Source organism: uncultured Methanobrevibacter sp. (genome assembly GCF_937898925.1).
GTDB lineage: Archaea > Methanobacteriota > Methanobacteria > Methanobacteriales > Methanobacteriaceae > Methanobrevibacter.
Genome location: NZ_CALDKF010000105.1, coordinates 57672 through 113365 on the forward strand (window position 1 = coordinate 57672; position 55694 = coordinate 113365).

Below are 55694 nucleotides of genomic sequence, written 5' to 3' on the forward strand. Positions count from 1 at the left end.
TGTCTTCAAGAACACCATATGCAAATGTAGAACCGGAACCGGTAGAAATGAAGGTATCCTTAATCATACCACCTGCTGCATCTAAAGAATAGATTGATGCACCAGTGTCATCTACTCCTCCGATAAGAGTTTGTACATATGCTGGTGAGGAGTGTAATATGTTAGAACTTACAGCTGCAGCAGCTTCTAAGCTAATGTCTTTACCATTTCTTAATCTGTATAATGCAGTTTCAGCGCTAATGATTTTCATTAAGCTTTGTGCATCTGCAACAGATCCTGCAATGGTAGCTGCAATGTGATTGTCAATTTTAAATATCTTTTCAGCTACTTTGTGAGCAACAAGGTTTCCCATACTTGCTCTTCTTTCGCTTGCAAATACAACACCATCTTTACAGGTAATACCGACAGTTGTGGTACCTTCAAATGTGTTTTTATCAGCCATATTAATACACCTCGTATAATAATGTAAAATTAAATTTAAAGCATAAAATAATCTTAAATAATAAAATATAATCTTAATAATGATTGAAATTATTATTAATTAAAATTAGAAAAGTTAGGTTTTCAAAGTTATATAAAATTGATAAAATTAAGTTATACTTACACTAATATAACCGCTTTTCCTAACCTATTCTTATTATGTTATACATTATATATAATAGTTTCGTTATTTTGGACAATTTTCAAATAATTTCTATCATAAAATTTATTTTTTCGTGATTTTCAAAAATTTTTTATTTATTTATATTAGATTATTTTTTTTATTAAAGATTAATTCTTTCTTTATTTTTAATTTAACTTTGTATTTTTATATTTTTATTCAAACTACCTATTTCTAATCAATATTTTTCTTAAATAATTAATATTGATTTTAATAACTTTAATTTATTTTAATGTATTTACATTTATTATTAATTTCGTATTATATAAATGTTTTTAAATTAGTTTGATATTTTTGTCAAATGGTTTATTTTTTTAAGTTTTTTGATTCATTGCAAAAAATATATTATTTTATTAAAATAAATTATAATCATTGAATTTAAATATAAATGGTTTATCATTTTCTGGTGATTTTTTGAAATGGAAGAAAATTGGAGATATCTTAATTGTTGACAATAAGTTCAGTGAGGACTCTTCGGAGAATTTAGAGTCAATTGCTTCAGAACATAATGTAAAATCAATTATTAAGATTGAAAAGATCGATGGGCAAAAGAGGGAACCTACCATAAGTCTCTTGTATGGTGATGAGACAGAGACTATCCATAAGGAAAACGGATGTCTCTTTAATCTTGACTTATCTAAAGTCATGTGGGCTAAGGGAAACAATAATGAAAGATTAAGGATTGCCAAATTGGTTACAAAGGGTGAGACGGTAGTGGATATGTTTGCTGGAATCGGTTACTTTTCAATTCCAATTGGTGTTCACAGTCAAGCGAAACAGATTTGCTCAATTGAGATTAATCCAAATTCCTATCATTTCCTTAAGAAAAACATTGAGTTAAACAGAATCAATGAAAAGGCAAATTATGATAGGATGATTCCAATTTTAGGGGATTGTGCTGTTGAAGCCCCTAAATATTCCGCTGATAGGGTATTGATGGGCTATGTGAAAACAACTCATCACTTCTTAAGGCCTGCTATGGAATGCGTAAAGGATGGTGGAATAATCCATTATCATGAAACCGTTCCTGATAAGTTGATTGAAACCCGTCCGTATGAGAGGTTGAAAGAGATTGCTTGGGAATGTGGAGAAAGGGAAGTTGAAGTTTTGAACATTCAAAAGATCAAAAGGTATGCTCCAGGTGTAGAGCATATAGTCTTGGATGCAAGAATTAATTAAGTGAGAATTTATTAAAAAATTTTTTATATCTGTTTAGTGAAAATTGTAATATATAAGATAGTGTATAAAACGAATTATTATGATTAAACAGAAATCATGTTTATCATGTTTTAGGGAAGAATTATTATGATTGAAACTGATGTATTAGTGATTGGTGCTGGACCTGCAGGCTCTTCTGCTGCAAGATTTGCAGCTAAAGGAGGAGTGGATGTAATAGTTATAGATAAAAAATCTGAAATTGGATTTCCTAAAAGATGTGCTGAAGGGGTTTCAAAAAAGATTTTTGAAAAATTGGACCTTGAAATGGATCCTCATTGGGTCACTAATGAAATCAGCGGAGTAAGATTTGTTGCTCCTGACGGAACAGATATTTGGCTTAGTGAAGACCAAATCGATTTGCCTGATGCAGGATATGTGCTTGAGCGTAAGGTATTTGATAAGCACATGGCGGCCGTTGCTGCAAGGGAAGGAGCAGAAATCAGAATCAAGACCCAAGCAAAAGGCCTTAAAAGAGAAAAAGACGGAACATTCACTGTCACTTGCGAATCCATGGGGAAAACCTTTGATATTCATGCTAAAATCATCATTGGAGCAGATGGCCCTGAGTCCCATGTAGCTAAATGGGCAGGACTCAATGCTTATATCAAGCCTCAGCATATGGTGGCTGGCGTTCAATATGAAATGTGCAATGCTAAAATGAAAAGAAATGATTATCTTGAGTTCTATTTCGGCAGTGTAGCTCCTGGAGGATATTTCTGGCTATTCCCTAAAGGTGGAGATGTTGTAAATGCTGGCCTTGGAATAATTACAAATATGGCTGAAAAATCCGCTTACGAATACCTTGTTGATGCTGTAGACAACTGTTATGCAACCCAAGAGGCTCAAGCAGTTGAATTGAATGCTGGTGGAGATCCGGTTGGAGGGCTTGTCAAGGAAATGTACGGAGACAATATCATGCTTGTAGGGGATGCTGCAAGTCAAGTGAATCCTCTTACCGGTGGAGGAATCACCAATGGTATGTTAGGTGGAAGATTTGCTGGTGAAGTTGCAGTGGAAGCTATAAAATCAGGTGACTGTTCCAAGAATTTCCTTAAGAAGTATGAAAAGCTCTATTTGGATGAAATGGGTGCTGAGATGCAAAAATACACTAAGGTCACTGAATATTTATGGACTTTAGATGACGATGACATCAATAAGATCGCTCATAAATTCAAGGAAATGGAATTTGAAAAGTTAACTACAACCGATATCGTAAAAGTGGTTATCAAGGCAGATCCAAAATCACTTTTAAAACTAGGTAGAATCTTTTTATAGATTAAAATTATTTGAAGAGATTAGATTCTTAATCTCTTATAATTGAATATTTTTTTTGAAGAGATTATTTATTTTCAATCTCTTCTTGTGCTCTTTTTGTTTTTTCCAGTAAAACTGGATTTTCAATATATTTTTCATTTATGTATTTTTCATAGATTGCCAATCTCTCTTTCAATTCGTATCCTGCATCATTGGTTAGTTTTTCTAATTTTTCAAGAGTTGGCCATGGAGATGATGGATTTACATAATCTTCACTAAGTGGAGATACTCCTCCCCAGTCATCAGTACCGCAGAGAAGGAATATTTGGCTTGTTTCATAGTTTAAGTTTGGTGGAACTTGAACTGAAACATCTTCATCGAAAAGCAATTGTGCAGCTGCAACTGTTCTAACCATATCCAAAAGACTTGGCTCTTCATAGTTTTCCATTTCGATTCCAGGGCTAACAGTAAAGTTTTGAATGATAACCTCTTGGATGTGGCCATACTTATCACAAAGCTCTTTTATTTTAAGCAATGAATCAGCTATTTCTTCCTTTGTTTCACCGATTCCAATAAGTATTCCAGTTGTGTATGCAATATTGAGCTTTCCAGCATTTTCAATTGTTTCAAGACGTATTTTTGGATCTTTTCCAGGACTTTTCTCGTGGGCTATTGTGCTCATCAATCTTTCAGATGAGCTTTCAAGCATCATTCCCATTGAGATATTGTACTCCTTGAGCATTTTCATATCATCATATGAGAAGTTTCCTGCATTTGTATGTGGAAGAAGTTCAGTCTCTTCAACGGTCATCTTGCAGATGTCATAGATGTATTCGCACATATTATTAAAGCCTAATTTATCCAGCTTTGCTTTAACTGCCTCTTCGGTGTCTGCATCTTCACCCATTGTAAACAATGCCTCTTTGCAGCCATATTTTTCAGCTTCCCTTAAGGTAGCCAATACCTCTTGCCTTTCGAGCAATATGATTGCATCAGGGTCATCTGGGCTTTGCTTGAATGCACAGTATCCACAATCATTTCTGCATATCTTTGTAAGTGGAATGAACACATTCTTAGAATATGTGACATAATTGTGCTCTCTTTTAGAGTTAGCTCGAGCCATGATTTCCAGAATGTCTTCTTTTTTGCATTCTAAAATAGCTATTAAGTCATCACGACTGAGATTTTCAAAATCAATATTGGATATATTAGACATTTTACACCTATTTTTGAGGATGATTCAATATTTTTTTCATTTTTATTTTTCATTTTTATTTATTATTCTTCAATCTCATCTCTTTCAGTTGCGGTTACTTCAACATACATTGGCCCGAATCCAGATTTGTCTTTCCAGATAGCAACAAAAGTTCCTACATTAGGCATAAGGAATAGCTTGTATTCCACATGCAATCCCATAGCTTCCAATTGCTCTTTCATTTTGAGCAATCCTCCGCTGTCTGGTGCTACGCCACCATCTTCTCCATCTCTAATGTAAGAATCCACTTTCTCTACAAATTCATTACCTTCATCTGATAAGACATCAACCTCTTTAGCCTTGAGAATATCTTCAAGCTCTCCCAATTTAGCTTCCATTTCATCAATTTCGATTGGGTCACGGCTTATTCCTCTTACGATAACAACATGTTCCCCATGAAATGCAGGTCTGGAACCTTTAAATGCATTGAAATGTCCTATAATTTTCCCTGTAGTTTTTAATAATACGTCTGACATAAAATCACTTTATTATTCAAAATATTTTATTTAATAACTTTTTAATTATTTTTATAAAAAATATATAGTTATTTTTAATTTAGATAGTATATAAATTTTACAAAATAGGATTGTGTTTTCAAATGAAATTGATTTCATAAGAATTATATAAAAAAAGATATAAACTAAACATAGAAAGCATATTTGCTAAAAATTATATTAGTTTTCAAAATTAATTTGAATTTTCTTATATAATGACATTTTTACAGACGATTTTACTAATTTTATTCAATTAAAGTGATTCTATGAATAAACATTCAGGATGGGGCTCAAAGCTAACATTTGTATTTGCAATGATGGGTGCTACAATAGGTATTGGAAATATTTGGCGTTTTAGTTATGTATTTTACAATAATGGTGGAGGATCCTTTTTCATTCCATATTTCATTGCAATTGTTGTAATGGGAATTCCATTTTTAATTTTAGAATACGGATTGGGATTCAAATTTAAAGAGAGCTTTTCAAAGCTTTTGCATGATATCAATCCAAAATTTGAGATAATCGCTTGGATGTTAGTAATATTTGTTTTCATCATAGCAATTTATTATATGGTTATTCTAAGCTGGGATTTCATATATTTCCTGAATAGTTTTACATTTGGATGGGGAACTTATCCATCCAGCTTTTTCACATCAAGCGTCGGAGGATCTTCTGATTTGATGGGTATAGGATCTATAATATTGCCTACCTTTTTCGGATGTATAATATTATGGGCTTTATTTTGGTTTGTTTCAAACAATGATGTTGATAAGGGTATTGGTTTGATATCAAAGATTTTAATGCCCTTGCTTTTCATTATAATGTCAGTGATTCTTCTTTACTCATTAACCTTGCCAGGATTCGATTTAGGGTTGAAAACCTTGTTTACTCCAAACTGGAATATGCTTTTTGACATAAATATCTGGCTTGCAGCATTTGCTCAAATAGTGTTCTCTTTAAGTATGGGGGAAGCTATTGCCTATACATATGCATCTTACTTATCTGAAGAAACAAGATTGATTGACAATGTGCTTATGGTAGTTGTAGCCAATTCCATTTATGAAATATTTGTAGGATTGGGGATATTTTCCATTTTAGGGTACATGTCTGTAACACATTCAATTCCTATAACTGAACTGATCACTGAAGGGACAAGCCTAATCTTTGTTGTTCTTCCGGAAATTTTTGAGGTAATGGGGCCTGTTGGAAGAATCATGGCACCATTGCTGTTCTTATCAGTATTATTTGCCGGTTTCACTTCATCATTGGCATTAGTTGAACCATTATTGTCCTCCCTTTGTGAAAAACTTGGCTGGTCTCGTAAAAAAGGAGTTACTGTTTTAGTTATCATAGCATGTTTCGGATCATTGCTATTTTCAACAGGAATTAGCAGTTATTTAGTTGAAGTAACTGATACTTTTGTCAATGAATTCGGATTTTTGATTTTAATAGCATTGCAGGCAATAATATTTACTTGGTATTTTGATATAGATGAAATAATTCCTGTTTTAAATAAGAATTCCTCTATTAAAGTTGGGAAAAAATGGAAATTCACCCTTAAGTATATTCTTCCATTAATGTTGATTATTATGTGGATTATTGGTGTAGCTCAATTGATCTATGAAGTGGATTTATTTAAGTTAGGAATATATCTTTTGATTTCTGTGATTGTATTAGGATTTTCAATATTTTTCGTTAAGGTTAGACCTAATGGTCAAGATTCTAAAGAATAATAATCATGATTATTTTCATTAAAAATAGTTTTTAAAATGATCTATCAAAAATTATATTAGCACTAATTTTCATAATATATTTATTAATTTGTTTTGGAAATGATATTATGGAAAATTTTGAAAATCAAAAATTCTGTCAATCTTGCGCTATGCCTATGACTGAAGAGCTTTTTGGAACCAATGCAGATGGATCAAAAAATGAAGATTACTGCATATACTGCTTTAAAGATGGTGAATTCACTTCTGACATGACTATGGAAGAGATGATAGCTTTCTGTAGTGAAAAGATGGTTGAAGTTCATCCGGAAATGAATATTGATGAAGCTTCAAAAATGATGAGTGAGGTATTTCCTCAATTGAAAAGATGGGCAAAGGATTAAATTGTTTAATTTAATCCAATCCAAACTGTTTATCCAAAATATATGCTGTTTGGATATTTCTTTTGGATTTCATTAACAAGTTCAGCTTCTTCTGATCTAGCAAATTTTAAAGAGATATATGCTATTGCGAATGAGCTTAAAATTGATACTAAACTTAAAAATAAAATTGTGTTCATAATTTTTCCTCCAATTTTTAGATTATAAGTAATTCTGCTTACTCTTTTATCTATTAAAAGAATTATATAAAGTCTTTCGAATGTAAGCACTTACTTGCATCGTTAAATTATTAAAATAAGGGGAAAAAGTTATTTTTAGTAAAATTAGTTTAAAAATTATTTTAATAAAATTATTTTAATAAATTTTTTATAATTAAATTATTTTAAAAAATTAATTTAATAAACCTTATATTGACTAGGCCTATTAAATAGTAAAAATAGTTCTTATTTTTATTATTATCTGATTTTAGATATATTAAAGCAAATAAGCAATATTTGCATCTGTGTTTAAAAAGAAAAAATAAAAGTTTAAAATTAAGCAATAGGCTTAATAGAAACTTCTTATTATAAATTAAGTTCTTCTTTAAGAGAACCTAAAGTAGAAACTTTTTCTGCATAAGCATTGTGTCTGTGAATACTTTCATGGTTTTCTTGTCTTGTAGTGATTAAAGTGTCATCAGGCAAGTATGAAAATTCCTCAAGGATCTTTTCATTCATTGTTCTTACACAATCCTCTACAAATACAGGATTCTTATGAGCATTCATAACAACTGCATTTTCATCAGGACGTTTCAAAAGCTCTGAAATAGGGGAACTCATGGATGATTCAATGATTTCAATCAATTTTTCACCATCGATGTATTCCTTTTCAGGAACTTCTATTAAGATGGTTCCTACTCCTCTTTGGTTGTGAGAAGCGAAAGTTACAGTGTCCAATACTTTTTCACATGTTTCTTCATCTAAGAATTTTAATAAGTTGCTTTTATCTACTTCTCTTACAGATTCCTGTGCACATGGACAGACAGTCATTCCAACAACTTCAGCACCAATAGCTTTTCTAATGGTGATGGTTCCATCATCTTCACGGATGCCAACAGCATTAGCTATTAATTTAGCCATTTCTTGGGATCTATTGTCTGTTACTGGGGACTCTTTCATGAACATGTAGTCACTAACCATGTTCACTTCAACACGTTTAGCGTATTCATGCTTTTCAAGCATCCTATTTACGATATCTGCACAGAGTGATTCAACACCATCGGATGCACCTTTAGCAACTTCATCAACAACTTCACTGATAGCTTCAGGAGTTCTAGACATATGTGTACCTTTTTGAGTGCTTGGCAAATCTACAAAAGCATCAAAAGTAGGTAATAATATGATTGGTCTTTTTTCTTTTCTTTTAAGAGTTAAAAGTTTTTTGACGCCAGTAACACCTACTCTACTTAAGTGAATAGGGATACGTGGTTCATCATCTTGTGTGTCTGGGAGACAAACTACCATTTTTGTTTACCTTCTTTTAGTTATTAAAAATAAATATTATTTTTTTATTACAACAATTTTTACAATTAATCATTGTTTTTTAATTTTTATAATAAAATAAATAGACTTTATTTTCTATATTTAAAATAATATTATTGTATGTTTATATATTTTTTGTATAAATGTTTAATATAATTTTCTATATTAAATTATTTTTTAAGGGTATTTTATTGATTTGTTTATGAAATAGTGTAGGAATGGTGTAGGAATAATGTAAGAATAGCATATAAATAGAATAGAAATAGTATGAAAATTATAAAAAAAGATTAAAAATAGAAATTTTTAAAGGGGTTAAATAAAGGGGTAATAATAATTAAAATAATTTTATAATTATTGAAAGGGGTTTAATTATAAAAATTATTTAATTACTATTATCAATTTTAAAAATTAACTTAAAGCTAGAGGATATTAGCAGATCCAATATCTTCTTTTACTATGTTAAGCACAGTTTGTGTAATTGTTTTTTCAATACAGCCTGATTTAAGCAATTCTTTAAGGAATTTGTCTAATTCATCGGTATCTTTAAATTTAGCAATTACAATAGCGTCATATTGACCGGTAACGTCATAAAGTCCAACAACATTTTTGTTGTTTGAGATTTCAGCTTCCCAAGCTTCCAATTCTTGACCTTTAACATTAACGCCAATAATGCTTGTAAGCGCATAACCTAATTTTTTATGGTTTAATACAGGTGCGAATTTTTCTATTACACCAGATTTAAGCATTTTATCGATACGATTGTGTACAGTTCCTACAGAAATTCCTAAATCACGTGATATTTGTCTGTATGAAATTCTAACATCATCATTGATGATTTTTAGAATTTTAATATCAGTTTCGTCCAATTTGATTATTTCATCGTTCTTTTTTGCACACATGATTTTCACTTTTTTTAATTTTTCCTCAATTGCAATTTTTTAAGGGGGTTTTTTAAATCATTGCAATTTAGGGGTCGTGTTAAATTGTTTATATTAAGTACAACAATTATTATTATGTCATAATTTATATATAAAACTTTTCTTATTTTTCTTATTTTTTTCTAATTTTTGATAAATTTAATTATTATTTGATTATTTTATTTGATATTAAATATTTTTAAATTAAATTTTATTTAAAATATTTAAAGTATATTTTACTAATTCTTTGTTCTTAATTTTTAATTTTAGAATGTTTATTTTAATATAATCGCCTAATCTTCAATTAAATCAATTTTAAGCCACTATCCTTATCTAAAATACTTAATTAAGTATAGTTTGCATTTTTCTATTTTGCCAATTCCGTGATTATGTCCATCAATTCCTTATTGCTTGCATTGGTCTTTATACCGAGAGGACTGTAATGGGTTTTCACTGCAACAAATCCTTCTTCCTCCAGCTTATCGAATACCTTGTCAAACTTAGGCGCACTAATTTTTAAGGCTCTGCAGACTTTGTGGATATCATAGAATGTGCTTGGTGCATTTGCTTCTATCTTACAGGAATTCAATAGCTTTAAGACATTATCCTTTTGGTTAAGATTCTTTTCCTCAGCTATTTCAATCATTGAATCAATGAACTCCTCATTTTGAACAGGTCCCAACCACATTGGGCCAGCCACTATCAATTTTTCACCGCATTCCGGACAGAATTCTGGGATGCTTGATGCAATGCCTTTGTGTTCGCTTCTATAGAGGCAATGCTTGCAGTGTGCAATATATCCAATGTTTTTCAATGATTCGTCTGTTGCCTTTGAACCTTTCCTTACCTTAAGGTAGGTTCTCATGTAATGCTCACTGCTGTGTGACATTTTCACTTCAATGTATTTCTGATACTTTGCAAGTGTGAGTGCAGCAAATCCAATGAGAATCCTTATTCCATTCTCATGGCAATATTCGCTTTTGTATGGCTGTGCATTGTATTTTCTGATGCACGGCTCTTCGTAGGTACCACAAAGGCAGGAAGTGTCTGTTGCAGTTAAACAGAGTAGGGAGTCCCTTTTTAGATTATAACCTGCAGAGTCTACAAATGGGGAAGGGGTTCCAAATGGGTCAATGTCAATGACATCAAATCTTCCCATATTGCTTCTAAGCTCGTTGTTAGCTTCCTTTTGGTCTATTTCAACTTCAACATCATTCAATTCTGCATTGATTCTGGTGAATTCATTTGCAAGTGGACTTATGTCATTTATTGAAACATCTCCCACTCCATCAATTTCCTTTTTATAGCGTATTCCCCTTATTCCACTTCCACCAAATAAGTCGCAGATGTTTATTTCCCTATCCACTTCCCTTTGGTATGCTTGAAGTGCAAGGATGGAATTGTCCCTATTGAATTCCATTCTAGGATTATAAAAAACAGGAGCATCAGAGGAAACCTTATCAAAATCAGGGAATTTGATTTGAACTTTACCCTCTTCGATGATTTTCAATTCATCTTCACTATACTCTTTTATTCCTGTATCATAATTATTTTGAAAATTATTATTTTGATTATTTTCCATAATTTTGCCTTTTTGATTATAATTGGTTTAATAATTCTTTTAATTTATTATTAGATTAATATTTTAATTAATATTTATTTTTCATTTTATTTAAATAAATTAGAATTTTAAGCAAAACCTTTTATTTAATTTAATTAAACATAGGATTTTAAGTAAAACTAATATAAGATTAAGAATAAATAGACTATTATAACTATTTAACTAAACTATTGGAAATTAATATAATTCAATTAGTTAATTTCAATTAGTTAATTTCAATTAGTTAATTTCAATTAGTTAATTTTTATTAGTTAATTTTTTAAATTTATTAAATAATTTATTTTATTCATTTTAGGTGAAAATATGGCAGACATTAAAGTTTCAATAGCTAGTCCTGTTATTGAAGAAGAGGAAATAAATGCAGTAATTGATGTAATGAAATCTGGTATGATTGCACAAGGACCAAAAGTAATTGAGTTTGAAGAAGAATTTGCAAAATATGTAGGTGCAAAGTATGGAATTGCAACCAATTCCGGAACTTCTGCATTGCATGTAGCTCTTTTGGCAGCTGGAATTGGCGAAGGGGATGAAGTGATTACAACCCCATTCACATTTGCAGCTACTGGAAACTCCATCTTATATACTGGCGCTCGCCCTGTCTTTGTTGATATAGACCCTGAAACATTTACAATCGACCCTGCAAAGATTGAAGAAGCAATCACTGACAAGACCAAAGCTATCATGCCTGTTCAATTATATGGACAAGCTGCGGATATGGAACCTATTATGAAAATTGCAAAAGAGCATGACTTGATTGTCATTGAAGATGCAGCTCAAGCGCATGGTGCTGAATACAATGGTGAAAAGGTAGGTAACCTTGGAGACATGGCTTGTTTCAGTTTCTATCCTACCAAAAACATGACCACAAGTGAAGGTGGTATGATCACCACTAACAATGAGGAATTTGCAGAAAACGCAAAGGTCTTCAGAGCTCATGGTTCAGCTACCAAATATCATCATGACGTTTTAGGTTATAACTTCAGGATGACTGACATTGCTGCAGCTATTGGTTTAGAGCAACTTAAGAAAATAGACTCATTCAATGCAAAAAGAATTGAAAATGCTAAATGCCTTAATGAAGGTTTAAAGGACATTGAAGCAATTGAAACTCCAGTTTTAAAAGATGGTTGCAAGCATGTTTACCACCAATACACAATCAAGATTAAAGATGGAAAAAGAGATGAATTGTCTGATTACTTAATTGAAAATGGTATTGGTAATGGTATTTACTATCCAATTCCTCTTTATGATCAAGTTCTTTATAAGGAATTAGGTTACGATCAAGCTCTTCCAGTAACTGATGAAATAGTAGAAGAAGTTTTATCTCTTCCTATTCATGCAAAGCTTACTCAAGAAGACTTAGATTATATTATCAAAACAATTAAAGAATTCTTTTAAATGATTTCTTTAATTAATTTTTATTTTTTCTTTTTTTAATTTCTTTTATTAATATTTTAATTTAATTTTTCTTATTTTTCACATTCTATTTTTTACAGATTTTACTTTTTCTTCTAATGTTCTGTTTTCCTTATCTCTCCTATCATCTATTTTCAAAACAGTGTAAACCCTTGGTACTCCCATTTCAAAAATAGATTCCTGAACTTCTCCACAAACTTCATATAATTTTTTCAAGTCTTCAGTTTCAATTTGAGTTCCCATAGCGGTTATTTGATAGTTTAAGCCACTTTTTTCAATAATTTGAGTTGCTTTAGCAACATATTTGCCAACACTGGACTCTTCAATTCCCATAGGTATAATACATAAATCTGCTGTAATCATAGTTTACTTTTTATACTTTGTATGATATAAAATTTAATAGAAAAACTTTTTTTAAGAAAAATTTAAATTGTTTTGTTTTAATTTTAAGTGATATTATGAGTATAAAAAAAGAAGAGTTTAATGAAATGATTTTCACTAGAATCAATGATTTGATCAAAGAATATGAATTGATTAAAGAAGGTGAAAAAATAGCTATTGCATTGTCTGGAGGAAAAGACAGTGTCTTGACTCTTTATGCACTTAAAAATTACCAAGATAGTTGTGGCTTTGATTTTGAGCTTGTAGCCATTTCAGTTGATGAGGGAATAGAAGGCTATCGCCAACATGGAATTGATGCAGCAGTAAACAATGCAAAACTGTTGGATATCCCACTTATTCAAAAATCCTTTAAGGATGAGGAAGGATTTGCATTGGATGACATTTATTCTTATTTTAAAAGTGCTTGCATTCCATGTGGGGTCTTTAGACGTAATATTCTAAATAAAACAGCTTATGAAATTGGAGCAGATAAAATAGCAACTGGACATAATCTCGATGATGAAATCCAATCATTTTTAATGAGCTTTTCAAGAGGGGATACAGTTAAGTTCTCTAAATTCGGTCCAGAGCTTGATCAAATTCATGAAAAGTTGGTTCCAAGAATAAAGCCATTATGGAACACTCCAGAAAAAGAGGTTGGCATGTGGGCTATTCTCAATGGAATTGAAATTCATTTGGATGAATGTCCTTATTCTAATCTTTCATTAAGGGCTAAGATTAAGGAGTTTTTAAACAATACAGAATCAAAACATCCTGGAACTAAAGAGAATGTTTTGGAATCATTTAAGCAGATATTGGATGTTGAAAACATTAGAACAGTTCTAAATGAATGTGAAAGATGTGGAGAGCCAACATCAGCTAAGATTTGCAAAGCTTGTGAAATCAAGGATATTGTTAATGAAAATCTTGATGAAAAATAAGTTTTATTTTATCATAAACGAACAAAATAAAGTTTGTCAAAAAAAAAAAGAAAAAGAAATTAAAAATTAATTTCTTATAATGACAAACGCCATATAGAGTATGAATAAGGCAACTAATATTGCACCTTCTTTTTTATCCACTTCATTTTGACTATAAGCGAATATTGCACCGATTATTGTAATCACTGTCATTAAAGCAATATCAGTTACCATTTCCGGTGCAATGGGTAATGGCATGATTGCACTGCTTACACCTAAAATGAATAAGATATTAAAGATGCTTGATCCGAGCACGTTACCGATTACAATACCATTGTCCCCTTTTTTAAGTGCAGTTACAGATGTAACAAGTTCAGGCAAGGAAGTTCCTATTGCAACAATGGTAAGACCAATAAGCACATCGCTTAATCCGAATGCACTAGCAATGAAACTTGCACCATCTACAACCAAATCAGAACCGATAATGATACCTGCAATACCTATGATAATGTAAATGAATGCTTTTGGCATTGAAAGTTTCACTTCTATCTCTTCTGACATAGCTTCCTTATCTTTTCTTGCTTCCTGTACAAGACGGTAAACATAAGCGATAATGATAATCAAGAAGATTATACCGCAGAGTCTGCTTATTTGTCCAAATATGACAGCTATTACAAGTAAACCAATTGTGGAAATTACTAAAAATGGGAAATCCCTTTTAATTAGAATTTTATCCACAGTCAAGGTTCCAAGCAATGCGGAAATCCCTACCACTGCTAAAATATTGAAGATATTACTACCTACAACGTTACCTAAGGATATTGCATTGGTTCCAGCAAATGCTGAAGTAATTGAAACTGCAGCTTCGGGAGCACTTGTACCAAATGCCACGATTGTCAAACCTACAATGATGGTAGGTATCTTTAAGTTATATGCAACGTTACTTGCACCATCTACGAATACATCTGCACCTTTTATTAAAAGTACAAATCCTATAATAAGTAAGATAATTTGAATTAATAATTCCATCAGTTATTCTCCTAATCCTCTTTGCTTTCAAGGTCTAATCTATTTGCATCTTCTTCGTTGACTGTTACTAAGATCTTATCAATATGGTTTGCATCCATATCCACTATCTCAAAGGTAAATTTGCCTTCATGGAATATTTCACCAGTATCTGGGATTTTTCCTGCATGTGAAAGGATGAATCCTGCAATAGTTGTGTATCCGTCTTCCACTTCGTTAGGCATTTCCTTTTCAATTTCAAATAAGTCTTTAAAGTCTTCAATAGAGAATCTACCATCAATTAACCATGAATTGTCTTTTCTTTCAAGTGCTTTAGGATCATCTTCCTCATCGATACCAGGAATGTCTCCTACGATTCCTTCAAGAAGGTCGTTCAAGGTAATCAATCCTACAACACTTCCGAATTCATCTACAACAAGTACCATATGGACATATTCCCTGTTTTCCTTGAACTCTTGAAGCAAGTCCATTGCAAGCATGTTTTCAGGAACAACCAATGGAGATTTGATGGTTTCTTTAATATTTATTTCTTTACCTGAGAAGATTTCACTTAATAGGTCTTTAGCTTGAACTACGCCGATGAAATCATCCAACTCTCCTTCAGCTACAGGGAAGATGGATCTTTTACTGTTAATGATTCTTTCCTTGTTTTCTTCCATGTCATCTTCCAAATCTATCCAGATGATTTCACTTCTTGGAGTCATTATCATATCTACTTTTTGGTCATCTAAACGGAACACCCTTTTGATGATGTCTTCTTCCTCTTCAGCAATGGTTCCGTCTTCAATACCTTCTTCAATAAGTAATTTGACTTCCTCTTCGGTTACAACATCCTCTTTTGGCTTGGAGCCAACAATTCTAAGTGCAAGGTTGGTTGAACTGTCAAGCAATCTGACAACTGGCTTGCAGACCCATGAACTTACTTGCATGAATTTTGCAGTTTGCAATGAATATCCTTCAGGGTCATTCAATGCCATTCTTTTAGGTACAATTTCACCAATCAGGATTGTGAAGTATGTAGTTACAAGAATAACAAATATGAAGCTTAATTGGTAACTGTAAGGAATGTATGGGCTTAAAAAATTACCCATAGGTTCAGAAAAAGTAGTTCCACCAATTGCCCCTGTGATAATTGCAGTAAATGTTATACCAATTTGTACAGTGGATAAGAAGTCACTGACATTATCCATAAAGTCTAAAACAAGTAATGCTCTTTTATTCCCTTCATCTGCGATTTTTTGCATCCTGATTCTTCTAGTGGATACAACAGCAATTTCTGCAAGGGAGAAAAGTCCATTAAGCACAATTAAAATTATTATTACTAAAATTTCAATTCCTATAATTATCGAGTCCATTTCCATTAAGTCCTTAAACAATTTATAATTTAAAATTTTTAATTAAAAATAAATATTTCTTTATATTGTATTTTATCTATATTTATATAAAGTTTTTTTATAAGCAATAATGATATTTATTAATTCTATTTATAAATTTAATGTTTTTTTAGCATTTGAATTGCATTATTTTTATAATTTTTTAATAATTTTGCTATATTTTACATAATTTTGGTAATATTTTAATGATTATTAAATTATTATGTGGAAAAAATTTGATTATAATTCTTTCATTTTTCTATCTATTTGATTGAGGAACTTATTCTGTTTAAATTCCTCTGCAGTGCTGAACATTGATCCTCCATAGATTTCCTCTTGCATCTTTTGAACAGCATATGTTGCATCTTCTGCAGTTTCAACTCTTTGAAGGATTCTGCGACTTTTCACTTTTATGGTTTTTCCACAAGTGCATTTTCTTGTAGCAACTCCTTTTTTAGCATATAGCACTCTTCCACAGTCGCATCTGAATATCAAGTACATAATATTTAACCTCCAAAAATCTTCATGAAAAGTGGAATAAACACTTGTGATGGCAAGATTATTAGAGTTGCAATGCTCACTCCAAGGTTTGTTCCAACAACTACAAGTAGGATTCTAACGATGTTGTTATTCCATAAGTCTCTAAAGCTTTCAATTTTTCCTAAATTGTTAATGTCTTGTTTTCTCACCCTTCTGAATTTAGCTTCTGCAAGTCCTGAAAACCATCCTGCAGCAAGCAATGGGTGAATTATGGTAAGTGGAGCAACCAATCCTCCAATGATTGCAGATTGGATTTTAGATCCAGATACAATTGAACCTATAAAACCCATTATCATACTGATTGCAACAAATTGTACAATATCCCCCTCTATATGGATTCCATTCATCCAAGCAAGAAAAAATATCACAACAAATGAAATAGGGATTAAAGCCAAAATGATTTTTAGCCAAGGAATTCCCCCTTTCTTATCCATATCATTTAGCTCTCTGTAGCTTGGAAGTGTTTCAGGATTGTCAAGATATTCGATTATTCCTTCCCTATGGCCTGCACCTACAACAGCTATTACCTTATCTTCTGGAATGCCTAATATTCCTTTTGCAAGGTATGCATCCCTTTCCTTAACAAGTGCGGTGTATGCTCCAGGTGAGATTTCCTTGAAGTATTCCATAGCTTGATCAATGTTGGATTGCTCTTTAAGCTCTTCAATGTTCAATTCCTCTTCATCTGATGAGAACACTGAACCAACAATTCCATATATGAACTTAAGCTTCTCCCAAGTGGTCATATTGTTCAATACCCTTTGCAATGTGACATTAATGTCTCTGTCAATCAATGCGATTCTGCAGCCAATCTCTTCTGATGCTTCAATTGCAGCAACCATTTCAGAACCTGGCTTGATGTCTACATCTTCACCGATTTTATTTTGCATATAGGAAAGAATTGTTGTAACTAGGAAAACCCCTACCTTGTTTTCCTTAATGATTTTAGTAATATGAATTGAGTCATCTTCGACGATACCGTTTCTCTCATTCATTAATCTTTGGTATCGTCCTCTATCCAATTCAATAGCCACTACATCAGGTTGGTCTTCCAAAATAGCTGCCCTTACCTCATCGGCACTATTTTGAGACACATGTGCAGTTCCAATGATTTTTAAACATTCTCTTATCATTAGATATCCTTCTTAAAATGTTTTTTCTTTTGTATGTATTTTTAATATTAATATTTAATTCTTATATTAATTATATCAATTACACTTATAAACTTTTTGACAGTCCGATTGCAATCTATTCATTGTACAATGTGATTCTTCCATCCTTATAGATTCCAACATTCTCGCTGATATTCTCTTTAACGCATAGATTGACATCATCCTCATATCCTAAATATGCAAGACGACGTCCTGATTTTGACTTGATGGAAACCTTTTCAACTTTTTCCTTATCTCTGCTTGCCATAATTGCTGAAAGCGCATATTCTGTTATGCCGGTTTCCTCTTTGAAATAATCTATGTCATCGATATTTAGCTTGTCCTGTTCATCCAATTCCTTTTGAATCCAGAATAATATTTCTCCAGCAGCTAAAAAGTCCTCTATTGCAAAGGTTCTTTCGAATCCTCCCATAACGATTTCAATGTGTTCAGTTGCAAGCTTGCATGCTGCCTTTGCACAAGCTTTTGCATTGATGAATGATCCAATTAAAATGATTTCAGATTCCATATTTTCTAAAGTTCTCACTCCATTGGTTGTTGTAAGAACTAGAGATTCCTTTTCCCCGTCGTATTCCTTCATTTCACCTGGGGAGTTTCCAAGTTCAAACCCTTCAATTGTTCTGCCTGTTCTCTCACCTGCCAAGACAGCATCCTTCCTTTTAGCTATTTTCATCGCTTCTTCTGGTGTATATACCGGATAAATTTCCTTGAATTTATCGAGAGCAACTGTAATTGTAGTGCTTGCCCTTAATGCATCAACCATTATGGAAAGGTCTTTTGAGGAACCTTTTTCAAAACTTAAACTCACTTTCACTTTTTAGCCTCTAATGTACTCTAAAATATAGTAAATATGATTTTCTTCTATGTATAACTTTTATATTTAGTAATATATAATACTTAATAAGTAATATTATTTTGAGTTTATTCTTTTAAGAATATTTTTTAAGAATATTATTATGAGGAATATTATGATTGTTGTTACAACTCCAATGTGTAAGCAAATAGTGGAATGGGCAGGACTTAATGAATTCAAAGTAAATAAATTTCCTGATGAGGAAGAAGGGGATTTTGCCATTTTGCTTTCTGAAAGCAAAGTTAAAATGGATTCATTAGCCATAAAGATTAATACATTTGGTCAAATTAAGGAAAGCATTAAAACAGTGTCTAAGGCTCTTTTTGAAAGGAATTTGATTGAAAAAGCTATTGGGGATGAAGAGATAGAAGCTACTTTCAATGATTATAAAGATGATGATCGATATGCCCTTTTGGATGAAAATGAGTTTAATGAAATAAGAAAATCCAACAAAGATAAAAAAGTGAAAGTCTATTCTGAATTCCTAAAGGACATAGTTTTAGATATTGGAGCAGATGTGATTGATTTCACATATGATAAAAATGGAAATGATGAAGATAAGGCTAATGGCTTAGGAATGGATTTTGATTATTTGGTTTATCCTGATTATTTAGGGGAAGAAGTTCTAAAAAGGGAAAACCTCGAATCTAATGATTTTAAAGTAATTAAGATATTAAGCCATAATAATATTTCAAAAGACCCGATATTGAAAGCGAAATCAAGATATGCTGCATTAATTGAAGCAATGTCTCAATGATTTTTTTATAATGGTGTAAAAATGATTGTTCAGGAAAAGGAAGTTAAATCAATATTATCCAAATCAAATCTTCCCATCGCAGGGTATACTGCAAATCCATATGTTGGCTGTCCACATGCCTGCAAGTATTGCTATGCTGATTTTATGAAAAGGTTCACTGGTCATAAGGAGAAATGGGGAACTTTCATTGATGTAAAGTATTGGAAACCTATAAAAAATCCTCAAAAGTATTCTGGAGAAACTGTTATTGTTGGTTCAGTAACTGATGGATACAATCAATGTGAGGAGGAATTCTGCAGAACTCGCCAATTGTTGGAGGAACTGAAAGGAACAGATATAAATCTTATCATCACCACAAAATCAGACTTGGTGTGCAGAGATTTGGATTTGATAAAAACATTCAATGATCCTTTGGTTTCCTGGTCCATCAATACCCTCGATGAAGATTTTAAAGAGGATATGGATGATGCGCCATCAATCAAGGATAGGATTAAAGCAATGAAGAGGTTTCACAAGGAGGGAATAAGAACAACTTGTTTCATATCTCCTATTTTTCCTGAAATAACAGAACCTATTGAAATTATTGAAGAAATCAGTGATTTTTGTGATTATATTTGGCTTGAAAATCTTAATTTAAGGGGAGGATATAAAAAGACTATTTTTGACTATATTGATTTAAAATATCCTGAATTGGTGCCTCTCTATAAAGAGATTTATACTTATAAGGACATGTCTTATTGGAGAGAATTGGATGATGAAATCAGTGCTTATGCAAGGGAAAATGATTTTATGTATATAATTGATGAAGAACCCTTTATAAAAAGCCCTAATGAAAATCCAATCATAATCAATTATTTCTATCATGAAAAGATAAGGCAATCTTCAAAAAAGAAAAGATAGTTGTTAGGAATCAGCCAATTATTTCTTGAATATTCTTAAAATGTACTTTTTTAATCCAAATAATTATTAAATAAGAAAAATATATTATTTAATAATCAAAATTTTATAGATTTTTTATAGATTGCTGAAATCATAATTACTTAATTCGTTATTCATTTTAAAGGAGAATAAAAATTGTTAGACATAAAATTATTCAGAGAAGATCCTGAATTGATATTTGACTCTGAAAAGAAAAGATTCAGAAGCACAGAAAATGCAGAGAAAGTTATTGAATATGACACCTTATGGAGAGAAGGTGAAAGAAGATTAAACTCTTTAAGAGCAGAGAAAAACAAGTTATCCAAATCATTTAAAAAAGCTAAACAGGAAGGCAATATTGAAGAAGTCATTGCAAAATCCAAGGAAGTCGCTAATGAAATTAAAGAGTTAAGCGCTAAAAATGCAGAATACCTTCAATTAAGAGATGATTATAGATATAAAGTAGGAAACATCATTGACGAAGATGTTCCAGTTTCCGATACTGAAGATGACAATGTAGTTGTAAGAACCTATGGTGAAATCCCAGAGCATGACTTTGAATTGTTGAATCATGTAGACTTGATCAATAAGATTGATGGAGCAGACCTTGAAACTGCAGCAAGCGTTTCAGGCGCAAGGTTCTACTACTTGAAAAGAGACATTTTACACTTGAACTTGGCATTGATTCAATTTGCACTTTCAGAGCTTGAAGCTGAAGGTTACATTCCTATGCAAACTCCTTTCTTTGTAAAAGGGGAAGTTGCAGCAGAAACCTCTGAACTTGGTGAGTTTGAAGAAACATTATACAAGGTTGAAAATGAGGATATGTACTTGATTGCAACTGCTGAACAGACTTTAGCAGCGCTTCACAGAAATGAAATCATCAATCCTGAAGACTTGCCACTCAGATACTGTGCACTTTCAACCTGTTTTAGAAAAGAGGCAGGTTCTCATGGAAAAGACACTTTAGGAATCTTTAGAGTTCACCAATTCGAAAAGATTGAACAGTTCATTTACTCTACACCTGAAGATTCAAGAAACCAACATGATCATTTAATGGAAGTAACTGAAAGAATCTATCAAAAATTAGGTCTTCCATATCAAATCATAGCTATTGTATCCTCAGCTTTAAATGACAATGCGGCAATCAAATATGACCTTGAAGCTTGGTTCCCAGGTTCCGGTGCATTCAGGGAATTGGTAAGCTGTACCAACTGTAAGGATTATCAAGCAAGAAAAACCAAAACAAGGTACGGTAGAGCAGGTTCCGGAGATGCACAAATATTGCACACCTTAAACAGTACAGCTATTGCAACTGAAAGAACCATTTGCTGTATTTTAGAAAACTACCAACAAGCTGATGGTAGCATTAAAGTCCCTGAGGTCTTGGTACCTTATATGGGTGGAAAAACAGTTATTGAAGCAAAAGAATAATTTTATTCTTTTTCTCTTTTTTATTTTTTATCTATTTTTTTATTTTTTTCAAAAGTTTTTTTAATTTTTACAAATCTATTTTTTCTTTAATTTCAGCAACTATTGTTTGTATTTATTCAAACTATTGTCTTTCTCATGACTTTTTTTACTCGATAATTTTTCACTGGATTAAATTTAAGAAAAGAGTTCTGATATTAAAAAGTCAAAATTAAAAAAGAAAAAAAATGATGAATACAAGTTTAGTACTCATCTGCATGCAAATATCCAACGATTCCATGTGCTATTAATGCAATACCTAAGATGATGGTGATTAATATTGGATTGTTTGCTGCAAATACAGCAATGAACAAGATAACAATTCCTAATACTAAACCAACTAATGATCCAGTTTTATTGATTTCAGCTCCTCCAAGCAATCCGATTACGGAAGCTATGATAAGCATGAATCCAACAATATAGAACTGTAATCCAACTAAGAATGAAATTGCATTTGTTCCAAAGATGAATGCCAATCCTAAAATGATCATCACAATACCGAATATTGCTGAAACAGTTGAAATAGCTGGTGAAATATCTTTTGAAATGATTCCAGTGTAAGCTAATCCTATACCAAATATCAATACAGCTGCACCAATAAGGATGGATATTAAATTAGCACTGAATATTGGGAATATGATAAATATTAAACCAATAATTATTGAAATAATAGCTAAAATCTTATTTGATTCCATTTTTTCACCTCATTTTACATTTAATTGTTTAATATTCTATTTATCAAGGTATATATAAATTATTCTTTATTTTTTATAGGGCCCATATCTTCACTGCAAGGATTTTTTTCATTTCAATTTTTTAATTAATTATTTAAATAATGATGAATTAATCTTAATTAATAATATTTTAAATTTTATAAATTTTTCAAGTGATAAAATGGCTGATTTTGAAGAGATTATCAATACAAGACGTAGTATAAGGGAATATGATTCCAAGGAAGTTGAAGATGAAAAAATAGAAAAGATTCTAAAGGCAGGTATGCAAGCTCCTGGAAGCAGGTTAGGCGCTGAACCTTGGGAATTCTTGATAATCAAAAACAAGGAAACTCTTGCTAAAATTGGAGAAATCAAACCTCGTGTAACAAATGCTCCAGTAGCTATTCTTTTGATTGCAAACATTGAAAGGTCCTTTTATAAATTGGTATGGCAACAGGATATGAGTGCAGCAGCAGAGAACATGCTTCTTGAAGCTGTCAATCTTGGCTTAGGAGGATTATGGAATGGTGTGGCACCTGAAGAGGAAAGAATGAATGCCATTGGTGAGATTGTAGGTTTGCCTAAAGATGACAACCTAAAGCCATTCTGCATAATAACTCTTGGATATCCTGCTGAAGGTTGGGAAAACAAGTTCATGGATAAATTTGATGAATCCAGAATCCATTATGAAACATATTAATTAAATTTTAAACATTTTTTTATAAAGTTTGCTAATAAATCTGATTTCGATTCTTAAACGGATGATGCAATATGAAATACAATTTTGATTCAATAATTGATAGAAAACACACCAATTCACTTAAATGGGATTTGTTTGATGATGAGTATCCTATGTGGGTTGCAGATATGGACTTTTATGCTGCCCCCCTCATTTATGAATCAGTGAATAGAAAAGCAAAGCATGGAGTTTATGCATATTCATTTGTCAATGATGAGATTTTTGATTCCTATGTCAATTGGTGGAAAAAATATGGCCTTGATATGAAAAGGGATGAATTGTTGTTTGCAACAGGGGTCATGCCTTCAATTACAAGCATCATTCGTGCATTCACTGATGTTGGAGATAATGTATTAATCCAAACACCAGTTTACCATGTCTTCTTTTATGTGATTGAAGATAATGAGAGGAATGTTGTTGAAAATCAGTTGATTTATGATCCTAACTCCAATGATGTGGAAACTGCATACTCCATTGATTTTGATGATTTGGAAGAGAAATTCAAAAATCCAAAGACTAAATTGATGATTTTATGCAATCCTCATAATCCAATCGGAAGAATATGGGATGAGAAAACCCTTGAAAAGATAGCTGTTTTAGCAAACAAATATGATGTCATTGTTGTATCTGATGAAATTCATTGTGATTTGACTGATCCTGATTTGAAATATGTTCCGTTTGCATCTTTAGATCATGAGTTATCAAATAACAGCATTACATGCATTTCCCCAAGCAAGACCTTTAACATTGCAGGTCTTCAAAGTTCTGCAGTCTTCACTCGTAACAAGGAACTTTATGAAGTTTTAGAAAAGCAATTGTCAGTTGATTGCTTCAATCACCCTAACATTTTTTCAATTGATGCCACAATTGCAGCATACAAAAGTGAAGATTGGTTAAATGAATTGAGAGAAGTCCTATTTGAAAATAAAATGATTGTTGATGAGTTCCTAAAAAGTGAAATTCCTGAAATAAAATTGGTTCCGGCAAATGCAACATACCTTTTATGGCTGGATTGCAGTAAGCTAAGGGGAGAAAATTTTGAAGGTTGTGAATTTTCCACTTCTTTATCTGAGTTTTTAAGAGAAAATGTAAGTTTATTCTTATCTCCAGGAATCCAATTTGGACAAAATGGAGATAATTTCTTGAGAATGAATATTGCATGTCCAAAAGACTTATTGCTTGAAGGTTTAAATGCATTAAAAATAGGGATTGAAAAATTTAAAAAAGAAAATAATTTATGAATTCTAAAAATAGTAATTAATTAATTAATTTTTTTTTTTTTGAAAGTATTAAAAATAAAAAAGTAGAGAAAATTAATTTATTTTAATTTCTCTTCCCACTCTTTTTGTCTAAAACCAGTAAGCACTATATCTTCAGTCTCAATTATTGGACGTTTTACAAGCATGCCTTCAGTAGATAAAATCTTCAATTGTTCTTCTTCACTCATTTCAGGCAACTTGTCTTTTAATTGCATCTCTCTGTAAATTTTACCGCTTGTGTTGAAGAACCTCTTGAGAGGTAGTCCGCTTTTCTCATATAATGCCTTCAATTGATCGTAATCTGGATTGTCCTCAACAATATGCTGTTCATCATATTCGAATCCATTTTCATCTAACCATTTCTTAGCCTTTTGGCATGTGCTGCATCTTGGGTAGTAAATAAATAACATTTTTCATTCTCCTAAAAATTTTATATAATCAATTTATTTCTTACTTTTATTTCTATTTTTGAAATTAATAAATTATTCTAATTATTCATTAACTTAGGAAACTAAACACTTTTATTATATGACTTTTATATTAGTATTAGAAAATTAATAAAAAGACAATTATGGTGAAATTATGAGTATTTTAGTTGCTTATTATTCAAGAACAGAAGTTACAAAAAAATTAGCAGAAGCTATTGCATCCGAAACTGGTGCAGATATTGAAGAAATCGTTTCTAAAGTGAAATATGATGGTAAAATTGGTTTTGCACGTGGTGGAAAGGATGCAATATCTGAAAAGATCATTGACTTGGAACCTTTGGAATTTGACGTGTCAAACTATGATTTGGTCTATTTAGGAGTTCCTGTATGGGCTGGAAAAGCTGCAAACCCTATGATTTCCTACATCAAGCAAAATGAAGGAAAATTCAATGATGTCAAATTCTTTGTAACTGCAGGAGGAAGCGGTTTTGAAGGTGCTATTGCAGAAATGGAAAAATATGTGGGCAAAGCTCCTTTAAAGACATTAACTCTTGTAACAAAACAAGTAAAACATGATGAATTTAAAGAAGAGTTAGCTTCATTTATAGAATAAATCAATAAATTTAGTTTTTTAAATATTTTAACCTTATATTGTTAACTAATTTAATTATTAACTTATTAAATTATTTATTTTACAAAATAGAAAGATTTAAATTGTTTAAAAATACTTTATTATATAACAGATTTTTGTTCACTTAATTATTAATATAAATGTAAATAGGTGATATTATGTCAATTTATGATTTTGAGGTAAAAGACACTTCTGGAAACATGGTTTCATTAAGCGAATATGAAGGAAAAGTATTGTTAATTGTCAACTCTGCTACCAAATGTGGTTTCACTCCACAATACACTGAATTGAATGAGATCTTCAATGAATTCAAGGATGAAGGATTCATCATTTTAGATTTCCCATGCAACCAATTCGGTAATCAAGCTCCAGGTACTGGAGAGGAAATTGCAGCAACTTGCCGCAGTGAATATTTGGTTCCTTACCCAATCTTTGAAAAGATTGAAGTAAATGGTGAAAACGAAGAGCCATTATATGCTTTCTTAAAGCAAGAACAGCCATTCAAAGACATCACTGGTGAAGGAGCTAGAAAATTGAAAATGGTCCTTAAGGTAATGGATAGACATTATAAGGACAATGATGACATCAAATGGAACTTCACTAAATTTTTAGTTGACAGAGAAGGAAACGTTGTTAGAAGATTCGAGCCAACTGAAAGTTTAGATGATGTTAAAGCTGCTGTAAAAGAATTATTATAATTCTTTTTACTTTTTTTATTTTATTTTAATTATTTATTAAATTTTAATCTTAATTTTTTATTTAGTAATCATTTTTTCTCTTTTTTAATGTTTATTTAAATCATATTTTGATAAGATCCTTTTTTTTAAAAACTTAAATCGATAAAGTTTTTAATATTGTGCATATAAAATATAATTTAGTGATTAGATGAAACTTGATATCAATACAGAAACTTGCACTGGATGTAAATTATGCGAAACCGTATGCATTAGGGATAATATTCAAATCATTGATAAGAAAGCGGTTGAGATTGATAATGGCGATTGCTTTGACTGTGGGCATTGTTTAGCTATTTGTCCAACAGGCAGCATATCCTTAAAGGCATATGAATATCAAAAAGACCGTGTTGAAGATTATAATCCTCGTGAAATTCCAATCAGTTCTGAAGATTTATTGCAATTCCTAAAACAGCGCAGAAGCATTCGCTGGTTCAAGAAGAAAAAAGTGGATAAGGAAACTTTTGATAAGCTATTTGAAGCGGCCTATTACAGTCCAAGTGCACAAAATGCTCAGGATGTTGAATTCGTTGTTCTTGATGAAAAGTTAGATGATTTCATGCATTTGGTTTATGATATAATCAAAGTGGAAGAAGATGAATTCTTCAGAATAAAGCAATTTGGTGAGTATCTTAGAGGTGAAGGAGATTATAAGAATCATCCCCTTCTTTGGGAAGGAACACAGATGATTTTGTCCTTTTCCAAAAGTCAGGCAAATGCACTTATTGCAAATACAAGACTTGAGCTATTGGCTTATTCAATGGGTCTTGGCGGATTCTATTCATTATTCACTCTTAAGTCAGATGAATTGGATCATGAAAGATTAATGGAGTTCTTCCCAGAAATAGACTCTGATAAGCATATGTATTCTGCATTCATAATAGGTTATCCTAGAGTAAAATACAGAAGAACAGTTCCTCATAAAAAAATAGATGTTTATTATAAATAGCTATTTTTTCTTTATTTTTTATTCTATTCTTTATTTAATTTTTTTATTTTCATAAAGTTAATTTAACGGAAAGGCAAGAAAATCCTTGTTCAATCTCAGATGAAACTGAAAGTTGATTGAATTTCGGGAATGATTTTCTAACATGTTCCAGGATTCTAAAGTCTATATAGATTTCTGTAACATAAAATTCAAATCCATCTGTAAAGTAGTATGTAGGCTTTCTGCATTTGAGTTTTGCACCGTAGAAGAAATCTTCAAGCCTATTTTCCAAATCCCATTTCTCGTTTTCACTTAACTCTTTTCCATTTATGTAGTCAATTATTTCATCTTCCAATCCTTCTTCAATAGGGTAGAGTCTTAAGTCATTTTCCATTTCTTCTAAGTCTTGATACAATTCTTCTCTGTTTAATTCAACCATAGTGTCACCAAATTTAAATCTAAAAATAATATGATTCTTTAAAAGTTTTAATAAATTTATTTTAATTTTTATAAATTTAAATGTAAAAAAATATGTAATAAGTAAAAAATAAAAATTTTAATTGAAAATTTTAATTAAAAATAAAAAAGAGAAATAATTGAAAATTATTTCATATTTCCAAATAATCCTCTAATAATTCCTTTTGTTACTTCCCTTGCAGCAGTGTTTACAACAGTTGTAGTTGCCTTTTCAACAGTTGTCTTTCTTGTAGTCTTTCTCTTGGATTTAGTGGTTTGTTTTGTCATTTGATCCACTGCTGTTCCAACAGCTATGCCAATAACATCTTCAAGCAATCCTTTTTGTTTAGGTTGCTCTGGTGCTTGTTGTGCTGGAGCTTGCTGCTCAGCAGGTGCCTGTTGGGCCGGGGCTTGTTGTGCTGGAGCCTGTTCTGCTTGATTAGGAATTTCTCTAATAGGTGCATCTTGAGGAATTTCAGATTGAACATTTGGATTGTTGTCAATCTTATTCAATAGCATCTCATAAGCAGATTCCCTATCAACGGCATTTCTGTATTTGTCTCTAAGGGATGAGATACTCATTAATTCTGCTCTGTAATTGTCTTCAATTGCTCCAATGAAACTTTGAGGAGGCAAGATGTCAACTTGTTGCACAATACTTGGGGCTCCTTTTTCTTCAAGAACAGAGACCAATGCCTCTCCAGTTCCTAAAGTGGAAATGACTTCTGTTGTATCGAATTCAGGGTTTGGCCTGAAGGTTTCAGCAGCAGTCTTTACAGCCTTCTGCTCCTTTGGGGTGTATGCATGAAGTGCATGTTGCACTCTGTTACCAAGCTGTGAAAGGACAGTGTCCGGAATATCGGATGGACTTTGTGTAATGAAGTATACTCCGATTCCTTTTGAACGAATCAATCTTATAATCTGCTCAACCTTTTTCTGGAATGCAGGGGACATGTCATCAAACAATAGGTGAGCCTCATCGAAGAAGAAAACGAATTTAGGTTTGTCCAAGTCACCTACTTCAGGCATTGTTTCATAAAGTTCGGATATCATCCATAATAAGAATGTTGAGTATAATTCAGGTGCTGTAGACAGTTTTACAGAATCCAATACGTTGATCATACCTTTTCCTTCATCATTGCATTGCATGAAGTCACTGAGTTCCAATGCAGGCTCTCCGAAGAACAGGTCTCCTCCTTGGTCTTCAAGGGTAAGTATGGATCTGAGTAGAGTGGTTGCTGATTTCTTGGCAACTGCACCGTATTGGCTTTCATAAAGTTCAGCATTATCACTTACATGATTAATCATTGATTTCAAATCTTTCAGATCAATCAAAAGAAGGTTTTCATCATCTGCAACACGGAATACGATGTTCAAAACCCCTTCTTGAGCTTCAGACAAGTTCAATATTTTTGAAAGCAATTGAGGGCCCATTTCAGAGATTGTAACTCTAATAGGCAATCCTTTCTCACCGTATAAGTCCCAGAATTCTACAGGGTATGACTTGAAGACAAATCCCTTATCAGCAAGGCTGTACTTTTCCATTCTTTCAGTTACTTTTGCATTTGGTTCACCTACCTTTGCAAGACCTGAAACATCCCCTTTCATATCTGCTAAAAATACTGGAACTCCCATATCACTGAAAGCTTCTGCAAGTGTTTTTAAAGTGACTGTTTTTCCGGTACCAGTTGCACCAGCTATTAATCCATGACGATTAGCTAATTTGGATAACAAATAAACTTCTGTATTTTCATTAGCTCCAACTAAGATATTATTTTCTGCATACATGATAACACCTTTTTGATAAAATTCGATTAATAAAAAATTATCATAATATAATTTTTAATATATTTCTAATGATATAAAAAATAATATATTTTATTTTTGCTTTTTCAAATTTTTTCTATAATTTTCATATTTTTATTATTTCCATAATCAAGTTTATTCAATTATCAAGTTATTTTGAACTTCCAAATCTTATTTAAAATTTTATTTTTTCATCAGTTTAAAAAGTAAAAATAATAAATTATATAATAGACTTAAAAAATATATTAAAATAAGATATTTTATTGAATAAAATTGATTTTATAATAATTTATGATTTTTATAAGGTGATGATTATATGTATGAAACCTTAACATTCACTGGTGGAATTCACAAAAGCGAAGAATTGAAAGAATTAATTGAGGATTTAGGAGGTTTTGTTCTTCAATCCAATATATTGCAAATGGAACTTGTATTGAATATGGCAGTTCCTATTGATGATGTGGATATTATTAAGGAAAAGGCTAAAGAGCTTTTAGGTGAGCTCTCTGTTGCACCTATGGCTGGTTCTGAAATAGCTATTGTTTCCCCAACCCTTGCAAGACATCACCTTCCTCATGCTGCATGTGACATCTCCGAATACCTTAGACGTTATGGTGCTAAAGACAATATGGTCGGTTTGGCTCGTGGTCATGGTAAAGGAACTGCAGGAATCAGTGAAACTGAAAAGGCATTGATTGAGGAGCATGACATAGCTATTTTCGCATTAGGAAGCTTCAAGCAATGCATTATCGATAAGGCTTATCTTTACAATGACATTGACATTCCAGTGATTGTCACCGGTGCACCTGAAATTGACTTGGAAGAATTGCCTGGTGTAGATGCATATGTTCCAGGATTAGGCAGAATTCCACGTAGATTAAAAAGAGGGGAAAACATAAGGGCTTTGAAAAAATTGGTTGAAACCGTTGAAGACCTTTTGGAAAAACGTAAAAAAGAGCTTGCTCAAGACCCTCCAATTGCACCTTCAATTTTAGTCAAGAGTGAGATTGAAACTCAAGTCCCAGCTATTAAGGAAGTCATTTCCCCAACTCCGGTAACAAGTCAACTCTGCGGTCTTAGAGTAAAATTGGATTATGACAAATATCATGAGGAAATTGAAAATGTAGTCATTGGAGACCAAAAACTAAAAGACATTGCAGATATTACAAAATCTCATTTCTATGATTACATTCTCGTAGAACTTTTAACTGAAAGTTCCTTAGTGGATTAGTTATATTTTCTATTTTTTAATTCTTTTCCATTCTTTTTTATTTTTTTAGTTTTTTAGTTTTTTAATTATTTTTTAGTTTTTTTTAGTTTTTTTTAGTTTTTTGATTTTTAACTTTCTTCATTCTATTTCTAAAATTATTTATTTTCTTAAAATTATTTTTTTAAACTTTATTTTATTTTATTTTAAACTCACTATAAACAAAGTATTAATATTAGTTTTTTAATATAATTTTATAGTATACTTTTTTAGAATCTAATGAATTCTTAAAGTCCTTAAATATTAAAAAGACTTTTATTTTATAATGCAGTATATTGATTTAGATAAGCGGAAGGAAAGATTATGCAAGTTATAGCAGACCTTGGTGGAACTCCTGGAAAAGATTGTAGAGGCTTTTGTAAGTTTTGCTACTTTAGAAAAGTGAAACCTTTGACAGAAGCTCTCGGATGCCAACATTGTCCACCTAATAAAGTTGGCTGTCCAAGATGTTTGGAAGGAGTTCAAGAAGCAGGAAAACCATTTCAACAGCCATTTTCCGTACTTAGTGAAGTTCAAATGGCTCTTATGATGAATCCTGTAAGAGATGCTGATCTTAAAGTCAATATCAGTGGTGGTGGAGACGTCAGTTGCTATCCTCAACTTGAAGAGTTGATAGCCGGTTTATACCAATGGCAATTGCCTATTCACTTAGGTTATACAAGTGGAAAGGGGATTGATGATGGGGATATAGCTACCCAATTCCTAAATCAAGGTGTGAATGAGGTAACTTACACTATTTTTGCTGCAGACCCAAAACTCAGAAAGGAATGGATGTTGGATCCAAGTCCAGAGGAATCTCTTAAGGCTGCTCAGCTTTTTGCTGAAGGTGCTGACTTGCATGCGGCAGCAGTTATCATTCCGGGGGTAAATGATGGTGCAGTGCTTCAAAACACTTGTGAAAAATTGGAAGAGTGGGGTGCAAAGGCATTGATGATGATGCGTTTTGCAAATAGTTATGACCAAGGGTTGATTTTAGGAAATGAACCTGTTGTTGAAGGAATAACTCCTCATGAACCTCTTGAATTCGAAGAGCTTGTAAAGCAAATAAACAGTGAATACAATCTGAGGGTTACAGGAACTCCTTTATCAGATCCAACTATTGGAGCGCCATTCATTTTAGCAAAAGATGAGTATGAGGAATTTTTAGGAATATTGCCTAAAGTTACTGGCGAAGCTACACTTTTAACATCTAAGATTGCAGCTCCTTTCTTGAAGAAAATTTTTAATAAAATAGCTCCAGATAATGTCAATGTTGTAGCTACCAAGAAGGACATTGCATGTTTGATGACTAAACAGGACCTTGAAGTGTTGGATTTAGATGACATTAAGGATGCAGTCATTCTTCCAGGAAGAGCATTTATCCATCAATTGGATGCAGAAAGAATATTAAGTCAGGATGGAAAAAGCCGTCTTGTTGGATATGGTCCTGACACTTTAAGTGTTGATGGTGAATTAAGCAGTGGCATGAGTGAAGAGGACGTTATTGAACATGAGCTTGGTTCTTTCATTGATCTTATTCAGGCTATCAATTTCTTTGGAATGAAAAGGGCTTTTTAATTTTTAATATTTTTAAATTTTTTATTATTTATATTTATTATTCATTATTGCATTTTTGAAAATAAAAATAATTGAAAAATGAGAATATATTAATCACAATAAATAATATAAATTTTATATATTCTTAAACTATTTTTTAAACTATTTTTTTCACTATTTTTTACACTATTTTTTTCACTATTTTTTACACTACTTTTTCAAGTATTGATTAATTTTTCATTTGTTTAATTTTTTGATATTTTTTAAAAAAAATAGAATGTTTTTAGTATTACTAATAGTATTACTTTTGGCTAATTTATGTAATATTTTAATTTAACACGATTTTTAATTTTTTTATTTATTTTCAATTAAAACGCTTTATTCAATTCTATTTTAGATTTAAGAAAAAAATTACATTTATTTTTTAAATTTAATTGAATGTATGTTATTTTATATTATTTGCTCCATTTTAATCAATTTAAAAAAGTATTACTATTGAGCTAATATATAATAAAAAAATTAAAAAATCTTATTACTTATAAAGTTTTCTATTTAATTCTTAAACGAATGTTTATATTATATTTTAAATAAACTAATATCTGTATACCAAATAGCTGGCTATTGCAAAAATTTTGCTGGATAGCTTACTCAACATAACTAAAAATTAGTTATTTTGGGTGGTATATTAACTCTATTTATTTAGGAGGGAAAAAATTGGCAAAGTTTGATGATAAAGTCGATTTATACGACGACAGAGGTTCATTAGTCGAAGCTGATGTACCAATCGAAGCTCTAAGTCCGTTACGTAACCCTGCTATTAAGAACATTATTAGCGGTGTTAAAAGAACTGTAGCTGTAAACTTAGAAGGAATCGAAAAATCTTTAAAAACTGCTTCCGTCGGTGGAGCAAAATCTAAAATCTTAGGTAGAGAAATGGATCTTGACATCGTAGCTCAAGCTGACTCCATTGCTGCTGCTGTAAAAGACATGCTTCAAGTAACTGAAGACGATGATACTAAATGTGAAGTACTCTCTGGTGGAAAAAGGATTTTAGTCCAAATTCCAACTATCAGATTAGACTCTTCCGCAGAATACTCCGTAGCAACCTTAGCTACCGCAACTGCATTAACTCAAGCTATTATCAAAGAGTTTGACGTAAACATGTACGACGCAAACATGGTAAAAGCTGCTATCTTAGGAAGATACCCACAATCTGTAGAATACATGGGTGCTAACTTAAAAACCATGTTAGACGTACCACAAAAATTAGAAGGTCCAGGTTACTCCTTAAGAAACATTAAAGCAAACGACTTCGTAGCTGCTACCTTAAAGAACACTTTACAATCAACTGCACTCGCAAGTATTTTCGAACAAACTGCTATGTTTGAAATGGGTGACGCAGTAGGTGCTTTCGAAAGAATGCACTTATTAGGTTTAGCTTACCAAGGTTTAAACGCTGACAACATGGTATTAGGTCTCGTACAAGACAACGCAAAAGAAGGAACTGTAGGTTCTATCGTACAAGACACTATTGCTAAAGCTGAAGCAGATGGTGTAATCGCTGTAGAAAAAGAATTAACTGGATACAACATGTACGCAACTAGTGACGCAGCTAAATGGAACGCATATGCTGCTGCTGGATGTACTGCTGCTATTATGGTTAACGTCGGTGCAGCAAGAGCTGCTCAAGGTATTCCATCAACTATTCTTTACTTCAACGACAACATCGAATTCGCTACCGGTTTACCTGGTATTGACTTCGGTAGAGCTGAAGGGGTAGCTGTAGGATTCTCTTTCTTCTCTCACTCTATCTATGGTGGAGGAGGTCCTGGTTTATTCAACGGTAACCACGTAGTAACCAGACACAGTAAAGGATTTACTATCCCTTGTGTAGCTGCAGGTATGGCATTAGATGCTGGTACCCAACTCTTCTCTCCAGAAGCAACTTCTGGATTAATTAAAGAAGTATACAGTGAGATTGACGAATTCAGAGAACCACTCAAATATGTTGCTTTAGCAGCTGCTGAGATTAAAGGTGACATCTAATTATCGAATTAATTTTTGTTAATTAAAATCTAATTTAAAATTCACAAAAAATTATTTAAATCGCTTGATTTAAATATTGAGGTTAAATAATGGATATTGAAATTTTTCCACACAGAATTTTAGGAACAGACACAACTGAAAAAGTATTGAATGATATCGAATCTTTAGACTCAGTTATAAGAACTGTTATTCAAGGACCAAGACTACCTCCACAAGATGAGATTGACCGTATATATGGCGATCGCAGAGTCATTGTGGTAAAGGGTGAGGAAGTTGAATTGAAAGTTAAGACTGGTAGAATTTTTGTAGAGTTATATGATGAATCTGGTATTGAAGAAATCAGAGCGATATGTGATGAACATATTGACACTGGATATGATATCAACACTAGCAAATCCCAATACATCAGAAAACAAAGAACTGTTACTGATGGATTGAAATATGGTGAAAATACAGAAATTCCCGATGAATTGGTCGGTATCGCAGATACCCGTTCTAAATTTAAAGATCATGTCGCTATTCTAAAAAGGGATACATTGGAATAAAAATATCTTAATATATATAGGTTTATGATAATATGATTGGAAGATGCACACATCTTGTAGACTGTAGGGAAACAAGAGGTCTTGGTGAAGGAGGAGGAATTGCTCAAAGAGGAACTTTCGCAGAATGTGGAAGTGATGTTTTGGCAGTTGCTATGTCTCCAGGTCGTAGACACATTACAAAACCTGTTTGTGAAATCACCTTTGGTTTACGTGAAGCTAACCTATTAACCAGTACCATGATATTGGATGCAGGTAGTGGTGTTCCACATGACGCTCCTGCAGGCGGTGCAGGTAATGCTTTTGGTTTAACTGATAAGGAAGTTGAACAAATGCAAAAGTTTAAGGTTATTGTGGTTCACTTAGGTGGAGTAAGAAATCATATTACATACAAGGCAAGATTAATCTTGCGTAACGTTAACAAACCTTGTGTTATTATTTGTGAATATCCTGTAGACTTTGAAGATTTTGCAAAAATCGGTGTCAAAACCGCAAAGGTCATGCCTGAAGAGGTAAAAACAGAAGGTAAAATCATGAACATAGTATCAGGGGTTATTAGGGGACAAACAGTGTCTCAAGAAAAATTAGATGAGATTATTAGAAAAGTTAGATTAACATTAGGAGATGCATAATTATGGCACAATATTATCCAGGAACTTCTCAGGTAGCTGAAAACAGAAGAAAATTCACTAACCCAGATGTTGAGTTAGAAGTTTTAAGAGAAATATCTGATGAAGATGTAGTAAAATTATTAGGTCACAGAGCTCCAGGTGAAGAATACAAATCCGTACACCCACCTCTTGACGAACTCGATGAACCTGATGACATTATTAGAGAAATTGTAGAACCTATTGACGGTGCAAAAGCAGGGGACAGAGTAAGATACATCCAATTTGTAGACTCCATGTACTTTGCTCCAGCTCAACCATTCTTAAGAGCAAGATCCTATGTATACAGATACAGAGGAATCGATACCGGTACTTTATCCGGTAGACAAATTATCGAAGCTCGTGAAAGAGACTTAGAAAGAATTTCCAAAGAAATCTTAGAAAACGAATACTTCGATACCGCAAGAACTGGAATCAGAGGTTCTGGTGTACACGGTCACTCTTTAAGACTCGATGAAAACGGTTTAATGTTCGACATGTTAAGAAGACAAGTACTCAACAAAGAAACCGGTAACGTAGAAATGGTAAAAGACCAAATTGGTCACGAATTAGATGAACCTGTAGTATTAGGTGAACCATTAGATGAAGAAACCTTAAGAGCTAAAACCACAATCTACAGATGTGATGGTGAAGCTTACAAAGATGATGAAGACGCTGTAACTGTCTTAAGACAAATACACGTCACCAGATCTCAATTTGGTTACAACCCAGAATATTAAGGAGGTTTATTAAAATGGCTGATAAAAAATTCTTAGATGCAATGACTAAAAAGTTCAAAGAAGCTCCAGAAGAAAAAACTACTACCTTCTATAATATGGGCGGTTGGACTCAATCTGAAAGAAAAACTGAATTTGTAAACGAAGGTAAAGCTATTGCTGAAGCAAGAGGAATCCCAATGTACAACCCTGACATTGGTAACCCACTCGGTCAAAGAGCTTTAATGTCCTACCAATTATCTGGTACTGACACTTTCGTAGAAGGGGACGACTTACACTTTATCAACAACGCAGCAATCCAACAAGCTTGGGACGATATCAGAAAAACTGTAATCGTAGGTTTAAACACTGCTCACAACGTACTCGAAAAGAGATTAGGTATGGAAGTAACTCCTGAAACCATTACCAACTACTTAGAAGTTGTAAACCACGCTATGCCTGGTGCAGCTGTAGTACAAGAACACATGGTAGAAACCAACCCATTATTAGTAGACGACTCCTACGTAAAAGTATTTACTGGAGACGACGACTTAGCAGCAGAAATTGACCCTGCATTTGTATTAGACATTAACAAAGAGTTCCCAGAAGAACAAGCTGAAGCTTTAAAAGCTGAAGTAGGAAATGCTATTTGGCAAATTGTAAGAGTTCCATCTGTTGTAGGTAGAGTTTGTGATGGTGGTACCACTTCCAGATGGTCTGCTATGCAAATTGGTATGTCCATGATTTCCGCATACGGACAATGTGCAGGTGAAGGTGCTACTGGTGACTTCGCATATGCATCCAAACACGCAGAAGTAATTGGTATGGGTACTTACTTACCAATCAGAAGAGCAAGAGCAGGTAACGAACTCGGTGGTGTACCATTCGGATTTATGGCAGATATCTGTCAAGCAACCAGAGTAACCGACGACCCTGTAGAATCCGCATTAGAAGTAGTAGCTTTAGGTGCTGCTTTATACGACCAAATTTGGTTAGGATCTTACATGTCTGGTGGTGTAGGATTTACTCAATATGCTACCGCAGCATACACCGATAACGTATTAGACGACTTCTCTTACTACGGTAAAGATTACGTAGAAGACAAATACGGAGACTTATGTTCCGCACCTAACAACATGGACACTGTTCTTGACGTAGGTTCTGAAGTAGCATTCTACTCCTTAGAACAATACGAAGAATACCCAGCTTTACTTGAAACCCACTTCGGTGGTTCTCAAAGAGCTGCTGTTGTATCTGCAGCTGCAGGTATTTCCACTGCATTCGCAACTGGAAACGCACAAACCGGTTTATCTGCATGGTACTTAGCACAATACTTACACAAAGAACAACATTCCAGATTAGGTTTCTACGGTTACGACTTACAAGATCAATGTGGTGCAGCTAACGTATTCGCTATCAGAAACGACGAAGGTTTACCACTTGAATTAAGAGGTCCTAACTACCCTAACTATGCAATGAACGTAGGTCACCAAGGTGAATATGCAGGTATCGCACAAGCACCTCACAGTGCTCGTGGAGACGCATTTGCAGTCAACCCTCTCATTAAGATTGCATTCGCTGACAAAAACTTGCCATTCGACTTCACTAAAGTCAGAGCAGAATTTGCTAAAGGTGCTTTAAGAGAATTCGAACCTGCAGGTGAAAGATCTATCATCATTCCAGCAAAATAAGTTTGGTGTAAACGGGAATATATAAATAAGGTTTTTAATCTATAGGATTTTATATCCTAATAGATTTTACCTTATTTATTTTTTTCAATATGATATTTGTTTGTATAAAGTAGAATGGATTTTTTTTCAATTTATTTTGAAAATAATAAAATGCATTTTATAAGAAAAATTTTAAAAAATTAGTGCCAATATAAGATTTTAACTTAATTTAAATGGATTTAATTTCAATTGATTTTGATAAATCGCTTTAAAATTAAGGTAATGCTAAAAATAATTGATAAAATTTGAGATTTTTTAGTAAAGCTTATATATAGTGTTTTAAATAAATTATAGAATATAGAGAGTTTAAAGTCTCTAAAATAATTAATTTTAAGTTTATTTTAATTTAAGTAAACTTGAAAAAATTCTTGGTTTATCTTTTTAATTATTCAGGTTTAATTATTAAGATTTTTAGATTTATTCATCAAATATTTCATTCTTAACACTTTAAGGATTTAATCTAGCTAGATTAAAAGCTAAGTGGTTTGCCTTGGCTTATTTGATTTATAAAATCTTTGTTTAAGTTATGAGGTATAATCATAAAGTATAAAATCATTCAGATGTTCTAAAATGGTCTAAATTTTGCTTTAGTCCATTATTTAGTCCATTTTTATTTTATGTCTTTATGGTTTTATATTTGAGCAGAATATGTCTAAATGTGGTTAATAGGAAAATTAATCACGTAATAGTTTATTAAATAATTAAATTTAATAAAATTTAAGGAGGAAAAGAAAATATGGACCCTATTACATTAGGTGTAGTCGCATTAATGGGTGCAGCAGCAACCATTGCTGGTGCTGCAGAGGACTTAGAGTCTGACATCGGTTCACAAAGTAACCCTAACTCACAAGTTCAACTTGCTCCACAAATGGGACATTTACACCGTATGATCAATAAGGCAGCTTCTGGTGAACCAGTAGCATATGGATGCTGGTGTGGTATCGCTGGTGGTATCGCAGCTCTTGCAATGGGTATGGGTATTTTACCAATAGTCGCAATTGCAATGGGTTCTACTGTTGCTGCATTTGTTCACGCAATTTATACAGTCACATCACACATGGGAAGGATTGTTGGTCAATCTCAATTTGAACAACCATTATTTATGGATGTATTAACCCAATCCTTAGGCCCTATCGCAGCTCATGGTTTTATAGCTAGTTTCGGTATTGTAGGAATCGCTTACTTAATGACTCTTCCATTAAGCGGTCTTGGACACCCATTCCCATTACCATTACTCGCTGTACTATGGGGAATTACTATTGGTGCAATCGGTTCATCCACAGGGGATGTACATTACGGTGCAGAAAGCGAATACCAAAAATTCGATTACGGTGGAGGTACTCCTGTAGCTATTCAAGGGGATATCGTAACCAAAGCTCCTCTCGGTGCTAAAAACTCTATCGATGTAGGTAACTTCTGTGCTAAATATGGTGGACCTTTAACCGGTTTCTGTTTCGGACTTATTGTTTTCATTAGTTTCTGGATTACTGTTGTATTCGGAGCTATTGGAGGACAAGTTGTAGGACTTATCATCGTTATCTTATTAATCGCTGGTAACTACTTCCTTGAAAAGTCTGCAAGAGAAAAATTCGGACCATATGAGGAATAAGGAGGTTACATTATGAATCTTATTATATTTATTATATGTGTTGTAATTGCAGGTATTATTATGGGAGGAGGTGTACACTTCATTCCTGTAGGTGGTGCTCCTGCAGCTATGGCTACCGCTACCGGTGTAGGAACTGGTACCGCAATGTTAGCAGCTGGTGCAGGTTTAACTGGACTCATTACCGCAGCTTCTATGACAGGACAACCAGTATGGTTGATTATCTTAGCAGGTGCAGTCGGTTCCATGTTAATGATGGGTATCACCATGCTTATTGGTAACTTTATTTATATTTATGGTGTTGGTGTAGTACCAGCATCCGGTAAAGCTGCAGTTGACCCAATCACCAAATGGAACCAAGAAAAATATAAAACTCCTGGTACCGAAGGACACGGTATTCCTACCGTATGTTTCATTAGTGGTATCATCGGTGGTTTACTTGGTGGTGCTGGTGGTGGATTAGTCTACTGGGCTATTAACGAATTCGCAACCGCTAACATGACTGGATTTGACGCTACTGTTATTGCAGGATTAGCTGCTATCTTATCCGTAGGTATGTTCTTCATCAACTCCGTAACTGCTTCCTATAACATTGGAGGTACTATTGAAGGATTTGTAGACCCTAAATTCAAAAGACTCCCTACTGGAATTTTAGCTTGTGCTATTGTATCTCTTGTAGCTGCAATCTTCATGGTTTTAATGATTGGAGGTATTTAAGATGTCTGCTGGAGGAAGTGGAGCACCTGCAGAAGGTGCTGTAGATGCTAATGTAATGTTAGCTATTGGTATTATCGGTGGATTACTCGGTATATACTTATCTGGTATTAACCCTGTTATTGGACCTGTATTAAGCTGTCTTGGTGCAGTTTGTGCAATCCTTTGGGGTGTAATTGCAATCCGTAGTGTAGCAAGTTATGGTTTAGGTACTGGTGTACCTTCTATCGGTTACATGTCTTTAGGTATTGGTGTAATCGGTGCATTAGCTGGTGTAGGTATTATCGCAGCTTTCAATTTAACTGGATTAGAAATTGCTGGACCTATTCTTGCATTAATCTTTGCAATGCTTATTGGATTATTAGTTGCTATTGTAGCTAAAAAAATTGTTGGTATGAAAATTCCTGTTATGGAAAGATGCACTGCAGAAATTGCAGGTGCTGCAGCTTTATCCGTTTTAGGATTCTCAGCTGCTATTGCTGGCGGATACTCAATTGACTTACTCTTATCTGCTGTAGTTGCTCCTGGATTTATTGCTATCTTTTACATATTATGTACTATGGCTATCCAACACCCATTCAACGCATGTTTAGGACCAAACGAAGACCAAGTAAGAACTCTTAAATGTGGTGCTTCCACTGCATTCTTAACTATGATCATTACTGGTATTCTTGCTATTTCCGCTGGAGGATACGCATGGTTTGCAATTTTAATTGTCGGACTTATCGGTTGGTACATCTCATTTAAGATGTTTGTTAACGCTTCATATGAAGCAGCTGCATCTGTTAAATGGGCTGGTTTATGGCCAAAAGTTGAGGAATAAGGAGGTTGTTATAGATGGTATTACCTTTAGTACAATTTATTCCTGAATTAAGTTTAAATCTTGACCCAGAATCTGGTATTCTCGGAGCTGGTGGTGGAGATTTAATTATTTTATCTATGGATGAAATAAACGGAGAAATCGCAAAAGTCGAAGCAGCTGCTGATGAATTAATGAATTCCTTAGATCCTAACTCTGCTCCATTAGGTTCCTTCCCAGGAAGAGAAGGCAACTTTGTCATTGCAGGTAAATTAACCAACATGGTATATGGATTTGTCTTAGGAATGTTCCTTATTATGGCAGCTATGCCTTTATTAATAGCTATGGGGGTTTTATAGATGGCTGACAAAAAACCTACTGCTGATAATTGGCCTGTTGTAAGTGGAGACTACATTGTAGGAGACCCAGAAAGCCCTGTTGCTGTAACTACTTTAGCTTCTCACAATGAAGATATCCCAGCTGCTGCTGGAGCAGCAATTGCTGGTCCTTGTAAAACTGAAAACTTAGGTATTGAAAAAGTTGTAGCAAACATAATTTCAAACCCAAACATCAGATTCTTAATCTTATGTGGTGCAGAAGTACAAGGTCACATTACTGGTCAAAGTTTCAAAGCATTACACGAAAATGGTTGCGACCCTGAAAAGAAAAAAATTACTGGAGCTACTGGTGCTATTCCTTTCGTAGAAAACATACCTATGGAAGGTGTAGAAAGGTTCCAACAACAATTAGAGCTCGTTGACATGATTGACAACGAAGATGGTGGAGCAATCACTGCAAAAGTAAAAGAATGTATCGAGAAAGATCCTGGTGCTTTTGAAGAAGATGCTATGGTTATTGAAGTATCTGAAGGAGATGACGATGAAGACGATGGTGAAGAGATTCGTCCTATTTCCCCAGAAACTGCATTACTTGAAGCAAGAATAAGAAATATTGATACTCAAATTAAATTAGTTGGTGCTGTACAAAGAAATATGGCAGGTAACTATTCAGGTAAAGTCCAAGGTATTATGATTGGATTAGTATTTACTTTAGTAATCGGTTTCTTATTATTAATGGCACCATTAGTAGGTGTATAAACTGGAGGTTTTAAAGATGGTTAAATTTTCAAACAAACCAAATACTCGTGGTATTAAAAATGCTTCTAGTGATGTAGAATACCGTGCTAAGCTCTTAGGCAGAGAAGGAAGATTATTCGCTGGCGTAATCAGCACCAGATTTTCTGGAATAGCTATCGGTATTGGAATTGCTCTTTGTTTAGCTGTTGTTATTCCATACTTAGCTAAATTATGTGGATTATAGAGGTGTTAAAAAATGTCTGAAGAACAATCAGTACCTCAAATTATTGTATCTACCGACGATATGTCAGCTGCAACTCAAAAATTAGATGAAGCTGAAGAAAAAGTAGAATTTGCTGTTGGGGAATACTTCCAACGTCTAGGTCAACAAAACGGTAGAGATATTGGTATTTTATATGGTATAATTTTAGGTCTTGTAATTTTAATAGTATCTATTGAATTTGGTTTAGTAAGTGCAATGAGTACTATTATGACAGGATTAATCTAAATTGGAGGATTATAAATGTTTAGATTTGATAAAGAACAACTCGTCATTGATATTGCTGGAGTAAAAATGGGAGGACAACCTGGAGAATACCCTACCGTTTTAGCAGGAACTATTTTCTATGGCGGACACAATATTATTAGTGATGAAAAAGAAGGTATCTTTGATAAAGATGCTGCTGAAGAAAGAATTAAAACTATGGAAGAAATGTCTGACGTAACTGGTAACCCTTGTGTAGTACAAACTTTCGGTGCTACTGCAGAAGCTATGGTTAAATACTTAGAATTCGTAGGTGACGTCTGTGACAAACCTTTCCTTATCGACTCAACTGCTGCAGCTGCAAAAATTGCAGGTGTAGAATACGTACAAGAAGTAGGATTAGCTGAAAGAGCAGTATACAACTCCTTAAGTATGGCTGCTGAACCTGGCGAAATCGAAGCTGTAGCTAACTCCGACATCGACGCATCCATTCTCTTAGGTTTCAACCCTATGACTCCTGGTGTACCAGGTAAACTCGAAATCTGGGAAACTGGTGGATCTGTTATCGACGAAGGTATTCTCGAAATGGCAGAAAGATGTGGAATTACCAAACCATGGATGGACGTAGCAGTTACTCCTTTAGGACAAGGTGCAGGTCCTGCAGTAAGAACTTCCTTTGCTGTAAAAGCTAAATGGGGATACCCTGTAGGTTCCGGTATTCACAACGTACCTTCCGCATGGGACTGGTTAAGAGGATACAAAAAAGAACACAAAGAAGCATGGCCTGTTTGTGATATCGGTTCTAACATCGTACAACAAATGGCTGGTGGAGACTTCGTACTTTTCGGACCTATCGAAAACGCAAGACTCGCATTCCCTGCTTGTGGTATGGCAGATATTATGATTGCTGAAGCTGCAAAAGATATCGGTACCGAACCTGTAGAAGACCACCCAATTAACAACTTATTATAATTTGAAAGGGTCCGAGATTAGATGATTCATTTCATCTAATCTTCTTCAAATTATAAATTTTTTCTATTTTTAACTTATTTTTACAATTATCTTATTTTTACTAATTTTAACATTTCTATTAACTTATCTCAATTTAATTTTAGATCTAATTCTCATTCACTCTATTTTAATAATTATCAAAATTATTTAAAAAAATTTATATTATTTAATGAAAATAGTATATATTATATAGAATAATATGGGGATTTTATATGTCTTTTTTAGATAAATTTTTCAATAAGGGACCTAAGCCAATCATTGCTGAAAGTCAACCAAGGGATTTAAGTATTTTAAAAGCAGGTAATCGACCTCAAGGTCCAGGTGTTATGGCAGCTCAACAAGATGAATACTATGTTACTGCTTCCGTAGAATTAGGAAACACCACTACCAAATGTGTTATTATGGCTACAAACTTAAATAACAGTCAATCTTATTTAATCAACAAAACTGTTAAAATGACAAGGGATGTTAGAAAACCTAAAGCAGGAGAAGAGGTATTCGGTAAAACTGTTTGGGGTGTAGAACTTTCTAAAGAATCTGTAGCAGACATGATTAAGGATACAGTTTTGGAATCACTTAAAAAAGCCCATGTGGATATGGAAGATGACTTGGACTTTGTAGTGAGATCCACTGGGGTAACTGCAGGATTCGCTACAACCAAGGAAGTGGGAGAATTGATTAAGGCTCTTGCTGATGGTTGTCTTGATGCAGGTATTTCCCACAAGAAAATGGCTCCGGCTATGTCTACTGCACACCTTCCAAAGAGACTTCAAAAATACACATTATTGGATAATGTCATGTTTGATGGGGCTGTAGTAAGTGTAGTTCCACCAAAAGGAAAAGAAGTTGTAGCTAATGAAATGGAAGGGGAACTTGTTACTGCGGGTATTAAATTAGGTGCTAAATGGACTGAAGTGGACTATAGAAACCCTTGTGTATCCTTAGACTTTGGTTCCACCTTAGCAGGTAGGATTGTAAATAAGGATGAGCCTTATGCAAGTACTGTTGGTAACTTCTTAGGTTTGGCTGGAGTAATTTCAGACTCCTTAGCTAAAGGTTCAAAGCAAATTGACCAAAAGAATGGTGCTGCATTGGATATATTTGATCCTAAATTGCTTAAAAAGGCTGATGGCAAAAAGCATCAGGAAAAAGCTAAGCAATATGCTAAGGAAGCACATGAACTCATTAACATCTGTAAGGTTCCAGAAGGAATCGACAGATTCGGAACTGTACCATTGGATGCTGCAGGCGCTAAGGCAGCAGGTACTTGCTTAATCGGTTGTGATGTAGGTACAAATGCTGATGGTCTTGACGGATTAGTTGAAATCGGTGCTAAGATCTATGAAGATGAAGGAATTCCTACCTTGCTTGCTACAATGGACCATGTAAGTGCAAATATTGTATACAGAGTTCTTGATGTGGCGTTTGAAGAAGACCTTATTCTTGACGGTTCCATTTTAGGAGTTACCGGTAGAGCAGGAATCACTGGTAAGAAACCAGAACTCATTTTAGAATATGCTCAGGACAAATTCAAGGATGTCGTATTTGTAGAGGATGGACTTGCTCTTGGTTCTGCAATTATGGCTCGTTGTATGAATTCCATGGGAACTCAAAAGAACCCTCTTGGTGGAAACCAAGGAGAAAAATGTATTCTTAAGAAAAGAATGCAAGAACAAGGAACAATTCCAAAATAATTTACCTTATTTTTCTTTTTTTTAATTTTTTAGTTTATTATATTTATTTTCAAGTTTTTTTAATATTTTTCTTTTAATTTTCAAATATATTATATTAAATATTTTATTAAAGTTCTTAGAAAATTTCATTTATGGTGTATTTATGATTATAGCTCTTGTTATGGCAGGTGGAAAAGGCTTAAGATTAAAGTCAGATATTGAAAAGCCACTTTATCCTTTAAAAGATAAGCCATTGATGAGTTATGTCTTGGATAATATTAAGGAATCAGAATTAATTGAAAAGACAGTTGTTGCAGTCAGTCCAAATGCTCCAAATACAAAGGAGTTTTTAATAAATGAATTGGATTTTTCAAATTTTGATGATTCATTTTATGAAAGTGAAAAAAATAATTTTTATTTGGATACTTTAGGTAAAGGTTTTGTTGAAGATCTTTCTAACATTTTGGAAATTTTTGAGTCAAGGTCCAAGGATGACATTTTGATTTTCATCAATGCAGATTTGCCATTGGTTGGTGCCGATATTCTTGATGAAATCTTACACTATTATTTAAGTCAAGACAAACCTGCATTATCAGTCTCAGTTCCAGTTGAAATTTTTGATGAGTATGGGGTAAATTATTCCTATGAATTTAATGGAAATGTCCCTTCAGGAATTAACATACTTAGGAGCGAAAATGTCGTTCAGGACGAGCAACTTTTAATTATTTCAAGGCATGAGTTAATTTTTAATGTAAATACTATCGAGACAGCTATATTAACCAATAAATTTTTATAATTTTCATCAATTTTCAGATTTTAGAGCATGATCTTTATCATTTTTTTCAGATCTTATTTTCATTGAAAATAATTAAAAATTAAAAATTTTTTCAATTTTTTATTCTTTTTCATTTATTCCCATTATTTATTACTCTTTTTTAGATTTTTATACTGTATTTTCATTTATTTTTACTAAAAATATCAATAACTTTATATATTTCTTTAAATATAAACAGTATTAAGGTAAAATAATCTATATTTTATTAAAATTAGTTATTTTAAATTGAGTGTTTTTATAAAAAAACTAAAACACGAATCATACCTTCAATCATTTTTATAAAATTTATCGGTGAAAATATGGAAAATGCTGTTGCTAAACCTAATACTCATAGAAGAGAAGAAAAATTATGGAGTGAAATTAAAAGCTATCAAGTAGCTACTAATAATGCTCGTATTTTAGGAGTGCTTGATGAGTTAATTATTAATGAAAAAACTGGTAAAATCGTGGATATTGCAGTAAAAGTAGAAGCTGGACGTAATATTCATGTAAAAGGTGCAAAACGTAGAGGAGATTTATTATTAATCCCATTCACCAAAATAGAAAAAGTTGGAGAATTTATTATTGTAACTGAATAATTTTTCTAATTTTCACTTTTTTTATTTTTTATTTTTTCATTACACTTAATTTAAATTAACACTTAGTTTAACTGTTTTTCATTGATTTAGTCTATTTTTTCTAATTTTTATCATCTAACTATTTTTAAAGATCACTTTTTTTCATAAGATTTATCATAGATTTAAACTTAAAAATGTAATGTTTTTATATGATAAGATAAATATAATATTGTTATATAAGGTTGTTATATAATGCCGTTATAACTATTGTTATAGCAGCGTAATAATGCTTTTATTTAATTGATATTAATCTTAGTAATTTAAATCGATAAGGATTTGATATAATGTTACTTGAAGTAAAGAATTTAGTTGTTGAAGTAGAGGGTAAACGTGTTTTAAATGGCGTAAACCTTGCTATAAGAGAAGGGGAAACCCATGTGCTTTTAGGTCCGAATGGTGCGGGAAAAAGTACATTATTCTTAACTATCTTGGGATTCCCAAAATATAAGGTTGTAGAAGGATCTATCATATTCAATGGAGAGGACATCACTGATTTAACCACTACTGAAAGAGTTCAAAAAGGTCTTGGAGTAAGTTTCCAAAACCCTCCAGCTATTCGTGGAGTTAGTGTAAGGGACTTATTGAAACTTGAATCCAAGCAAGACCCTGATGAAGAGTTAAATCCAAGAATGAAAGAGCTTGCAGAAAAACTCAAATTCAGTGATGAATTCTTGGATAGAGATGTAAATAGAGGATTTTCAGGTGGGGAAGTAAAAAGATCTGAAATTCTCCAATTGCTTGCACAGGAACCGCTTTTCACCATGTTTGACGAACCGGATTCTGGTGTAGACATTGAAAATGTGGAATTGCTTGCAGGACAGTTAAACGTTTTGCTTGACAAAGATAAAAAACCAGGCCAAAGAAAAAGGGCTGGCTTGCTTATCACTCACTTAGGTTATATCTTAAACTTTGTTAAAGCGGATAAGGCACATGTATTGATGCATGGTATGATTGCCTGTTCTGGAGACCCTGATGAAATTTTAGAAGACATTAGAAAAGAAGGATTTAATGGATGTGTTGGTTGTGCGGAATGTAACTCATGATGCTGAAAAGGCAAAGGATAAAAAAGCAGCTTTAGGTACTGATATTGTCATCGAGAACTTTTCTAAGGAAGAGGTTAATGCTTTCGATGTATTGGATGATATCAATGATGTTGACAAGAAAACCAAAAGAACTTTACTTAAAGTTGGTGTTGACACTGAATCAGAAGAAAGATCAGGTTCTTTCTTGCAAATGGATCAATCTAATGTATTTTCCCATTCAATCTCAGATTCCATTGAACTTATGAATACCCAAATGGCTTTGGAAAAATATTCATGGTTACAGGATTATATGTGGAAAGCAGTTAAGCCTGATGCAGACAAATACACTGCTCAAACTGCACTTCGTGAAGCTGAAGATGAATTCTGTAGCGGATACTTCATTAGGTCTTTACCTGGCACCAAAGAGGTTTTCCCAGTACAGGCTTGTATGTTCATTGCAGATCAAGATGTTATGCAAACTGCACACAATATCATAATCGCTGAGGAAAACTCAGAACTTCACTTGATTACCGGTTGTGCAACTGGCGAAGACGTATCTTCTGCACTTCACGTAGGAGTGTCTGAAATGTATCTTAAGCCAGGTGCAAAAATAACCTTTACCATGGTTCATAACTGGGCGGAACAGGTTGAAGTACGTCCTAGAACAGGTATTGTTCAGGAAAAGAATACAACTTACATAAACAATTACATTCTAACCAGTCCTGTAAGGTCTATTCAATCATATCCTACCACCAATTGTAATGGTGAAAATGCAAGGGCATTATTCCAAAGTATTCAAAGCGGTGTAAAGGATTCAATCATTGATGTAGGTTCAAGAGCTCTTTTGAATGCACCTAATACAAGTGCTGAGATCATTTCCCGTGCAGTTGCAAATGATGAATCAAAAATCTTCTCAAGAGGTCATTTATCTGGAAATGTTCCTAATGTAAAAGGTCACTTGGAATGTCATGGATTGGTATTGGATGACAATTCATCTATTTATGCAGTTCCAGAACTTGAGGCAAATGCAGCAAACCTTGAAATGTCCCACGAGGCAGCAGTTGGTCAAATCGATGAAGAAGAGATTTACTACTTGACTTCAAGAGGATTGACTGAAGAGGAAGCGGCTTCCATGATTGTCAGAGGTTTCTTGAGTATGGACATCACTGGATTGCCAGATGAATTAGCTGCTGAAACTCAAAAAATGATTGACATGAGTTTAGATGGAATGTAGTTCAAACTTTTTGAAAAAGTTTGAACAAAATCTTTTCTTTAGTTGGGGGTAATTCACTCTTAACTTTTCTATTTTTATTTTTCTATTTTTTAATATTCATTTCGATAATTTTTTATAAATTTTTTTAAATAATTTTTTAAATAATTTTTTAAATAATTTTTCAAATATTTTTTTTTAAATTTTTCCACGGATTTTTAATTTTCATAACATTTTTTTTAAATTTTCAATTTTTCTAAATTTCCTCAAATTCTTTATTTTAGGTATTCCTTAATTTTTAGCCATTTTTTAAAATTTTATTCTTAATTGTAAAAATTGTTTTAATGATTTAAAACTTAATTTATTTTTATTTAAATTCTTAATTTTAAATTTAAGTAAAATTGATTAGTTTTTTCGTGATTTTTATCAGTAAAAATGGTTATTTTTCGATAATATTTCGTATAAATTGAAATTAATTTTCAGGCTTTGTAATATCTTTTTTTAAAAAAGTATTATAGTATTTAAATCTTTTGTCTTTCGTTTCCAAGTAACCTTTATATTTAATCTTATATATAATATATAATCAGTACATTAATGTTAAGCTGAGCTAGCTCATTAGCGTACGATGATTTGAGATTAAGGTATGCCTTAACATACTTTAATATAGATTTGAAAAACTTTTTTAAAAAAGAAATTAGATTGAAATCTATAACTTTAAAAATTTTGATTTGGTTTTTAAAGTTAAAACGGAATTCTTGAATTTTTTGATTTGGATTCAAGAAGGTAATCTATTAAGATTTTTGATTTGGATCTTTATAGATTAAAAATAGTGAAAACTATTTAGGTTGAATATCTCAATTATTTCAATTTTAATAAAGTTTAATATTTTCAATCGGTATTAAATGAGTTGAATTGTATTAGTTTTGATTTGATAATATGGTTCAATGATTATTAGGTTGAAATAGTTGGATGAGTCTTAGATTAAATTAAATTTTTTTAGGACTATAAACTAAAATTTTAATAGAGGAGGATAAACTCTATGTCTGAAGATATAAAAATTGTAATGTTTTGTTGTAACTGGTGTTCCTATGGTGGAGCAGATACTGCAGGTACTGCAAGAATGCAATACCCACCTAACATTCGTGTTATAAGAGTAATGTGTTCTGGAAGAATTGACCCTCAGTTTATTTTAAAAGCATTTAGAGACGGTGCTGATGGTGTATTCGTAGCAGGATGCCACATGGGTGACTGCCACTACGATGCAGGTAACTATAAACTTGACAGAAGAATGAGATTAGTTTATAAATTAGTCGAAGATATGGGAATCGGAAGAGAAAGAGTCCACCACGACTGGATTTCTGCTTCTGAAGGAGAAAAATTCGCTAGTTCTGTAAAAATGATGGTAAACAGAATTAAAGATTTAGGACCTTCCCCATTAAAAGCACAATTAGATGCTGAAGGATAAATTTAAATGGAGGATTATTTATGGCAGATAAAGCTAAAGTAGGAACTATGTGGCTCGGAGGTTGTTCCGGTTGTCACTTATCCATTGCGGACTTTCACGAATCTTTATTAGATGTTTTAGAATTAGCACAATTCGAATTCTCACCAGTATTATGTGATACTAAATATGATGAAGTACCTGAATTAGACGTACTCATTGTAGAAGGTGGAATTAGAAACGAAGAAAACAGAGAATTAGCAGAAATGTTAAGAGAAAAAGCTGGCCTCGTTATTGCATACGGTACTTGTGCTGCTTACGGTGGTATCCCTGGTCTCGGTAACTTACACACTGTTGAAGAATTAACTACTGAAGGTTACATTAACTCATGCAGTACTGTAAACCCAGAAGGAATCATTCCTAACGAAGATGTACCAACCTTAGAAAGCAGAGTAAGACCATTAGGCGAAGCAATTCAAGTTGACTTATTAATTCCTGGTTGCCCTCCAAAATCTGACGTAGTAGCTGAAGCTATTCTTACCTTATTAAACGGAGGAACTATTGAATTACCAACCACTAACCTTTGTGAAGTATGTCCTAGAGAAAAACCACCTGCTGGACTCGCTATGGACTTCATTAAAAGACAATTTGAAGTTGGTAAACCAGAAGATGATTTATGTTTAATTGCTCAAGGTTTAGTATGTATGGGACCTGCAACCGTATCCTTATGTGGTGCACAATGCCCAAGTATTGCTATCCCATGTAGAGGTTGTTACGGACCTACCGCTAAAGTAAACGATGCAGGTGCAAAAATGATTTCTGCGATTGCATCTGACTACGGTATTAACGAAGATAAAACCGTAGACCCTGAACAAGTAGCTGACCAATTAGATGATATTGTAGGTACTTTCTACACTTACACTTTACCAGCTGCTTTAGTCCCTGCTAAAATGCAAAAAGGAGGAAAATAATATGGTAAAACTTACTATGGAACCTGTAACTCGTATTGAAGGTCACGCAAAAATTACTGTACACCTTGACGAAGCAGGAAATGTAGAAGACACTAGATTACATGTTATGGAATTTAGAGGATTCGAAAAATTCTTACAAGGACGTCCAGCTGAGGAAGTACCTCGTATTGTACCTAGAATCTGTGGTATTTGTGATGTACAACACCACTTAGCAGCTGCTAAAGCTGTTGACCAAATCTATGGATTTAAAGATGACGAAATCTTACCTGCTGCTTACAAAATGAGAGAATTAATGAACTGGGGATCTTACATGCACTCTCACGCTCTCCACTTCTACTTCTTAGCAGCACCTGATTTAGTCATTCCTGACGGAACCAGAAAAACTAGAAACGTTTTCCAAATTATCCAAGATATGCCAGAAGTTGCTTTACAAGCTATTAAAATCAGAAGAAACGGTTTAGATATCGTATCTGCAACTGGTGGTCGTCCAATTCACCCAACTTCCTCTACTCCTGGTGGTATTTCCACTGAATTAGATGAAGAAACTCAAGCTGACTTATTAGCAAAAGCTAAAGAAAACGTAGAATTAGCACAAGCAACCATTGAATTAGCAGTACCTATCTTAGAAGAAAAAATTGACTTAGTCAAAACCTTAGGTTACTTCGGTGACACCCGTCACTGCGGTCTCGTAACTGAAGATGGTGACTGGGACGTATACAACGGTAAAGTAAGAATAAAAGACAAAGATGGTTCTATCTACACTGAATACAGAAACCTTGAATACAAAGATATTGTTGCTGAACACGTAAAACCTTACTCCTGGTTAAAATTCCCTTACATTAAGGAATTAGGATACCCAGAAGGTATTTACAGAGTAGCACCATTATCCCGTATTAACGTTTGTGACAAAATGCCTGATGCAGCTCCTTTAGCACAAGGTGCTTTAGAAGACTTCAGAGACAAATTCGGTTACGCACAATACCCATTATTATTCCACTGGGCAAGATTAATCGAATTATTAGCTTCTGCTGAAATGGCTGTAGACGCATTAGAAGGTGACTTATCTGGTGACAAATTCCCAGAAGCATTAGAAAGAACTGCTGGTGAAGGTGCAGGTATTGTAGAAGCTGCTCGTGGTACTTTAATCCACCACTACACAACTGATGACGAAGGTTTAATCACCCAAGCAAACATCATTGTAGCAACTATCCAAAACAACCCTGCAATGGAAATGGGTATTCAACAAGTAGCTAAAGATTACATCAAACCTGGTGTAGAAGTAGATGACAAAATTTTCAACTTAATGGAAATGGTTATCAGAGCTCACGACCCATGTTTATCTTGTGCTACCCACACTATGGATAGCCAAATGAGATTAGCTACTGTAGAAGTATATGACAGTGAAGGAAATATGATTAAAAAAATCTAACTTTGGAGTGTTAAAATGATAGTATTCAATGAAAATAGCTGTATTAAATGTGGAGCATGTGAAGGCGTTTGTCCTACAGCAGCTATTGAAGTAGGCGATCACATCGTTTACTGTGATACTTGTGGAGGAGCACCTGCATGTGCTGATGCATGTACCAATGGTGCTTTACAAGTAGAAGACATAGCTATTGATGAAGATGGAAACACTCAAGTTAGATTAATCTTTAACAAAACCAAATGTGATGAATGTGGAGATTGTGTAGAAGCATGTCCTTCCAAAACTCTTAAATTAGATGCAGAAGATTCTCAACTCCTCAAAGGATTCTGTGTAATGTGTCAAAAATGTGTTGACATTTGTCCTGTAGACGTAATCGGAGTTCCTGGAGTAAAAGAACCTGCAACTAGAGTAATTGAACCAGAAGGACCTGTATACATTGATGATTGTAAAGGATGTGGCGTATGTGTAGCTGAATGTCCTGTTGATGCAATCACCTTATCTGCTTACGGAGAACCTATCGAAGTAGATGAAGAAAAATGTATCCAATGTGGTGTATGTTCACAATCCTGTCCATGGAACGCAATTTTCATCGCAGAAAATGCAAACCCTGCTAAACGTACTAAAAACATGAAATCATTCACTTTAGACGCTGAAAGCTGTATTGGTTGTAATTCCTGTGTTGACATTTGTCCTGGAAGTTTCATCACTCCTAAATCTGACTTGACTGTAGAACTTCCAGAAGCATGTGCTGCATGTGGTCTTTGTGTAAATGTATGTCCTGTAGATGCAATTGACTTAGATGTTGAATATGGAGCATCTAAATTCAGTGCTTCTGAAGGTATCTGTTGGGACGAAGAAAAATGTCTCTTTGACGGTGGTTGTGCTTTAAAATGTCCTACTGAAGCTATAAAAGTAGTTACCAAAAGAGGAATGGAAGTACCTTCCCGTCAGAAAGATATGGGCGAACAATCTTTCACCATGTGTGTAAGATGTGGTGCTTGTGCAAATGTATGTCCTAACGACGCATTGCAATTAGACTATGTAGACAAGGAAATTGATGGTGAAGTAGTATCTAGAGATAGAATCATCTTCAACCCATCTAAATGTGACGAATGTGGAGAATGTATTGAAGCATGTCCATATGATATGTTACACAAAGCATACAAAGTTAACTTACCTATTGCTGGATTCTGTACTCTCTGTGAACAATGTCTCACAAAATGTACTCCAGAAGCTCTCAACTTAAAATAGATAAGTTACAAACACAAAACAAAATTAAACCTAAATATTTAGGTATAAGGCACTTAACATGGGGTTAAGTGCCTTTTTTTATTTACTTTTTTTACTAGATTCTATTCAAAGTCTTATTTTCAACTCAAATTCTTCGCTGATTTTAATCAAATTTATTAAATATTAAATTAAATAATAAATTAATAGAAATTTATTAGAAAATAATTAAAAAATAATTTTAAAATTATAATTGGTTTAAATAAAAATTTTAAATTATAATTGGTTTAAATAAAAATTTTAATCATTATGGAAATTGTTTTAAATTAAAATTATTTTAAAAATACTCGTGATTTTATGTTTGATTTAGTTTTAAAAAATCTAAAATTATTGGATTATTCTGATCGTATGTCTTTAGCTATTGAAGATGGTAAGATAGCTAAAATATCAAAATCTTCAATTGAAGGAGATAAGGAAATTGACCTTAATGGACAGTTAGTCTTGCCAGGTCTCATCGACCCTCATGTTCATTTCAGAGATCCTGGATTGACATATAAGGAAGATTTCAAAACAGGGTCCATGGCAGCAGCTCATGGAGGATTTACATTTGTTATGGATATGCCTAACACTGTTCCAAAAACCAATACCTATGAATCGTTTAAGGAAAAGCAAAAGATAGCAGAAGCTAAATCCGTAGTTAATTTTGGACTTCATGCAGGATATTCCACACTTGATGAAATGGAAAAAATTCTCGAATTGAATCCAATGTCCTTTAAGGTCTTTATGGATTTGGAAACTGATGAGGATTTGGATAAGATATTTGAAGATATTTCCAATTTAAGCAAAAAGCCAATAGTGACAGTTCATGCTGAAAAAAGGGATATTGTTTCGGAATCTACTAAAAGACTAGCAGAAGAGAGTGAAGCTATTGCATATAGTTACGGCAGACCTGCAGAATCTGAAGATGCATCTGTTGCTCAAGCGATTGAGCTTTCTAAAAAATATGGTGTGGATTTGCACATTTGCCATTTAAGCACTAAAAATGCAATGAATTTAGCTATTTCCAACAATGTCAGTTATGAATTCACTCCTCATCATTTATTGTATGACAATACAGCATTCAATGAATTTGGAACACTTATTAAAACCAATCCTCCTTTAAGGGAGAAAGGCAAAAACGTCACAATCAATGATTTAAATGAAGACTCAATGATTGGTACAGACCATGCGCCTCATAGCCTAGAGGAAAAAACCAAAGGTGTTTGGGATTCAAGTCCAGGTATTCCATCTTTGGAAACAGTATTGTCATTATTGTTGACTGAAGTCAATAGATCAAATTTGGATTTAAATTTAATTCCAAAAATATTTTCAGAAAATACTGCTAAAAGGTTCAATCTAGAGAACAAAGGTTTCATTAAAGAAGGATATGATGCAGATTTAGTGGTAATTGACTTGAATAAAGAGGGAGTCTTTGATATAGATACTTTCTATACAAAAGCGGAGTATTCTCCATTTGATGGGCTATCAT

General features: G+C 33.1%; 56 protein-coding genes (1 of these 56 only partly in view). 39 read left to right on the top strand and 17 right to left on the bottom strand.

The features are described from left to right. Positions 1 to 442, bottom strand: the 5' portion of a protein-coding gene (gene psmB, locus Q0409_RS08530; protein WP_292788011.1) for an archaeal proteasome endopeptidase complex subunit beta. 182 nt of this gene lie to the left of the window's left edge; 442 of the gene's 624 nt are visible here — the first part of the coding sequence; it begins with the start codon at positions 440 to 442; its stop codon lies off the left edge, out of view. Between the two features lie 633 nt (positions 443 to 1075). Between psmB and Q0409_RS08535 the strand changes: the two genes are divergently transcribed. Together Q0409_RS08535 and Q0409_RS08540 are read left to right on the top strand one after the other, a co-directional pair. After that, positions 1076 to 1840, top strand: a complete 765-nt coding sequence (locus Q0409_RS08535) for a class I SAM-dependent methyltransferase family protein (protein ID WP_298537073.1) — start codon at positions 1076 to 1078, stop codon at positions 1838 to 1840. 126 nt (positions 1841 to 1966) lie between these two features. Further along, positions 1967 to 3154: an NAD(P)/FAD-dependent oxidoreductase gene (locus Q0409_RS08540; RefSeq protein WP_298537075.1), complete on the top strand. Its 1188-nt coding sequence runs from the start codon at positions 1967 to 1969 to the stop codon at positions 3152 to 3154. A gap of 64 nt (positions 3155 to 3218) precedes the next feature. Here Q0409_RS08540 and cofG read toward each other — a convergent pair whose 3' ends face one another. Then, the gene (cofG, locus tag Q0409_RS08545; protein WP_298537079.1) at positions 3219 to 4349 is read right to left on the bottom strand and encodes a 7,8-didemethyl-8-hydroxy-5-deazariboflavin synthase subunit CofG; all 1131 of its coding nucleotides are present in this window, start codon (positions 4347 to 4349) and stop codon (positions 3219 to 3221) included. 62 nt (positions 4350 to 4411) lie between these two features. Next, positions 4412 to 4864, bottom strand: coding sequence for a DUF2120 domain-containing protein (locus Q0409_RS08550; RefSeq protein WP_298537082.1), 453 nt, complete (start codon positions 4862 to 4864; stop codon positions 4412 to 4414). A 284-nt stretch (positions 4865 to 5148) separates the two neighbouring features. On the opposite strand from Q0409_RS08550, the gene Q0409_RS08555 reads away from it, so the two are divergent. Both Q0409_RS08555 and Q0409_RS08560 read left to right on the top strand, forming a co-directional pair. After that, on the top strand, positions 5149 to 6615 hold the full coding sequence (locus tag Q0409_RS08555) for a sodium-dependent transporter (RefSeq protein ID WP_298537084.1): 1467 nt from the start codon (positions 5149 to 5151) through the stop codon (positions 6613 to 6615). A gap of 107 nt (positions 6616 to 6722) precedes the next feature. Continuing rightward, positions 6723 to 6995 (top strand): zinc ribbon domain-containing protein, encoded by a 273-nt coding sequence (locus Q0409_RS08560; RefSeq protein ID WP_298537087.1) that lies wholly within the window; start codon positions 6723 to 6725, stop codon positions 6993 to 6995. Positions 6996 to 7024: 29 nt separating this feature from the next. On the opposite strand, the gene Q0409_RS08565 is transcribed toward Q0409_RS08560, so the two are convergent. From Q0409_RS08565 to Q0409_RS08580, 4 genes are all read right to left on the bottom strand, one after another. Next, a complete protein-coding gene (locus Q0409_RS08565) occupies positions 7025 to 7261 on the bottom strand; it encodes a hypothetical protein (protein ID WP_298537089.1) in 237 nt (78 codons plus the stop codon). A gap of 294 nt (positions 7262 to 7555) precedes the next feature. Then, complete coding sequence (gene mptA, locus Q0409_RS08570; protein WP_296869130.1) at positions 7556 to 8494, bottom strand: GTP cyclohydrolase MptA; 939 nt, start codon at positions 8492 to 8494, stop codon at positions 7556 to 7558. Positions 8495 to 8931: 437 nt separating this feature from the next. Then, the gene (locus Q0409_RS08575; RefSeq protein WP_292778063.1) at positions 8932 to 9411 is read right to left on the bottom strand and encodes an Lrp/AsnC family transcriptional regulator; all 480 of its coding nucleotides are present in this window, start codon (positions 9409 to 9411) and stop codon (positions 8932 to 8934) included. A 385-nt stretch (positions 9412 to 9796) separates the two neighbouring features. Then, positions 9797 to 11011: a tRNA (guanine(10)-N(2))-dimethyltransferase gene (locus Q0409_RS08580; protein ID WP_298537092.1), complete on the bottom strand. Its 1215-nt coding sequence runs from the start codon at positions 11009 to 11011 to the stop codon at positions 9797 to 9799. A gap of 342 nt (positions 11012 to 11353) precedes the next feature. Here Q0409_RS08580 and Q0409_RS08585 point away from each other — a divergent pair, with 342 nt between their 5' ends. Further along, positions 11354 to 12448 carry a DegT/DnrJ/EryC1/StrS aminotransferase family protein gene (locus Q0409_RS08585; protein WP_298537095.1) on the top strand — a complete coding sequence of 365 codons (1095 nt, stop codon included), beginning with the start codon at positions 11354 to 11356 and terminating at the stop codon, positions 12446 to 12448. Positions 12449 to 12526: 78 nt separating this feature from the next. Here the strand turns inward: Q0409_RS08585 and Q0409_RS08590 are convergent, their stop codons facing one another. After that, positions 12527 to 12829 carry an MTH1187 family thiamine-binding protein gene (locus Q0409_RS08590; RefSeq protein ID WP_298537098.1) on the bottom strand — a complete coding sequence of 101 codons (303 nt, stop codon included), beginning with the start codon at positions 12827 to 12829 and terminating at the stop codon, positions 12527 to 12529. A 92-nt stretch (positions 12830 to 12921) separates the two neighbouring features. Between Q0409_RS08590 and Q0409_RS08595 the strand changes: the two genes are divergently transcribed. Next, complete coding sequence (locus Q0409_RS08595; protein WP_298537204.1) at positions 12922 to 13788, top strand: TIGR00269 family protein; 867 nt, start codon at positions 12922 to 12924, stop codon at positions 13786 to 13788. A gap of 66 nt (positions 13789 to 13854) precedes the next feature. Here the strand turns inward: Q0409_RS08595 and Q0409_RS08600 are convergent, their stop codons facing one another. The 5 genes from Q0409_RS08600 to comB all read right to left on the bottom strand — a co-directional run bounded on the left by Q0409_RS08600 (position 13855) and on the right by comB (position 18692). Further along, entirely contained in the window at positions 13855 to 14796 is a 942-nt protein-coding gene (locus Q0409_RS08600; RefSeq protein WP_298537101.1) for a calcium/sodium antiporter, read from the bottom strand. A gap of 11 nt (positions 14797 to 14807) precedes the next feature. Next, positions 14808 to 16148 (bottom strand): hemolysin family protein, encoded by a 1341-nt coding sequence (locus Q0409_RS08605; RefSeq protein WP_366940111.1) that lies wholly within the window; start codon positions 16146 to 16148, stop codon positions 14808 to 14810. 258 nt (positions 16149 to 16406) lie between these two features. Beyond that, entirely contained in the window at positions 16407 to 16667 is a 261-nt protein-coding gene (locus tag Q0409_RS08610) for a DUF1922 domain-containing protein (protein WP_295606035.1), read from the bottom strand. 5 nt (positions 16668 to 16672) lie between these two features. Next, positions 16673 to 17839 (bottom strand): TraB/GumN family protein, encoded by a 1167-nt coding sequence (locus Q0409_RS08615; protein ID WP_298537107.1) that lies wholly within the window; start codon positions 17837 to 17839, stop codon positions 16673 to 16675. Between the two features lie 115 nt (positions 17840 to 17954). After that, the gene (gene comB, locus Q0409_RS08620) at positions 17955 to 18692 is read right to left on the bottom strand and encodes a 2-phosphosulfolactate phosphatase (protein WP_298537109.1); all 738 of its coding nucleotides are present in this window, start codon (positions 18690 to 18692) and stop codon (positions 17955 to 17957) included. Between the two features lie 154 nt (positions 18693 to 18846). Here comB and Q0409_RS08625 point away from each other — a divergent pair, with 154 nt between their 5' ends. The 3 genes from Q0409_RS08625 (at position 18847) to serS (ending at position 21840) form a co-directional block, all read left to right on the top strand. Beyond that, positions 18847 to 19488, top strand: coding sequence for a hypothetical protein (locus Q0409_RS08625; RefSeq protein WP_298537112.1), 642 nt, complete (start codon positions 18847 to 18849; stop codon positions 19486 to 19488). Between the two features lie 21 nt (positions 19489 to 19509). Beyond that, positions 19510 to 20388 carry a radical SAM mobile pair protein B gene (locus Q0409_RS08630; protein ID WP_298537115.1) on the top strand — a complete coding sequence of 293 codons (879 nt, stop codon included), beginning with the start codon at positions 19510 to 19512 and terminating at the stop codon, positions 20386 to 20388. Between the two features lie 174 nt (positions 20389 to 20562). After that, positions 20563 to 21840 carry a serine--tRNA ligase gene (gene serS / locus Q0409_RS08635; protein ID WP_298537118.1) on the top strand — a complete coding sequence of 426 codons (1278 nt, stop codon included), beginning with the start codon at positions 20563 to 20565 and terminating at the stop codon, positions 21838 to 21840. Between the two features lie 239 nt (positions 21841 to 22079). Here the strand turns inward: serS and Q0409_RS08640 are convergent, their stop codons facing one another. Beyond that, positions 22080 to 22571 (bottom strand): DUF308 domain-containing protein, encoded by a 492-nt coding sequence (locus Q0409_RS08640; protein ID WP_298537120.1) that lies wholly within the window; start codon positions 22569 to 22571, stop codon positions 22080 to 22082. Between the two features lie 199 nt (positions 22572 to 22770). Here Q0409_RS08640 and Q0409_RS08645 point away from each other — a divergent pair, with 199 nt between their 5' ends. Both Q0409_RS08645 and Q0409_RS08650 read left to right on the top strand, forming a co-directional pair. Then, on the top strand, positions 22771 to 23289 hold the full coding sequence (locus tag Q0409_RS08645; protein WP_298537123.1) for a nitroreductase family protein: 519 nt from the start codon (positions 22771 to 22773) through the stop codon (positions 23287 to 23289). Between the two features lie 71 nt (positions 23290 to 23360). Next, a complete protein-coding gene (locus Q0409_RS08650; protein ID WP_298537126.1) occupies positions 23361 to 24569 on the top strand; it encodes a MalY/PatB family protein in 1209 nt (402 codons plus the stop codon). 77 nt (positions 24570 to 24646) lie between these two features. On the opposite strand, the gene Q0409_RS08655 is transcribed toward Q0409_RS08650, so the two are convergent. Next, a complete protein-coding gene (locus Q0409_RS08655) occupies positions 24647 to 24997 on the bottom strand; it encodes an arsenate reductase family protein (RefSeq protein ID WP_298537129.1) in 351 nt (116 codons plus the stop codon). A 172-nt stretch (positions 24998 to 25169) separates the two neighbouring features. Between Q0409_RS08655 and Q0409_RS08660 the strand changes: the two genes are divergently transcribed. The 3 genes from Q0409_RS08660 to Q0409_RS08670 all read left to right on the top strand — a co-directional run bounded on the left by Q0409_RS08660 (position 25170) and on the right by Q0409_RS08670 (position 27329). After that, positions 25170 to 25628, top strand: coding sequence for a flavodoxin (locus Q0409_RS08660; protein ID WP_298537132.1), 459 nt, complete (start codon positions 25170 to 25172; stop codon positions 25626 to 25628). A 176-nt stretch (positions 25629 to 25804) separates the two neighbouring features. Further along, entirely contained in the window at positions 25805 to 26344 is a 540-nt protein-coding gene (locus tag Q0409_RS08665; protein ID WP_292788242.1) for a glutathione peroxidase, read from the top strand. A gap of 187 nt (positions 26345 to 26531) precedes the next feature. Then, positions 26532 to 27329, top strand: a complete 798-nt coding sequence (locus Q0409_RS08670; RefSeq protein WP_298537135.1) for a nitroreductase family protein — start codon at positions 26532 to 26534, stop codon at positions 27327 to 27329. A 49-nt stretch (positions 27330 to 27378) separates the two neighbouring features. On the opposite strand, the gene Q0409_RS08675 is transcribed toward Q0409_RS08670, so the two are convergent. Together Q0409_RS08675 and Q0409_RS08680 are read right to left on the bottom strand one after the other, a co-directional pair. Beyond that, entirely contained in the window at positions 27379 to 27747 is a 369-nt protein-coding gene (locus Q0409_RS08675; protein ID WP_298537138.1) for a hypothetical protein, read from the bottom strand. Positions 27748 to 27911: 164 nt separating this feature from the next. Next, the gene (locus Q0409_RS08680) at positions 27912 to 29552 is read right to left on the bottom strand and encodes a helicase HerA-like domain-containing protein (RefSeq protein ID WP_298537140.1); all 1641 of its coding nucleotides are present in this window, start codon (positions 29550 to 29552) and stop codon (positions 27912 to 27914) included. A 334-nt stretch (positions 29553 to 29886) separates the two neighbouring features. Here Q0409_RS08680 and Q0409_RS08685 point away from each other — a divergent pair, with 334 nt between their 5' ends. The 25 genes from Q0409_RS08685 to pyrC form a co-directional block, all read left to right on the top strand. Then, positions 29887 to 30801: a methanogenesis marker 7 protein gene (locus Q0409_RS08685; protein WP_298537143.1), complete on the top strand. Its 915-nt coding sequence runs from the start codon at positions 29887 to 29889 to the stop codon at positions 30799 to 30801. Positions 30802 to 31140: 339 nt separating this feature from the next. Then, a complete protein-coding gene (gene mmp10 / locus Q0409_RS08690; protein WP_298537145.1) occupies positions 31141 to 32394 on the top strand; it encodes a methyl coenzyme M reductase-arginine methyltransferase Mmp10 in 1254 nt (417 codons plus the stop codon). Positions 32395 to 33087: 693 nt separating this feature from the next. Next, complete coding sequence (gene mcrB / locus Q0409_RS08695) at positions 33088 to 34419, top strand: coenzyme-B sulfoethylthiotransferase subunit beta (RefSeq protein WP_298537148.1); 1332 nt, start codon at positions 33088 to 33090, stop codon at positions 34417 to 34419. An 89-nt stretch (positions 34420 to 34508) separates the two neighbouring features. After that, positions 34509 to 34964, top strand: a complete 456-nt coding sequence (gene mcrD / locus Q0409_RS08700) for a methyl-coenzyme M reductase operon protein D (protein ID WP_298537151.1) — start codon at positions 34509 to 34511, stop codon at positions 34962 to 34964. A 32-nt stretch (positions 34965 to 34996) separates the two neighbouring features. Continuing rightward, the gene (gene mcrC, locus Q0409_RS08705) at positions 34997 to 35593 is read left to right on the top strand and encodes a methyl-coenzyme M reductase I operon protein C (RefSeq protein ID WP_292777442.1); all 597 of its coding nucleotides are present in this window, start codon (positions 34997 to 34999) and stop codon (positions 35591 to 35593) included. A 2-nt stretch (positions 35594 to 35595) separates the two neighbouring features. Further along, positions 35596 to 36348 carry a coenzyme-B sulfoethylthiotransferase subunit gamma gene (gene mcrG, locus Q0409_RS08710; protein WP_295605505.1) on the top strand — a complete coding sequence of 251 codons (753 nt, stop codon included), beginning with the start codon at positions 35596 to 35598 and terminating at the stop codon, positions 36346 to 36348. Positions 36349 to 36362: 14 nt separating this feature from the next. Continuing rightward, positions 36363 to 38015 (top strand): coenzyme-B sulfoethylthiotransferase subunit alpha, encoded by a 1653-nt coding sequence (mcrA, locus tag Q0409_RS08715; RefSeq protein WP_298537154.1) that lies wholly within the window; start codon positions 36363 to 36365, stop codon positions 38013 to 38015. Between the two features lie 775 nt (positions 38016 to 38790). Further along, positions 38791 to 39663 (top strand): tetrahydromethanopterin S-methyltransferase subunit E, encoded by an 873-nt coding sequence (gene mtrE, locus Q0409_RS08720; protein ID WP_298537157.1) that lies wholly within the window; start codon positions 38791 to 38793, stop codon positions 39661 to 39663. A gap of 12 nt (positions 39664 to 39675) precedes the next feature. Then, positions 39676 to 40377: a tetrahydromethanopterin S-methyltransferase subunit D gene (gene mtrD, locus Q0409_RS08725; RefSeq protein WP_298537160.1), complete on the top strand. Its 702-nt coding sequence runs from the start codon at positions 39676 to 39678 to the stop codon at positions 40375 to 40377. Position 40378: 1 nt separating this feature from the next. Next, the gene (gene mtrC, locus Q0409_RS08730) at positions 40379 to 41197 is read left to right on the top strand and encodes a tetrahydromethanopterin S-methyltransferase subunit MtrC (protein WP_298537162.1); all 819 of its coding nucleotides are present in this window, start codon (positions 40379 to 40381) and stop codon (positions 41195 to 41197) included. 14 nt (positions 41198 to 41211) lie between these two features. Continuing rightward, positions 41212 to 41532 carry a tetrahydromethanopterin S-methyltransferase subunit B gene (locus Q0409_RS08735; RefSeq protein ID WP_298537165.1) on the top strand — a complete coding sequence of 107 codons (321 nt, stop codon included), beginning with the start codon at positions 41212 to 41214 and terminating at the stop codon, positions 41530 to 41532. After that, complete coding sequence (gene mtrA, locus Q0409_RS08740; RefSeq protein WP_298537168.1) at positions 41533 to 42270, top strand: tetrahydromethanopterin S-methyltransferase subunit A; 738 nt, start codon at positions 41533 to 41535, stop codon at positions 42268 to 42270. Positions 42271 to 42286: 16 nt separating this feature from the next. Continuing rightward, on the top strand, positions 42287 to 42493 hold the full coding sequence (locus Q0409_RS08745) for a tetrahydromethanopterin S-methyltransferase subunit F (RefSeq protein WP_295605493.1): 207 nt from the start codon (positions 42287 to 42289) through the stop codon (positions 42491 to 42493). A 12-nt stretch (positions 42494 to 42505) separates the two neighbouring features. Further along, positions 42506 to 42757: a tetrahydromethanopterin S-methyltransferase subunit MtrG gene (gene mtrG / locus Q0409_RS08750; protein WP_298537171.1), complete on the top strand. Its 252-nt coding sequence runs from the start codon at positions 42506 to 42508 to the stop codon at positions 42755 to 42757. 15 nt (positions 42758 to 42772) lie between these two features. After that, positions 42773 to 43705, top strand: a complete 933-nt coding sequence (gene mtrH / locus Q0409_RS08755; RefSeq protein WP_298537173.1) for a tetrahydromethanopterin S-methyltransferase subunit H — start codon at positions 42773 to 42775, stop codon at positions 43703 to 43705. 251 nt (positions 43706 to 43956) lie between these two features. Then, a complete protein-coding gene (locus tag Q0409_RS08760; protein ID WP_298537176.1) occupies positions 43957 to 45438 on the top strand; it encodes a methanogenesis marker 14 protein in 1482 nt (493 codons plus the stop codon). Between the two features lie 142 nt (positions 45439 to 45580). After that, positions 45581 to 46213, top strand: coding sequence for an NTP transferase domain-containing protein (locus tag Q0409_RS08765; RefSeq protein ID WP_298537179.1), 633 nt, complete (start codon positions 45581 to 45583; stop codon positions 46211 to 46213). Between the two features lie 338 nt (positions 46214 to 46551). Next, positions 46552 to 46830 (top strand): PRC-barrel domain-containing protein, encoded by a 279-nt coding sequence (locus tag Q0409_RS08770; protein WP_292777407.1) that lies wholly within the window; start codon positions 46552 to 46554, stop codon positions 46828 to 46830. A 323-nt stretch (positions 46831 to 47153) separates the two neighbouring features. Further along, the gene (gene sufC / locus Q0409_RS08775; protein ID WP_295605481.1) at positions 47154 to 47912 is read left to right on the top strand and encodes a Fe-S cluster assembly ATPase SufC; all 759 of its coding nucleotides are present in this window, start codon (positions 47154 to 47156) and stop codon (positions 47910 to 47912) included. Continuing rightward, the gene (locus tag Q0409_RS08780) at positions 47878 to 49125 is read left to right on the top strand and encodes a SufD family Fe-S cluster assembly protein (protein ID WP_298537183.1); all 1248 of its coding nucleotides are present in this window, start codon (positions 47878 to 47880) and stop codon (positions 49123 to 49125) included. Before sufC ends, Q0409_RS08780 begins: the two co-directional genes overlap by 35 nt. 1015 nt (positions 49126 to 50140) lie before the next feature. After that, entirely contained in the window at positions 50141 to 50566 is a 426-nt protein-coding gene (locus Q0409_RS08785) for a hydrogenase iron-sulfur subunit (RefSeq protein ID WP_292777403.1), read from the top strand. A 20-nt stretch (positions 50567 to 50586) separates the two neighbouring features. Next, positions 50587 to 51513: a F420-nonreducing hydrogenase gene (locus Q0409_RS08790; RefSeq protein ID WP_298537186.1), complete on the top strand. Its 927-nt coding sequence runs from the start codon at positions 50587 to 50589 to the stop codon at positions 51511 to 51513. A 1-nt stretch (position 51514) separates the two neighbouring features. Further along, positions 51515 to 52942, top strand: coding sequence for a Ni/Fe hydrogenase subunit alpha (locus Q0409_RS08795; RefSeq protein WP_298537189.1), 1428 nt, complete (start codon positions 51515 to 51517; stop codon positions 52940 to 52942). 15 nt (positions 52943 to 52957) lie between these two features. After that, complete coding sequence (locus tag Q0409_RS08800) at positions 52958 to 54190, top strand: 4Fe-4S binding protein (protein ID WP_298537191.1); 1233 nt, start codon at positions 52958 to 52960, stop codon at positions 54188 to 54190. Positions 54191 to 54523: 333 nt separating this feature from the next. Continuing rightward, positions 54524 to 55694: dihydroorotase family protein (gene pyrC / locus Q0409_RS08805; protein WP_298537194.1), on the top strand; the 1171-nt coding region annotated here is incomplete at its 3' end.

What these genes read in the sequence shown, in the direction of transcription:
- Q0409_RS08780 (WP_298537183.1), top strand. Translation starts at nt 47,878, where the DNA reads ATGGATGTGTTGGTTGTGCGGAATGTAACTCATGATGCTGAAAAGGCA.
- mtrH (WP_298537173.1), top strand. Translation starts at nt 42,773, where the DNA reads ATGTTTAGATTTGATAAAGAACAACTCGTCATTGATATTGCTGGAGTA.
- Q0409_RS08560 (WP_298537087.1), top strand. Translation starts at nt 6,723, where the DNA reads ATGGAAAATTTTGAAAATCAAAAATTCTGTCAATCTTGCGCTATGCCT.
- mtrD (WP_298537160.1), top strand. Translation starts at nt 39,676, where the DNA reads ATGAATCTTATTATATTTATTATATGTGTTGTAATTGCAGGTATTATT.
- Q0409_RS08745 (WP_295605493.1), top strand. Translation starts at nt 42,287, where the DNA reads ATGGTTAAATTTTCAAACAAACCAAATACTCGTGGTATTAAAAATGCT.
- mtrG (WP_298537171.1), top strand. Translation starts at nt 42,506, where the DNA reads ATGTCTGAAGAACAATCAGTACCTCAAATTATTGTATCTACCGACGAT.
- Q0409_RS08785 (WP_292777403.1), top strand. Translation starts at nt 50,141, where the DNA reads ATGTCTGAAGATATAAAAATTGTAATGTTTTGTTGTAACTGGTGTTCC.
- Q0409_RS08680 (WP_298537140.1), bottom strand. Translation starts at nt 29,552, where the DNA reads ATGTATGCAGAAAATAATATCTTAGTTGGAGCTAATGAAAATACAGAA.
- mptA (WP_296869130.1), bottom strand. Translation starts at nt 8,494, where the DNA reads ATGGTAGTTTGTCTCCCAGACACACAAGATGATGAACCACGTATCCCT.
- Q0409_RS08765 (WP_298537179.1), top strand. Translation starts at nt 45,581, where the DNA reads ATGATTATAGCTCTTGTTATGGCAGGTGGAAAAGGCTTAAGATTAAAG.
- Q0409_RS08795 (WP_298537189.1), top strand. Translation starts at nt 51,515, where the DNA reads ATGGTAAAACTTACTATGGAACCTGTAACTCGTATTGAAGGTCACGCA.
- Q0409_RS08575 (WP_292778063.1), bottom strand. Translation starts at nt 9,411, where the DNA reads ATGTGTGCAAAAAAGAACGATGAAATAATCAAATTGGACGAAACTGAT.
- Q0409_RS08605 (WP_366940111.1), bottom strand. Translation starts at nt 16,148, where the DNA reads ATGGACTCGATAATTATAGGAATTGAAATTTTAGTAATAATAATTTTA.
- Q0409_RS08660 (WP_298537132.1), top strand. Translation starts at nt 25,170, where the DNA reads ATGAGTATTTTAGTTGCTTATTATTCAAGAACAGAAGTTACAAAAAAA.
- mtrA (WP_298537168.1), top strand. Translation starts at nt 41,533, where the DNA reads ATGGCTGACAAAAAACCTACTGCTGATAATTGGCCTGTTGTAAGTGGA.
- Q0409_RS08645 (WP_298537123.1), top strand. Translation starts at nt 22,771, where the DNA reads ATGGCTGATTTTGAAGAGATTATCAATACAAGACGTAGTATAAGGGAA.
- mcrA (WP_298537154.1), top strand. Translation starts at nt 36,363, where the DNA reads ATGGCTGATAAAAAATTCTTAGATGCAATGACTAAAAAGTTCAAAGAA.
- sufC (WP_295605481.1), top strand. Translation starts at nt 47,154, where the DNA reads ATGTTACTTGAAGTAAAGAATTTAGTTGTTGAAGTAGAGGGTAAACGT.
- Q0409_RS08625 (WP_298537112.1), top strand. Translation starts at nt 18,847, where the DNA reads ATGATTGTTGTTACAACTCCAATGTGTAAGCAAATAGTGGAATGGGCA.
- Q0409_RS08580 (WP_298537092.1), bottom strand. Translation starts at nt 11,011, where the DNA reads ATGGAAAATAATCAAAATAATAATTTTCAAAATAATTATGATACAGGA.
- Q0409_RS08670 (WP_298537135.1), top strand. Translation starts at nt 26,532, where the DNA reads ATGAAACTTGATATCAATACAGAAACTTGCACTGGATGTAAATTATGC.
- mtrE (WP_298537157.1), top strand. Translation starts at nt 38,791, where the DNA reads ATGGACCCTATTACATTAGGTGTAGTCGCATTAATGGGTGCAGCAGCA.
- Q0409_RS08800 (WP_298537191.1), top strand. Translation starts at nt 52,958, where the DNA reads ATGATAGTATTCAATGAAAATAGCTGTATTAAATGTGGAGCATGTGAA.
- Q0409_RS08770 (WP_292777407.1), top strand. Translation starts at nt 46,552, where the DNA reads ATGGAAAATGCTGTTGCTAAACCTAATACTCATAGAAGAGAAGAAAAA.
- Q0409_RS08675 (WP_298537138.1), bottom strand. Translation starts at nt 27,747, where the DNA reads ATGGTTGAATTAAACAGAGAAGAATTGTATCAAGACTTAGAAGAAATG.
- Q0409_RS08685 (WP_298537143.1), top strand. Translation starts at nt 29,887, where the DNA reads ATGTATGAAACCTTAACATTCACTGGTGGAATTCACAAAAGCGAAGAA.
- mcrG (WP_295605505.1), top strand. Translation starts at nt 35,596, where the DNA reads ATGGCACAATATTATCCAGGAACTTCTCAGGTAGCTGAAAACAGAAGA.
- Q0409_RS08790 (WP_298537186.1), top strand. Translation starts at nt 50,587, where the DNA reads ATGGCAGATAAAGCTAAAGTAGGAACTATGTGGCTCGGAGGTTGTTCC.
- Q0409_RS08600 (WP_298537101.1), bottom strand. Translation starts at nt 14,796, where the DNA reads ATGGAATTATTAATTCAAATTATCTTACTTATTATAGGATTTGTACTT.
- mcrD (WP_298537151.1), top strand. Translation starts at nt 34,509, where the DNA reads ATGGATATTGAAATTTTTCCACACAGAATTTTAGGAACAGACACAACT.
- mmp10 (WP_298537145.1), top strand. Translation starts at nt 31,141, where the DNA reads ATGCAAGTTATAGCAGACCTTGGTGGAACTCCTGGAAAAGATTGTAGA.
- Q0409_RS08640 (WP_298537120.1), bottom strand. Translation starts at nt 22,571, where the DNA reads ATGGAATCAAATAAGATTTTAGCTATTATTTCAATAATTATTGGTTTA.
- Q0409_RS08655 (WP_298537129.1), bottom strand. Translation starts at nt 24,997, where the DNA reads ATGTTATTTATTTACTACCCAAGATGCAGCACATGCCAAAAGGCTAAG.
- cofG (WP_298537079.1), bottom strand. Translation starts at nt 4,349, where the DNA reads ATGTCTAATATATCCAATATTGATTTTGAAAATCTCAGTCGTGATGAC.
- mcrC (WP_292777442.1), top strand. Translation starts at nt 34,997, where the DNA reads ATGATTGGAAGATGCACACATCTTGTAGACTGTAGGGAAACAAGAGGT.
- Q0409_RS08540 (WP_298537075.1), top strand. Translation starts at nt 1,967, where the DNA reads ATGATTGAAACTGATGTATTAGTGATTGGTGCTGGACCTGCAGGCTCT.
- mtrC (WP_298537162.1), top strand. Translation starts at nt 40,379, where the DNA reads ATGTCTGCTGGAGGAAGTGGAGCACCTGCAGAAGGTGCTGTAGATGCT.
- Q0409_RS08555 (WP_298537084.1), top strand. Translation starts at nt 5,149, where the DNA reads ATGAATAAACATTCAGGATGGGGCTCAAAGCTAACATTTGTATTTGCA.
- Q0409_RS08630 (WP_298537115.1), top strand. Translation starts at nt 19,510, where the DNA reads ATGATTGTTCAGGAAAAGGAAGTTAAATCAATATTATCCAAATCAAAT.
- Q0409_RS08735 (WP_298537165.1), top strand. Translation starts at nt 41,212, where the DNA reads ATGGTATTACCTTTAGTACAATTTATTCCTGAATTAAGTTTAAATCTT.
- Q0409_RS08760 (WP_298537176.1), top strand. Translation starts at nt 43,957, where the DNA reads ATGTCTTTTTTAGATAAATTTTTCAATAAGGGACCTAAGCCAATCATT.
- Q0409_RS08590 (WP_298537098.1), bottom strand. Translation starts at nt 12,829, where the DNA reads ATGATTACAGCAGATTTATGTATTATACCTATGGGAATTGAAGAGTCC.
- Q0409_RS08650 (WP_298537126.1), top strand. Translation starts at nt 23,361, where the DNA reads ATGAAATACAATTTTGATTCAATAATTGATAGAAAACACACCAATTCA.
- Q0409_RS08585 (WP_298537095.1), top strand. Translation starts at nt 11,354, where the DNA reads ATGGCAGACATTAAAGTTTCAATAGCTAGTCCTGTTATTGAAGAAGAG.
- Q0409_RS08550 (WP_298537082.1), bottom strand. Translation starts at nt 4,864, where the DNA reads ATGTCAGACGTATTATTAAAAACTACAGGGAAAATTATAGGACATTTC.
- Q0409_RS08665 (WP_292788242.1), top strand. Translation starts at nt 25,805, where the DNA reads ATGTCAATTTATGATTTTGAGGTAAAAGACACTTCTGGAAACATGGTT.
- Q0409_RS08615 (WP_298537107.1), bottom strand. Translation starts at nt 17,839, where the DNA reads ATGATAAGAGAATGTTTAAAAATCATTGGAACTGCACATGTGTCTCAA.
- Q0409_RS08610 (WP_295606035.1), bottom strand. Translation starts at nt 16,667, where the DNA reads ATGTACTTGATATTCAGATGCGACTGTGGAAGAGTGCTATATGCTAAA.